The organism is Sphaerisporangium rhizosphaerae (assembly GCF_042665155.1).
GTDB lineage: Bacteria > Actinomycetota > Actinomycetes > Streptosporangiales > Streptosporangiaceae > Sphaerisporangium > Sphaerisporangium rhizosphaerae.
Window position 1 is genome coordinate 56,309 of sequence record NZ_JBHTCG010000022.1, and the last position, 56,214, is coordinate 112,522.

At 71.7% G+C, this 56,214-nt stretch carries 52 protein-coding genes and 1 pseudogene (2 of these 53 only partly in view); 25 read left to right on the forward strand and 28 right to left on the reverse strand.

Annotated elements, in window-relative coordinates; all coding sequences use genetic code 11:
• Positions 1–787, forward strand: partial view of an endo-1,4-beta-xylanase gene (locus tag ACFQSB_RS27100; protein ID WP_380829748.1) — the 3' portion only. 722 nt of this gene lie to the left of the window's left edge; 787 of the gene's 1,509 nt are visible here — the last part of the coding sequence; its start codon lies beyond the left edge, outside the window; it ends in the stop codon at positions 785–787.
• Between the two features lie 233 nt (positions 788–1,020).
• On the opposite strand, the gene ACFQSB_RS27105 is transcribed toward ACFQSB_RS27100, so the two are convergent.
• The 3 genes from ACFQSB_RS27105 to ACFQSB_RS27115 form a co-directional block, all read right to left on the reverse strand.
• The gene (locus tag ACFQSB_RS27105; protein WP_354840386.1) at positions 1,021–1,782 is read right to left on the reverse strand and encodes an LOG family protein; all 762 of its coding nucleotides are present in this window, start codon (positions 1,780–1,782) and stop codon (positions 1,021–1,023) included.
• 306 nt (positions 1,783–2,088) lie between these two features.
• A complete protein-coding gene (dapE, locus tag ACFQSB_RS27110; protein ID WP_380829749.1) occupies positions 2,089–3,168 on the reverse strand; it encodes a succinyl-diaminopimelate desuccinylase in 1,080 nt (359 codons plus the stop codon).
• Positions 3,161–3,997, reverse strand: coding sequence for a 2,3,4,5-tetrahydropyridine-2,6-dicarboxylate N-succinyltransferase (locus ACFQSB_RS27115; RefSeq protein WP_354840382.1), 837 nt, complete (start codon positions 3,995–3,997; stop codon positions 3,161–3,163). Before ACFQSB_RS27115 ends, dapE begins: the two co-directional genes overlap by 8 nt.
• A gap of 56 nt (positions 3,998–4,053) precedes the next feature.
• Between ACFQSB_RS27115 and ACFQSB_RS27120 the strand changes: the two genes are divergently transcribed.
• Entirely contained in the window at positions 4,054–4,884 is an 831-nt protein-coding gene (locus tag ACFQSB_RS27120; RefSeq protein ID WP_354840379.1) for a hypothetical protein, read from the forward strand.
• 174 nt (positions 4,885–5,058) lie between these two features.
• Here the strand turns inward: ACFQSB_RS27120 and ACFQSB_RS27125 are convergent, their stop codons facing one another.
• The 3 genes from ACFQSB_RS27125 to fdxA form a co-directional block, all read right to left on the reverse strand.
• A complete protein-coding gene (locus ACFQSB_RS27125; protein ID WP_380829750.1) occupies positions 5,059–5,718 on the reverse strand; it encodes a DUF4178 domain-containing protein in 660 nt (219 codons plus the stop codon).
• An 11-nt stretch (positions 5,719–5,729) separates the two neighbouring features.
• Positions 5,730–6,809 (reverse strand): succinyldiaminopimelate transaminase, encoded by a 1,080-nt coding sequence (gene dapC / locus ACFQSB_RS27130; protein WP_354840374.1) that lies wholly within the window; start codon positions 6,807–6,809, stop codon positions 5,730–5,732.
• A 101-nt stretch (positions 6,810–6,910) separates the two neighbouring features.
• Positions 6,911–7,237, reverse strand: a complete 327-nt coding sequence (gene fdxA, locus ACFQSB_RS27135) for a ferredoxin (protein WP_354840372.1) — start codon at positions 7,235–7,237, stop codon at positions 6,911–6,913.
• A gap of 132 nt (positions 7,238–7,369) precedes the next feature.
• Between fdxA and ACFQSB_RS27140 the strand changes: the two genes are divergently transcribed.
• The 7 genes from ACFQSB_RS27140 (at position 7,370) to cysS (ending at position 17,773) form a co-directional block, all read left to right on the forward strand.
• Complete coding sequence (locus ACFQSB_RS27140) at positions 7,370–7,564, forward strand: putative acetyltransferase (RefSeq protein WP_354922975.1); 195 nt, start codon at positions 7,370–7,372, stop codon at positions 7,562–7,564.
• Between the two features lie 82 nt (positions 7,565–7,646).
• Positions 7,647–8,738: an ABC transporter substrate-binding protein gene (locus ACFQSB_RS27145; RefSeq protein WP_380829751.1), complete on the forward strand. Its 1,092-nt coding sequence runs from the start codon at positions 7,647–7,649 to the stop codon at positions 8,736–8,738.
• A gap of 134 nt (positions 8,739–8,872) precedes the next feature.
• Positions 8,873–9,625 (forward strand): class I SAM-dependent methyltransferase, encoded by a 753-nt coding sequence (locus ACFQSB_RS27150; protein ID WP_354922969.1) that lies wholly within the window; start codon positions 8,873–8,875, stop codon positions 9,623–9,625.
• 93 nt (positions 9,626–9,718) lie between these two features.
• Positions 9,719–12,265, forward strand: coding sequence for a hypothetical protein (locus tag ACFQSB_RS27155; protein WP_380829752.1), 2,547 nt, complete (start codon positions 9,719–9,721; stop codon positions 12,263–12,265).
• Between the two features lie 10 nt (positions 12,266–12,275).
• Entirely contained in the window at positions 12,276–14,351 is a 2,076-nt protein-coding gene (locus tag ACFQSB_RS27160) for a UvrD-helicase domain-containing protein (RefSeq protein ID WP_380829753.1), read from the forward strand.
• A 69-nt stretch (positions 14,352–14,420) separates the two neighbouring features.
• Positions 14,421–16,310 carry a sigma factor-like helix-turn-helix DNA-binding protein gene (locus tag ACFQSB_RS27165; protein ID WP_354922960.1) on the forward strand — a complete coding sequence of 630 codons (1,890 nt, stop codon included), beginning with the start codon at positions 14,421–14,423 and terminating at the stop codon, positions 16,308–16,310.
• A 74-nt stretch (positions 16,311–16,384) separates the two neighbouring features.
• The gene (gene cysS, locus ACFQSB_RS27170) at positions 16,385–17,773 is read left to right on the forward strand and encodes a cysteine--tRNA ligase (protein WP_380829754.1); all 1,389 of its coding nucleotides are present in this window, start codon (positions 16,385–16,387) and stop codon (positions 17,771–17,773) included.
• A gap of 40 nt (positions 17,774–17,813) precedes the next feature.
• Here cysS and ACFQSB_RS27175 read toward each other — a convergent pair whose 3' ends face one another.
• Together ACFQSB_RS27175 and ACFQSB_RS27180 are read right to left on the reverse strand one after the other, a co-directional pair.
• Positions 17,814–18,212, reverse strand: coding sequence for a PIN domain-containing protein (locus tag ACFQSB_RS27175; RefSeq protein ID WP_380829755.1), 399 nt, complete (start codon positions 18,210–18,212; stop codon positions 17,814–17,816).
• The gene (locus tag ACFQSB_RS27180) at positions 18,197–18,445 is read right to left on the reverse strand and encodes a type II toxin-antitoxin system Phd/YefM family antitoxin (protein WP_354922951.1); all 249 of its coding nucleotides are present in this window, start codon (positions 18,443–18,445) and stop codon (positions 18,197–18,199) included. The genes ACFQSB_RS27175 and ACFQSB_RS27180 overlap by 16 nt, the downstream gene beginning before the upstream one ends.
• Positions 18,446–18,649: 204 nt before the next feature.
• Between ACFQSB_RS27180 and ACFQSB_RS27185 the strand changes: the two genes are divergently transcribed.
• On the forward strand, positions 18,650–19,300 hold the full coding sequence (locus tag ACFQSB_RS27185) for a class I SAM-dependent methyltransferase (RefSeq protein ID WP_380829756.1): 651 nt from the start codon (positions 18,650–18,652) through the stop codon (positions 19,298–19,300).
• Between the two features lie 133 nt (positions 19,301–19,433).
• Here ACFQSB_RS27185 and ACFQSB_RS27190 read toward each other — a convergent pair whose 3' ends face one another.
• From ACFQSB_RS27190 to mshB, 8 genes are all read right to left on the reverse strand, one after another.
• A complete protein-coding gene (locus ACFQSB_RS27190) occupies positions 19,434–20,126 on the reverse strand; it encodes a hypothetical protein (RefSeq protein WP_380829757.1) in 693 nt (230 codons plus the stop codon).
• Positions 20,127–20,370: 244 nt separating this feature from the next.
• Positions 20,371–21,627 (reverse strand): chymotrypsin family serine protease, encoded by a 1,257-nt coding sequence (locus ACFQSB_RS27195; RefSeq protein ID WP_380829758.1) that lies wholly within the window; start codon positions 21,625–21,627, stop codon positions 20,371–20,373.
• 165 nt (positions 21,628–21,792) lie between these two features.
• Complete coding sequence (locus ACFQSB_RS27200; protein ID WP_380829759.1) at positions 21,793–22,986, reverse strand: chymotrypsin family serine protease; 1,194 nt, start codon at positions 22,984–22,986, stop codon at positions 21,793–21,795.
• Between the two features lie 635 nt (positions 22,987–23,621).
• The gene (locus ACFQSB_RS27205; protein WP_380829760.1) at positions 23,622–24,812 is read right to left on the reverse strand and encodes an MBL fold metallo-hydrolase; all 1,191 of its coding nucleotides are present in this window, start codon (positions 24,810–24,812) and stop codon (positions 23,622–23,624) included.
• 254 nt (positions 24,813–25,066) lie between these two features.
• Positions 25,067–25,492, reverse strand: coding sequence for a hypothetical protein (locus tag ACFQSB_RS27210; RefSeq protein WP_380829761.1), 426 nt, complete (start codon positions 25,490–25,492; stop codon positions 25,067–25,069).
• Positions 25,493–25,506: 14 nt separating this feature from the next.
• Positions 25,507–26,013 carry a flavin reductase family protein gene (locus ACFQSB_RS27215; protein ID WP_380829762.1) on the reverse strand — a complete coding sequence of 169 codons (507 nt, stop codon included), beginning with the start codon at positions 26,011–26,013 and terminating at the stop codon, positions 25,507–25,509.
• Positions 26,014–26,023: 10 nt separating this feature from the next.
• The gene (locus tag ACFQSB_RS27220) at positions 26,024–26,926 is read right to left on the reverse strand and encodes a DUF6113 family protein (protein WP_380829763.1); all 903 of its coding nucleotides are present in this window, start codon (positions 26,924–26,926) and stop codon (positions 26,024–26,026) included.
• Between the two features lie 10 nt (positions 26,927–26,936).
• Positions 26,937–27,842: an N-acetyl-1-D-myo-inositol-2-amino-2-deoxy-alpha-D-glucopyranoside deacetylase gene (gene mshB, locus ACFQSB_RS27225; protein ID WP_380829764.1), complete on the reverse strand. Its 906-nt coding sequence runs from the start codon at positions 27,840–27,842 to the stop codon at positions 26,937–26,939.
• Positions 27,843–27,909: 67 nt separating this feature from the next.
• Between mshB and ACFQSB_RS27230 the strand changes: the two genes are divergently transcribed.
• On the forward strand, positions 27,910–29,973 hold the full coding sequence (locus tag ACFQSB_RS27230) for a S9 family peptidase (RefSeq protein WP_380829765.1): 2,064 nt from the start codon (positions 27,910–27,912) through the stop codon (positions 29,971–29,973).
• A 291-nt stretch (positions 29,974–30,264) separates the two neighbouring features.
• Complete coding sequence (locus ACFQSB_RS27235) at positions 30,265–31,632, forward strand: pectinesterase family protein (RefSeq protein WP_380829766.1); 1,368 nt, start codon at positions 30,265–30,267, stop codon at positions 31,630–31,632.
• A gap of 86 nt (positions 31,633–31,718) precedes the next feature.
• Here ACFQSB_RS27235 and ACFQSB_RS27240 read toward each other — a convergent pair whose 3' ends face one another.
• Together ACFQSB_RS27240 and ACFQSB_RS27245 are read right to left on the reverse strand one after the other, a co-directional pair.
• A complete protein-coding gene (locus ACFQSB_RS27240; protein ID WP_380829767.1) occupies positions 31,719–33,497 on the reverse strand; it encodes an ABC transporter ATP-binding protein in 1,779 nt (592 codons plus the stop codon).
• Between the two features lies 1 nt (position 33,498).
• Positions 33,499–35,190 (reverse strand): ABC transporter transmembrane domain-containing protein, encoded by a 1,692-nt coding sequence (locus tag ACFQSB_RS27245; protein ID WP_380829768.1) that lies wholly within the window; start codon positions 35,188–35,190, stop codon positions 33,499–33,501.
• A gap of 176 nt (positions 35,191–35,366) precedes the next feature.
• On the opposite strand from ACFQSB_RS27245, the gene ACFQSB_RS27250 reads away from it, so the two are divergent.
• Positions 35,367–35,600, forward strand: a complete 234-nt coding sequence (locus ACFQSB_RS27250; protein ID WP_354840311.1) for an RNA polymerase subunit sigma-70 — start codon at positions 35,367–35,369, stop codon at positions 35,598–35,600.
• Between the two features lies 1 nt (position 35,601).
• Positions 35,602–36,144: pseudogene (locus tag ACFQSB_RS27255) on the forward strand (Clp protease N-terminal domain-containing protein); the annotation flags it as partial.
• Positions 36,145–36,563: 419 nt separating this feature from the next.
• Here ACFQSB_RS27255 and ACFQSB_RS27260 read toward each other — a convergent pair.
• A complete protein-coding gene (locus ACFQSB_RS27260; protein WP_380829769.1) occupies positions 36,564–36,692 on the reverse strand; it encodes a hypothetical protein in 129 nt (42 codons plus the stop codon).
• Between the two features lie 262 nt (positions 36,693–36,954).
• Between ACFQSB_RS27260 and ACFQSB_RS27265 the strand changes: the two genes are divergently transcribed.
• Both ACFQSB_RS27265 and ACFQSB_RS27270 read left to right on the forward strand, forming a co-directional pair.
• A complete protein-coding gene (locus ACFQSB_RS27265) occupies positions 36,955–37,440 on the forward strand; it encodes a DUF2975 domain-containing protein (RefSeq protein ID WP_380829770.1) in 486 nt (161 codons plus the stop codon).
• Entirely contained in the window at positions 37,440–37,661 is a 222-nt protein-coding gene (locus ACFQSB_RS27270; RefSeq protein ID WP_354840300.1) for a helix-turn-helix domain-containing protein, read from the forward strand. Before ACFQSB_RS27265 ends, ACFQSB_RS27270 begins: the two co-directional genes overlap by 1 nt.
• Positions 37,662–37,672: 11 nt before the next feature.
• Here the strand turns inward: ACFQSB_RS27270 and ACFQSB_RS27275 are convergent, their stop codons facing one another.
• Complete coding sequence (locus tag ACFQSB_RS27275) at positions 37,673–38,689, reverse strand: aldo/keto reductase (RefSeq protein WP_380829771.1); 1,017 nt, start codon at positions 38,687–38,689, stop codon at positions 37,673–37,675.
• Positions 38,690–38,802: 113 nt separating this feature from the next.
• Here ACFQSB_RS27275 and ACFQSB_RS27280 point away from each other — a divergent pair, with 113 nt between their 5' ends.
• Positions 38,803–39,426, forward strand: coding sequence for a TetR/AcrR family transcriptional regulator (locus tag ACFQSB_RS27280; protein ID WP_380829772.1), 624 nt, complete (start codon positions 38,803–38,805; stop codon positions 39,424–39,426).
• A gap of 716 nt (positions 39,427–40,142) precedes the next feature.
• Here the strand turns inward: ACFQSB_RS27280 and ACFQSB_RS27285 are convergent.
• Positions 40,143–41,120, reverse strand: a complete 978-nt coding sequence (locus ACFQSB_RS27285) for a quinone oxidoreductase family protein (protein ID WP_380829773.1) — start codon at positions 41,118–41,120, stop codon at positions 40,143–40,145.
• Between the two features lie 228 nt (positions 41,121–41,348).
• On the opposite strand from ACFQSB_RS27285, the gene ACFQSB_RS27290 reads away from it, so the two are divergent.
• On the forward strand, positions 41,349–41,969 hold the full coding sequence (locus ACFQSB_RS27290) for a TetR/AcrR family transcriptional regulator (RefSeq protein WP_380829774.1): 621 nt from the start codon (positions 41,349–41,351) through the stop codon (positions 41,967–41,969).
• Between the two features lie 350 nt (positions 41,970–42,319).
• Here ACFQSB_RS27290 and ACFQSB_RS27295 read toward each other — a convergent pair whose 3' ends face one another.
• The 4 genes from ACFQSB_RS27295 to ACFQSB_RS27310 all read right to left on the reverse strand — a co-directional run bounded on the left by ACFQSB_RS27295 (position 42,320) and on the right by ACFQSB_RS27310 (position 46,083).
• On the reverse strand, positions 42,320–42,445 hold the full coding sequence (locus tag ACFQSB_RS27295; RefSeq protein WP_380829775.1) for a hypothetical protein: 126 nt from the start codon (positions 42,443–42,445) through the stop codon (positions 42,320–42,322).
• A gap of 438 nt (positions 42,446–42,883) precedes the next feature.
• The gene (locus tag ACFQSB_RS27300; RefSeq protein ID WP_380829776.1) at positions 42,884–44,248 is read right to left on the reverse strand and encodes an MFS transporter; all 1,365 of its coding nucleotides are present in this window, start codon (positions 44,246–44,248) and stop codon (positions 42,884–42,886) included.
• A gap of 642 nt (positions 44,249–44,890) precedes the next feature.
• On the reverse strand, positions 44,891–45,019 hold the full coding sequence (locus ACFQSB_RS27305; protein ID WP_354840275.1) for a hypothetical protein: 129 nt from the start codon (positions 45,017–45,019) through the stop codon (positions 44,891–44,893).
• Between the two features lie 503 nt (positions 45,020–45,522).
• The gene (locus ACFQSB_RS27310) at positions 45,523–46,083 is read right to left on the reverse strand and encodes a hypothetical protein (protein ID WP_380829777.1); all 561 of its coding nucleotides are present in this window, start codon (positions 46,081–46,083) and stop codon (positions 45,523–45,525) included.
• A gap of 75 nt (positions 46,084–46,158) precedes the next feature.
• Here ACFQSB_RS27310 and ACFQSB_RS27315 point away from each other — a divergent pair, with 75 nt between their 5' ends.
• The 4 genes from ACFQSB_RS27315 to ACFQSB_RS27330 all read left to right on the forward strand — a co-directional run bounded on the left by ACFQSB_RS27315 (position 46,159) and on the right by ACFQSB_RS27330 (position 49,929).
• Entirely contained in the window at positions 46,159–46,791 is a 633-nt protein-coding gene (locus ACFQSB_RS27315; protein ID WP_380829778.1) for a TetR/AcrR family transcriptional regulator, read from the forward strand.
• Between the two features lies 1 nt (position 46,792).
• A complete protein-coding gene (locus ACFQSB_RS27320; RefSeq protein ID WP_380829779.1) occupies positions 46,793–47,233 on the forward strand; it encodes an acyl-CoA thioesterase in 441 nt (146 codons plus the stop codon).
• Between the two features lie 258 nt (positions 47,234–47,491).
• Positions 47,492–48,976 carry an amidase gene (locus ACFQSB_RS27325; protein ID WP_380829780.1) on the forward strand — a complete coding sequence of 495 codons (1,485 nt, stop codon included), beginning with the start codon at positions 47,492–47,494 and terminating at the stop codon, positions 48,974–48,976.
• Between the two features lie 164 nt (positions 48,977–49,140).
• Positions 49,141–49,929 (forward strand): nucleotidyltransferase, encoded by a 789-nt coding sequence (locus ACFQSB_RS27330; protein ID WP_380829781.1) that lies wholly within the window; start codon positions 49,141–49,143, stop codon positions 49,927–49,929.
• Between the two features lie 141 nt (positions 49,930–50,070).
• On the opposite strand, the gene ACFQSB_RS27335 is transcribed toward ACFQSB_RS27330, so the two are convergent.
• From ACFQSB_RS27335 to ACFQSB_RS27345, 3 genes are read right to left on the reverse strand one after another with little or no spacing between them, the layout of a single operon-like run.
• A complete protein-coding gene (locus tag ACFQSB_RS27335) occupies positions 50,071–50,808 on the reverse strand; it encodes a succinate dehydrogenase/fumarate reductase iron-sulfur subunit (protein ID WP_380829782.1) in 738 nt (245 codons plus the stop codon).
• Positions 50,809–50,863: 55 nt separating this feature from the next.
• A complete protein-coding gene (locus ACFQSB_RS27340; RefSeq protein ID WP_380829783.1) occupies positions 50,864–52,789 on the reverse strand; it encodes a fumarate reductase/succinate dehydrogenase flavoprotein subunit in 1,926 nt (641 codons plus the stop codon).
• The gene (locus ACFQSB_RS27345) at positions 52,786–53,562 is read right to left on the reverse strand and encodes a succinate dehydrogenase cytochrome b subunit (protein WP_380829784.1); all 777 of its coding nucleotides are present in this window, start codon (positions 53,560–53,562) and stop codon (positions 52,786–52,788) included. The genes ACFQSB_RS27340 and ACFQSB_RS27345 overlap by 4 nt, the downstream gene beginning before the upstream one ends.
• Positions 53,563–53,750: 188 nt before the next feature.
• Between ACFQSB_RS27345 and ACFQSB_RS27350 the strand changes: the two genes are divergently transcribed.
• The 3 genes from ACFQSB_RS27350 to ACFQSB_RS27360 form a co-directional block, all read left to right on the forward strand.
• The gene (locus ACFQSB_RS27350; RefSeq protein WP_380829785.1) at positions 53,751–54,689 is read left to right on the forward strand and encodes a LysR family transcriptional regulator; all 939 of its coding nucleotides are present in this window, start codon (positions 53,751–53,753) and stop codon (positions 54,687–54,689) included.
• Positions 54,690–54,841: 152 nt separating this feature from the next.
• Complete coding sequence (locus ACFQSB_RS27355; protein ID WP_354840253.1) at positions 54,842–56,041, forward strand: PP2C family protein-serine/threonine phosphatase; 1,200 nt, start codon at positions 54,842–54,844, stop codon at positions 56,039–56,041.
• Positions 56,038–56,214, forward strand: partial view of a sensor histidine kinase gene (locus ACFQSB_RS27360; RefSeq protein WP_380829786.1) — the 5' end (the start) only. Its footprint extends 1,401 nt past the window's final position; 177 of the gene's 1,578 nt are visible here — the first part of the coding sequence; its start codon is at positions 56,038–56,040; the stop codon falls past the right edge of the window. Before ACFQSB_RS27355 ends, ACFQSB_RS27360 begins: the two co-directional genes overlap by 4 nt.

Consider the following 56,214-nt stretch of genomic DNA (forward strand, 5'->3'; position numbering starts at 1 on the left):
GATCGACTGCGTGGGTCTGCAGTCGCACTTCAACGGCAACAGCCCTTACAACAGCAACTACCGCACCACGATCTCCAGCTTCGCCGCCCTCGGCGTGGACGTGGCGATCACCGAGCTGGACATCCAGGGCGGCTCGGCCAGCACCTACCAGTCGGTGACCAACGACTGCCTGGCGGTGTCCCGCTGCGTCGGCATCACCGTGTGGGGTGTTCGTGACACCGACTCCTGGCTCGGCTCCGGCGCCACCGCGCTGCTGTTCGACGGCAACGGCAACAAGAAGCAGGCCTACACCTCGGTCCTCAACGCCCTCAACTCGGCCACTCCCAACCCCACCCCGACGCCCACGGTGACGCCCACGGTGACGCCGACCGCGACGCCCACTCCCACCGGACCTGGCGGCGGCGGCAACGGCGCGATCAGGGGCGTGGCCTCCGGGCGGTGTGTGGACGTGCCCAACGCCTCCACCACCGACGGCACCGCGGTCCAGCTGTGGGACTGCAACGGCCAGAGCAACCAGACCTGGACCTCCACCTCGGCCGGCGAGATCAAGGTTTACGGCAACAAGTGCCTGGACGCCGGCGGCAGCGGCAACGGCGCCAAGATCCAGATCTACTCCTGCCACGGCGGCGCCAACCAGCAGTGGCGCGTCAACTCCGACGGCTCCATCACCGGCGTGCAGTCCGGACTGTGCCTGGACGCCACCGGACAGGGCACCGCCAACGGCACCACCATCCAGCTCTACACCTGCCACGGCGGCAACAACCAGAAGTGGACCTGGAACAGCTGACCCCCGCCGCGACGACAGGGCGCTGACGACCGGTTCGCCGGCCTCTGTCCGATCCAGGTGAGGAACGTCTCCGGTGCGGCCGACCCGCCGCACCGCGGACGGCCGGACCACCGGCCCGCCGATCGACCGCGGGCACCGTGAGGATCGGCCGTCCGGCACGAACCCCCACGCCACCGAGCCTCCCTCGTCAGGGGCTCGGTGGCGTGGGTTTCGCGTCGGGACCCGCCATGCGCTCAGGGCTCCTGACGGGCGCCGTTGCGCTCGCGGTCGGACTCGACGATGATGCGCACGGCCTCGTCCACGTCGTCGGTGACCTGGATCAGGTTGACGTCCTCTGGGGAGATCTTGCCGGTCTTCACCAGGGTGCCGCGGATCCAGTCGAGCAGCCCGCCCCAGAACTCGCCGCCCATCAGGATGACCGGGAACGAGGTGACCTTGCGGGTCTGCACCAGCGTCAGCGCCTCGAACAGCTCGTCCAGCGTGCCGAACCCGCCGGGCAGCGCCACGAACCCGCAGGCGTACTTGACGAACATCGTCTTGCGCACGAAGAAGTAGCGGAACTCGATGCCGAGGTCCACGTAGTCGTTCAGCTTCTGCTCGAAGGGCAGCTCGATGCCGAGGCCCACCGAGATGCCGCCCGCCTGGCGCGCCCCCTTGTTGGCGGCCTCCATGATGCCGGGCCCGCCGCCGGTGATGACGGCGTAGCCGGCCTCCGCCAGCGCCTGGCCGAGTCTCTCGCCCATGGCGTAGTCGGCGTCGTCGGCATGGGTGCGCGCCGAGCCGAACACGGTTACGGCGGGCGGCAGCTCGCCGAGCTGCCCGAAGCCCTCGACGAACTCGGCCTGGATGCGCAGCACCCGCCAGGGGTCCATGTGCAGCCACTCGGTCGAGCCGCGCCGGTCCAGCAGCCTCTCGTCGTAGGTGGAGTCGGGCAGGAACTTCCCCCGGACGAGGGAGGGGCCCTGACGGCGCTCCTCGCGTGATGCTTTGCTCATGCCGATCACGCTAACCGCCCGCTGGAGTGCGCAAGCCGTACCGGAACGGGACGTCCCGCCGGGGCCGTAAAGAATCTTGAAAAATCTGTCCCGAGCAGCGGAACCGATTCTTCGCGAGGCCACGTCTAAGAGCCGAGGGTGCTGCTCGGGACTGAAAGTGGCTTTCCCCGCCAAATGGCCGGCGAGGAAAGCCACTTTCTTTTGTGCCCACAGCCGGCGTTGATCGGCGCGACGCCCCGGCGAGCGATTCGCGCGCTCGCCCTTCCAGGCCGGGCCCGCGCCGCCCGTCCAGGACGCACAGGATGCTCAGGACGCCGCGTCGCCCAGCCAGGCGGTCATCCTGCGCTCGCAGTCGGCGATCATCTCCAGCGAGACGTACTCCCCCTGCTGGTGGGCGAGGTTCGGGTCGCCGGGGCCGTAGTTGACCGCCGGGACGCCGAGCTCGGAGAAGCGCGCGACGTCGGTCCAGCCGAGTTTGGCCCGGGGAGTGCCGCCGATGGCGCCGGCGAACGCCGCGGCCACCGGGTGGGTCAGCCCGGGACGCGCGCCGGGCGACCCGTCGGTGAAACGCACCTCATACCCCTCGAAGACCTCGCGCACGTGCTCCTCGGCCTGCTCCATCGAGCGGTCGGGGGCGAAGCGGTAGTTCACCGTCACCACGCACTCGTCGGGGATGACGTTGCCCGCGACGCCCCCGGCGATGCCGACGGCGTTCAGGCCCTCGTGGTAGGCCAGGCCGTCCACGACCGGCTCGCGGGCCTGGTAGGCGTTCAGGCGGGCCAGGACGGGCTCGGCGCCGTGCACGGCGTTCACCCCGTACCAGGAGCGGGCGCTGTGGGAGCGCCGGCCCTGGACGGTCACCTGGGCTCGCAGGGTGCCCTGGCAGCCGCCCTCGATCTCGCCGCTGGTGGGCTCCATGAGCACGGCGAAGTCGCCGGCCAGCAGCTCGGGACGGGTGCGGGCCAGGCGCGTCAGGCCGTTGCGCGCGGCCTCGACCTCCTCGCAGTCGTAGAAGACGTAGGTCACGTCCCTGGCCGGCGCGGGCACCCCGGCGGCGAGCTTGAGCGCCACGGCGACGCCGCTCTTCATGTCCGAGGTGCCGCACCCGTACAGCAGGTCACCCTCGACCCGGGAGGGCAGGTTGCCCGCGAGCGGCACGGTGTCGATGTGCCCGGCGATCACCACCCGCTCGGCGCGCCCGAGCTCGGTGCGGGCCACCACGGCCTCGCCGTCGCGGACGACGGTGAGATGCGGCAGCGGCGCGAGCGCGGCCTCGATGGCGTCCGCGAGGGCCTTCTCGCCTCCGCTGACCGACTCGGCGTCGACGAGCGCCGCGGTCAGCGCCCGCACGTCCCCCGCCAGGTCGAGCGGCGGGACCTCAGGCATTGACGCCATGCTGGCGCAGCACGTCGTTCAGCGCGGCCTTGTCGTGGCGCTGCCCCTCTTCCAGGCGCTTGAGCACCAGGACGCACGGCAGCCCGAAGGTGCCGCCGGGGAACTCCTTGGGACGCGTGCCGCCGACGGCGACGCACCAGTCGGGGATGCGGCCGCGGGAGAGCTCCTCGCCGGTCTGCACGTCGATGACGGGCATGGAGGCCGACAGGATGGTGCCCGCGCCGACGACGGCGCCCTTGCCCACCCGCGCGCCCTCGACGATCATCGAGCGGCTGCCGATCAGCGCCTCGTCCTCGATGACGACCGGGACGGCGTTCGGGGGCTCCAGCACCCCGCCGATGCCGACGCCGCCCGACAGGTGGACGTCGCGGCCGATCTGCGCGCACGAGCCGACGGTCGCCCAGGTGTCCACCATGGTGCCGCTGTCGACGTAGGCGCCGATGTTGGTGTAGGAGGGCATCAGCACGACGCCCGAGGCAAGGTAGGAGCCCCAGCGCGCGATGGCTCCCGGCACCACGCGGACGCCTTCCAGGGACGTCTTCAGCGGAATGCGGTCGTTGTGGTGGAAGTCGCCCACCTGGCTCCTGACCATGCCGAGCACCCGGAAACTGAGCAGGATGGCGCGCTTGGCGCGCTCGTCCACGACCACCTCGCCGGAGGCGCCGTCGACGAAGGCGACACGCGCCTTGCCGGTGTCGAGCATGTCCACGGCACCGACGATCACACCGCGGGCCTCGCCGTCGTCAGGCGACAGCTCGGCGCGGCGTTCCCACAACTCGTCCACGGTGGCCGGCAAGGGGCTTTCGAAGGTCTCGCTCATGCAAGGGGAGCTTAGTGCCGCACGGGCGACCCGGCGGGGCCGGTAGGTTCTTGTCCGTGGCGCGGCGATTCTCTCGGGCGGTTCTGACGATCACAGGCATCGTCGTCGTGCTGGGCGCTGCCATCTTCTTCGGCGTCTACTACCTGCTCAACCGGGCCAAGCCCCTCGCGATCGGCGAGCACTGCCAGGTGAAGACCGCGCTGGGCACTCTCGACCTGGAGATCGAGCAGGCCCAGGTGGCCGCGACGATCGCCGCGGTCGCCACCGACCGCCGGTTGCCCGAGCGCGCCGTGGAGGTCGCGTATGTGACCGCGATCCAGGAGTCCAAGCTGCTGAACCTCCCCTTCGGCGACCGCGACTCGGTCGGGGTGTTCCAGCAGCGGCCCTCGCAGGGCTGGGGCACCGTCGAGCAGCTGCAGGACCCGGTCTACGCGACCCGCAAGTTCTTCTCCGCGCTGACCAAGGTCAAGCGCTACCAGCGGCTGCCGCTGCACGAGGCGGCGCAGGCGGTGCAGCGCTCCGCCGACGGCTCGGCGTACGCCCAGCACGAGGAGGACGCCAAGATCCTCGCCGCGGCGTTCACCGGCCGGGCGGCCAAGGCGGTGCACTGCTGGTACCCGGCCCCCGACAAGCCGGCGCCCGTGCAGGCCGCCAAGGCCCGCAAGGAGCTGGCCAGGGCCCTCGGCCAGCAGACGAGCCCGGACAACCGCATCACCGCCCCCACCGACCGCAGGGGCTGGCTGATCGCCTCCTGGACGGTCGCCCACGCGCAGAAGTACGGGCTGCGCAAGGTGCGCTACGCGGGCGTCGCGTGGAGTTCGGCGGCCGGCCAGGACGGCTGGGTGGCCGACGCCAAGGCGGCGGCCAAGACCGTCGAGATCGCCTGACGCCACCGGCACGGGCACGAGCACGCCGGAGCGCCTCCACGCACGTCCCATAACGGCCACAGACGCGCTCCGCCTTCCGCACGGCCAACCAATGCGCTTCCAGTCGTCACGCGAGGCACGGCGTGCCGCTCCGCGTCCCGCACGGGCACGGCGTGCGCTCCGCGTCTCGCGCGGCTAGAGCATGCGCTCCACGTTGATCGAGCCGGGGGCCAGGGGCTGGGCGTAGGCGGCGGTCCACGGCTGGCCCTGCACCCGGTTGAAGCTCAGCAGCCGCCCGTCCGCCGCGAGGTAGTCGACGAAGTCCGCCAGGCCGCGCTCGGGGTAGCCGGTGGTGCCCTCGGAGCGGAAGGTGGCGGTGCCGCGTTCCATCGGGTGGAACTCGACGCCCTCCATGATCAGCATGCTCTTGGCCGGCACCATGCCCTGGGTGGGCACGGGCGTCCAGAGGTAGACCTCGAGGTGCGGCGGGTCGTCGGGGCCGGTGCCCTGCCGTTCTTCGACCGACAGCCACATGTAGTGGCCGAGGCCCTCTTCGAGCAGGTATTCGGTCCACTGGTCGCCCTGCCAGGAAAGGTGCAGGGCGCCCAGGACGCGCGACCGGATGCCCTGGCGGTCGATGACGTCCCCGACCTTGATCGTGCGGGGATCGAGGTACTCGGGGTTCAACACGACCGGGCGGGCCAGGGCCGGGTGCGGCGAAGTCGGCTCGGGTGCCGGCTCAGGGGGTCGGGGAGCCGGTCGAGCAGTCTTGTTCGGCCGCCGCGTGCCGAGGAAAGCGCCCAGCACGACGACGAAAATGGCTGCGCTCACTGCGAGCACGACCGCAACGGTCATGCCGCGGGATCCTACTGGAGGCGGAGCACCGCCGCATTGATCCGTTCGTCAGTCGCCGTCATGGCGATACGGATATGCGACGTGCCCGCTTGCCCGTAAAAGTCACCCGGCGCGACCAGAATTCCTATTTCGGCCAGTGCGGCGACCTGATCCCAGCAATTACGGTCGTCGGTCGCCCACAGATAAAGACCCGCCGTCGAGTGCTCCACGCGCCAGCCGGCCTTCTCCAGCACCGGCCGCAGAACGGCGCGCCGGGCGCCGTACAGCTCACGCTGCTCGTCGGCGTGCCGGTCGTCGTCCAGCGCGGCGGCCATGGCGGCCTGGACGGGCGCCGGCATGATCATGCCGGCGTGCTTGCGCACCTCGAGCAGCCGCTTCACCAGCGCGGGGTCGCCGGTGACGAACGCCGCGCGGTAACCGGCCAGGTTCGACCGCTTGGACAGCGAGTGCACGGCCAGCAGGCCCTCGTGGGAGCCGCCGCAGACATCGGGATGCAGGATCGAGACCGGCCGTTCCTCCCAGCCGAGCTCGATGTAGCACTCGTCCGAGGCGACGACCGCGCCCCGCTCACGCGCCCAGTCGACGACCTTGCGCAGGTGCTCGGCGGGCAGCACCCGGCCCGTCGGGTTCGACGGGGAGTTCACCCACACCAGCGGCACCCGCTCGGGGCCGAGCCCCAGCAGGCCGTCGGCGGCGTACGGCTCGGCGCCGGCGATGCGCGCGCCGACGTCGTAGGTGGGGTAGGCCAGGGACGGGATGACCACACGGTCGCCCGCCCCCACGCCCAGCAGGGTGGGCAGCCAGGCGACCAGCTCCTTGGAGCCGATCGTCGGCAGCACGTCGGCCGGGTCGACGCTCACGCCGTGCCGGCGGGCCAGCCAGCCGGCGGCGGAGGCGCGCAGCCGCTGCGTGCCGTGGGTGAGGGGGTATCCGGGGCTGTCGGCCGCGCCCGCGAGCGCCTCACGCGCCACGGCGGGCACCGGGTCGACGGGAGTGCCGACCGACAGGTCGACGATGCCCTCCGGGTGGGCGAGCGCCCGTTGCTTGTACGGCACCAGCCGGTCCCACGGGAAGTCGGGCAACCCGATCACCGAAACACCCCCAAGGTGGATCTCAGACGTCGGCGCGCGGTGCTGGCGGGTACCGCGACCAGGAGGTCACGGTACCCCGGCGGCGCCAGACGTGCGGTAGGTCAGTGCTCCTCCGCCTGGGGCGGGAGAACGGCCACGATCGGGTGGTCGCGGTTGATCTTGCCGACCTTGGACGCTCCGCCGGGCGAGCCCAACTCGTCGAAGAACTCGACGTTCGCCTTGTAGAAGTCCTTCCACTGGTCGGGCGTGTCGTCCTCGTAGAAGATCGCCTCGACCGGGCAGACAGGCTCGCACGCGCCGCAGTCCACGCACTCGTCTGGGTGGATGTACAGCATGCGGTTGCCCTCGTAAATGCAATCGACGGGGCACTCTTCGATGCACGCCTTGTCCAGCACATCAACGCAAGGCTGCGCGATGACGTAGGTCACCTCGGGCTCCTTCTTCTCCGCGCCTTCGCACGACTCGACCGCGGGTTGCTAGACCTAGTATTGCCGTGCTGGCCACGAGTCCGAAACGGGAGGGGGGCGAAGCGTGTGACACCGCACTTTGGCGGAAGGCTCGTGATCGCCGTCTCACCCGCCGACGTGGGCCGGCGCGTCACCGTGCGCCGCGCCGATCCCGACGGCTTCCGCGACACGGTCGGCGTCCTTGAGTCCTGGCAGGACGGCCTGCTCCAGGTGCGCAAGCGCGACGGCACGCTGGTGAGCGTCCGCGAGGAGGCCCTCGTCGCCGCCAGGGTCGTCCCCGAACGCTGACCCGCGTCCGGTCCGCCAATGCTGGCCCAAACTTCCGCGTGCCTCCTCGACGCGGGAGGATATGACGCTGAGTATTCGTTTCGTGACATCACGTGCCGCAGTCGCCGCAGCAGCGCTCCTCGCCACCGCCGTGGCCGGGTGCTCCTCCACGACGTCCAAAGACACCAAGCAGCCTCCGGTCAACCCCAGGGCGGCCAGCCTGGCCCAGGGGTTCGGCACGATGGACCGCCTCGTGGAGGCGGCGCGCAAGGAAGGCTCCCTGAACCTGGTCGGCATCCCCCGCGACTGGGTCAACTACGGCGCCATCATGGACCGCTTCACCGGCGAGTACGGAGTGCGGATCAACGTGCTGGAGCCGGGCGCGAGCAGCCAGCGCGAGATCGACCTGGCCAAGGCCGCGCGCGTCCCAGACAAGATGCCCGACGTCTTCGACCTCGGGGTCGACGTCGCGGTCGCCAACGCCCAGCGCTTCTCCCCGTACAAGGTGACCGCCTGGCAGGACATCCCCGACGCCGTCAAGGACCTCAAGGGCCAGTGGTACGCGGGCTACGGCGGCTACATGTCCATCGGCTACGACCCGCGCAAGGTCGCCGCCCCGGCCAGGTTCGCCGACCTGGCGGCCAGGCCCGGGTACGCCGTGGCCCTGGCCGGCGACCCGCTCCAGACGGCGGCGGCCTTCTACGGCGTCATGGCGGCCTCGCTCCAGGGCGGCCGGCCGAAGGCCGAGCGCGGCCTCGCCCTGTTCGCCGAGCTGAAGAAGGCCGGCCGCCTCAGCCTGCCCTCCCAGGCCAACGCGCTGGTCGACTGGGACTACGTCAACGCCGCCAAGGCCGCGCAGACCGCCGGGGACGACAAGCCCGCCTGGAAGGTCGTGGTGCCCGCCGACGCGGCGCTCGCGTCCTACTACGTGCAGGCGATCAGCGACAAGGCCCCGCACCCGGCCGCCGCGCGCCTGTGGGAGGAGTTCCTCTACAGCGACGAGGTCCAGAACCTCTTCCTCAAGGGCTTCGCCCGCCCGGCGCGCATGGAGGCGCTGGAGATGTCCGGCAGGCTCGACAAGCAGGCGGCGGCCAAGCTCCCGCCCGTCCCGCGCTCGCCCGTCCTGCTCACCATCCCGCAGACCGACGAGGGCAAGACCTACCTGAAGGCCAACTGGGCCCGCTCGATCGGCTGAGTCCCCGGGGGCAAGCTTTCGGACAGATGTGTCGCAAGGACATCAAGGCTCTAAAGTATTCGTACTTACGGACACGGGGAAGCGATGTCTGAGAATGCGAGCTGATCGCCTTGCGACACGAAACGCCGAGCTTGATGCGGTGGAACGCGCGCGCCTATGACAGCTCCTTCGGCTATGTCTCGGCGCAGGGCGCACCCCTGATCGAGCTGCTCGACCCGCGGCCGGGCGAGCGCATCCTCGACCTCGGCTGTGGCACAGGGGTGCTGACCGCCGACATCGCCGCCCGGGGCACCACCGCGCTCGGCATCGACGGCTCCCCCACGATGATCGAGGTGGCGCGGGCCCACCATCCCGGACTGGACTTCATGATCGGTGACGCCGCCAACTTCGGCGTCCCGGCGCCCTGCGACGCGGTGTTCTCCAACGCCGCGCTCCACTGGATGGGACGCGACCCCGACGCGGTGATCCGCTGCGTGCGCATGGCCCTGACCCCGGGCGGGCGGTTCGTCGCCGAGATGGGCGGCGCCGGCAACTGCGCCGCGCTCACCTCGGCCATGCTCACCGCCTGGCGCGAGTACGGGCTGCCCGAGCCCGAGCTGCCGTGGTACTTCCCCACCCCGGCCGAGTACGCCACGCGCCTGGAGAAGGGCGGGTTCACCGTCCGCCTGCTGGAGTACTTCGATCGGCCCACGCCGCTCGACGAGTGCCCCGGCGGCGCCGCCGACTGGGTCCGCATGTTCGCCGGCTCGCTGCTCGACGCCGTGCCGCCCGCCACCGTGGAGCCGCTTCTGCGCCGCGTCAACGAGCTGGCCGCCCCCGCGTTACGCCGCGAATCGGGGTGGATGGCCGACTACGTGAGGCTGCGATTCGCGGCTGTGCGAGCCTAACGGCCGTCTACGATCGCGCGGTTTGCCAGACTATGGTCTGGTCATTGGAATCACCGGAGAGGGAACGGGATGAACTTCTGCCTGAGTGATCTCGTGCCTCCGCTTCGCTGGAGTGACGCGACCGGGTTCGCGCGGCTGCGGGAAGCGCCCGGCCTGCCCGACGCCTGGTGGCGATCGGTGCCGCTCAGCCGGGTGTTCGCCGTGCTCGGCCCCGAGGCGCTCGGCGAACTGATCACCGAGCTGGCGACCGAGCACTGGCCGGCCGCCGCCGTCGGGGACATCCTGCCCGCGCTGCACGTGATGGACCCCGAGGAGGCCGACGAGCCGCAGGTGTCGATCGCGCTCGACCGTGTCGGCTCCTACACCGGCCTGCTCGCGCTGACCGGCCGCGAGCTCGCCGACCAGCCTTTCATCCGCGCGAAGCCGTTGCTGAACGCGCTGTTCACGGCGGTGTTCACCCGGCTCGCGCCGGCGGGCGACCAGGGCGCCCACTCCGCCGAGGCCTCCCCTTCCCGCGCCGATGACGCCGCCGGTGGCCGCGCCTCGTCGTCCCGCGCCGGGCGGTCCGCCAACGGCGTCGCGGCGACGCCGCCGTCCCCCGCGGCCTCCGCGCCCCTCGCCGCTTCCATGCCCGCGTCCGCCGCTTCTTCCGGCGCCGCCGCACCGGCTTCCGCCGCGTCGTTCGCCGCCTCCGCGCCCGCGCCGGCGGACCCGCTCCCGGTACGCCGCCCCGCGCCTCCGCTGCCCAAACGGCGCAGCAACCGCATCGACGCCGGCGACCCGCTCGGCCTGGCCGCGGCCCGGCTGGCCGAGGCGGCCCTGCAGCAGCAGGCCGGCGGCAGGGGCGGCCCCCGCCCGTCGATGTTCACCCCGCCGCCGCGCACCGAGCGGCCCATGCCCGCAATGCCCGCAATGCCGGACGTGGGCCTCGCGCCGGGCCCGCGGCCGTTCGTCCCCGAGCCCGAGCCGTTCAACGCCAACGGCGCCGAACCGTTCAACGCCGACCCGCTCGGCCCTGAACCGTTCAGAGCCGACCCCCTCGGTCCTGAACCGTTCAGAGCGGCCCCGCCCGGCCCTGAGGCGTTGAAGGCCGATCCGCTCGGGCATGAGGCGTTCAGAGCCGACCCCCTTGGCTCTGAGGCGTTCAAAGCCGACCTCCTCGGCCCTGAACCGTCCAAAGCGGTCCCGTCCGGCTCCGAGGCGGGCGCCTCCGGCCGCGACACCGGCCCGTTCGGCGTCGGCCCACGCCCCGCCGAGGCCGACCCGCTCGCCGCCGGCCCCGGCACGGCCCCGAGCGCTCCCGACGCCCCGTCCCCGGCCGGCCGTCCCGGCGAACCCGGCCAGGGCCAGGAGGCCGCGGCCGCCGAGACCGGAGAAGGGTCCGAGACGCCCGCCGACGGCGGCGCCGTCCCGGGCGCGAACCCGACCGGCACCGACGAGTTCCACGCCGGCCAGGCCGACAACGACGTCGCGGAGCTCATCGACGCTGCCTTCGCCGACCTGGACGACAAGACGTGGGCGGTGGCGCAGAACCACGTGTTCACCGACGCCCCGGCCGCCCCCGAGGAACTGGCCAAGCTGTTCGCCGTCCCGCCGGAGGACATCGTCGCCCTGGAGCAGGAGCTGCGCGCCCGGCTGGCCGCCTGGCTGGACAGCGCCGAGGCCGCCCCGTACACCCAGCATCTGGAGAAGCTCCCCGGCACCCTCGGCGTCGCCGCGCCCAAGTCGCGCCTGATGGGCGCGGCCGAGTGGCACACCAGGGAGCTGCGCTCGCTGGACGTCCCCGCCTGGCAGTTCGTCCTCACCACTCTGCCCGGCTACACCGTCCAGGACGACTGGCTGGTCGCCGGCGACATCGCCGACCTGCGCGAGCAGACCTGCGCGCTGATACTCAACGCCGACCGCCCGCCGACGGTGGCACGCGCGCTGGAGCTGGTCTCGACGCTGGGCATCCACCCCGAGGTCGCCAAGGAGTGGCTGGAGAACGTCCCGCAGTTGCGCATCCAGAGCACCAAGAAGACCGGCGAGAACTCCGGCTCCCCTGGGGTCGCCGAGGCCACGACGACCGGCGAGCGGCCCGCCGAGGCCGAGGGGTCCGAGGGGTCCGCGCCGGCCGGTCAGCTCAAGGACGTGTCCATGACCCGTAAGTGCTTCAAGCACCCCGACGGGCTGTGGTGGCTGCGGGTGGACGTCGCCCCCGAGCAGCTCGCCGGCGGCGAGTGCCCGCTGCCGAGCGGGTTCGCCGCCTACCTCGGATTGAGCCCGGGGGACGGCCACACGGTGACCGGCGCGGCCGGAGACGTCACGCTGAGCTGGCAGTCCCGCCCGGTCATCGAGTCGCTCGGGCCGTTACTGCAGGAGATGGGCGCCCAGCCCGGGTCCCACCTGTTCCTGACCGTCGCCGAGGAGGACAAGGTGCTACGGGCGCGGCTGGTGCCCGCCGCGGCCGGCGACCTGGACAAGAACACCATGGCACTGAGGCTGGCCGGATACACCACTAAGGACAAGGCCGAGTCGCTGGAGGAGACGATCCGGGTGCTGGCCACCCGCGTCGGCATGACGGGCCCGGTGGGGCTGCCCGACCTGATGAACCGGCTGCGCGAACGCGGGGACCGCGACCTGCTGTCCCTGATGGTCTGACGGGAGCCGCATGCCCCGGCTCGCGATCGCCCCTGAGGTCCTGCGGGACCTGGACGCGCTGGCCCAGCCCGTGCGCCGGGACGCGGTGATCGCCATGCGCCGGTTCCTGCGGAACACCACCTCGGCCCCCCACCCCGAACGGGTGCGCAACACCCGCGACGCGCGGGTGGCCACGCTGCGGCTCGCCGAGCACCACCGCGGGGTGGTGGTCCGCCAGCGGGAGGTGTACTGGATGCTGACCGTCCTGCCGGACGCCGAGGCCTGGTCCTACGCGCAGCGGCACCGCTTCGCCGTCAACGCCGCGATCGGGGTGGCCGAGGTGTGGAACGCCGAGGCGCTCGAACGGGTCGAGCCCGCGCTGCGCCGGTCGGCCGAGACCACCGAGGAACGGCTGTTCGCGCACGTCTGCGACACCGACCTGATCGGGCTCGGCGTGGACACCCTGCTCATCCCCCTGGTGCGCCTGATCACCACCGACGCCAACCTGGACGCGCTGGAGCCCCTGCTGCCCGAGAGCCAGTTCGCCCCGCTCTGGGTGCTCGGCCAGGGTGGGTCGGTGGCCGACGCGTGGCGGGCGCTGGAGGCGCGGACGGCGGTACCGCTGAACGGCGCCGCCGTGGACGTCACCGACCTGCCGGTCGCGCTCGAACGCACCCCCGACCGCGCGGTGTTCGTGCCCGACCCCGAAGCGCTCGATCGCGTCCTCGCCGTCCCGCACTGGTGCACCTTCCTCTACCCCACCCAGTACCGGCTCTCCCACCAGGACGAGTTCGAGGGCTCGGTGCTGGTCACCGGCGGGGCGGGCACCGGTAAGACGCTGGTCGCCCTGCACCGCGCCGCGCACCTGGCCCGCGCCTCAGACGGCCGCATCCTGCTGATCACCTTCTCCCAGGGCGTGGCGGCCGACGTCGCCGCCAAGCTGGACCTGCTGGTCCAGGAGGCCGCCGCCCGGTCGCGCATCGAGGTGGGCAACGTCGAGCGCCTGGCCCACCGCATCGTCGCCGAGGCCGAGGGCCGTCCCCCGCTGCTGGTCGGCGGCCCCGACCTGGCCACCCTGTGGCAGGAGGCGTCGGAGATCTCCGGGGACCTGCACAGCCCGGCCTTTCTGCTGCGCGAGTGGGAGCAGGTCATCCTGGCGCAGAACCTGTGCACCGTCCAGGAGTACCTGGCCGCGCGGCGCCCGGGCCGCAGCGTGGAGCTGGACGACCAGGAGCGCACCGCCGTCTGGAAGGCCATCGAGCACGTGACCGGGCGGCTGCGCGCCGCGGGCAGGCGCACGCTGCTCCAGCTCGCCACCCAGGCCTCCACCCTGCTCGGCCAGGACACCGGCGACCTGCTCGGCGACGACGCGCCGCGGCGCGAGCCGTACCGGCACATCGTGGTGGACGAGGCCCAGGACCTGCACCCGGCGCAGTGGCGCCTGCTGCGGGCCGCCGTGCCGCCCGGGCCGGACGACCTGTTCGTGGTCGGCGACCCCCACCAGCGCGTCTTCGACACCCGGGTGGCGCTCAGCACGCTCGGCATCAAGGCCGAGAGCCACCGCCTGTCGGTCTCCCACCGCCTGCCGCAGGAGATCCTCACCTGGGCGGTGCGGGTGCGCGGAGGCGGGCCGGTCGACGGCCTGGTGGACGGCGTCACCGACCTGGTGGGCTTCCGTGCCACCCGTCCCGGCCGGCGGCCGGAGGTGCGCGAGTACACCTCGCCGGCGGCCGAGCTGGCCGGGCTGGCCGCGCACGTCGCCGCCTGGCTGGAGGACGGCGTCCCCGCCGACGAGATCGCCGTGGCCGCCCGCACCGCCGAGCTGGTCCGCGAGGTGAAGGCGGCCCTCGGATCCTCGGCCGCCGGCGTCCGGGTCAGCACCCTGCACGGGTTGAAGGGCCTGGAGTTCCGCTACGTCGCCCTGGTCGGCGTCGCGGACGGCGTCGTGCCTGCGCAGGACACGCTGACGCCCGCCGACGACGACCCGACCGCGCGGGCCCATGACCTGCAACGAGAACGCGGCCTGCTGTATATGGCGTGTACACGGGCGGCGGAGCGGCTGTACGTGTCCTATTCCGGCCGTGCAAGTCCCTTCCTGCCACCATGACCCAATAACCTGAACTGCGGATAAGAGCGAGTCTCATCCCGACTCAAGCCCCATGCCGGTTGGACCCCCATGAATCTGAGCCTTAGCGACATCGTGCCTCCCCTGCGTTGGACATCGCCCAGCCAGGTCGAGCCGATCGCGAGCGACACCCGTCTCCCGGACGCGTGGTGGCAGGCGCTTCCCCTGGACCGGGCCTGCCTGATCGCCGGAACCGCACAGGTGGCGGGACGGCTGACCGATCTCGCCATGACCTGCTGGGGACACCTGCCGCTCGGCGACATCCTCCCCCTGCTCCGCATGACCGACCCGGACAAGTGCCTGCGCACCCCGCAGTCCAGGGACGAGGTGCTCGCCCTGTTCGGCGGCGTGCTGTCGCGGCTGCTGGCCTCCGACACCGGGGCCGTGCCGGAGGGCGCCGCTCCGCTCGCCGGCGGGCGGGACGCCGCCGTCTCGCCGGTCCCGCCCGCCAAGCCCGAGCGGCCGATCCCTCAGCTGATCGACGAGATCTTCGCCGAGCTGGACGACCGCCAGCGGGCCATCGCCGCCGACCGCGTCTACGCCGAGCGGCGGGTGACGCTGGACGAGCTGGCGCAGCGGTTCTCGGTCACCCGCGAGCGCATCCGGCAGATCGAGCGCGACCTGCGCGACCACGTGCAGAACCGGCTCGCCACCCCCGAGGCCACCCCGCTCGCCGCCCACCTGGCCTGGCTGCGGGGACGCCTGGGCTCCGCGGTGCCCGCCGAGGACCTGGCGGCGGCGGTGCCCTGGCACCGCACCGAGCTGACCACGCTCGGCGTGCCCGCCTGGCGGTTCATCCGCACCCTGCTGACCGGGTACGACCAGGTCGAGGGCTGGCTGGTCGCCGGCGGCGCCGACGAGCTGAAGGAGAAGACGCGTCAGCTCTTCACCGACGGCCCGGTGAAGTTGCCGGAGGCCGTCACGATGGTCGCCCAGCTCGGCATCCGCGAGGACGTCGCCGAGCGCTGGCTGTCCTCGGTGCCGCACCTGCGCATCCTGGAGGGCCACGTCGTCCCCTGGCCGCGCAGCGTCAACGAGAAGGCCGAGGCCGTGCTGGCCGTCGCCGAGAGCCCGCTCAGCCCCGAGGAGATCCAGAGCCGCATCGGCGAGGACTACAGCCTGGTCGGCATCCGCAACCAGCTCACGGCCGACGACCGGTTCCTGCGCGTCGACCGCAACAGGTACGGGCTGACCCGCTGGGGCGGCGAGGAGTACATCGGCATCCGCGAGATGATCGTCCGCGAGATCGAGCGGGCCGGCGGCGAGGCGTCGGTGAACAGCATCGTCGCCAACCTGACCACCCGCTACGAGGTCAGCGAGAGCTCGGTGCGCGCGTACGCGGGCGGGCCGGGCTTCGAGCGCACCCAGCGCGGCTGGATCCGCGTCGCCGCGCCCGAGCAGGCCGAGCCGTACCAGCCGCGCCGCGACGTGTCGATGACCCGCCGCTCCTTCCGCAGCCGCGACGGGCGGTGGTGGCACCGCGTCGACGTCAACGCCGAGCACCTGCGCGGCTCCGGGTCGCCGCTGCCCACCGGTTTCGCCGCCCACCTCGGCATGGCCCCCGGCGGTCAGCTCACCACCTCGACCCCGTCGGGCGACGTCGTCATCAGCTGGCACAACCAGCCGACGATGGGGTCCATCAGGGCGGTGCTGGCCGACTACAACGCCGGCGAGGGCGACTCGATCTTCCTGACCGTGTCCGACGGCGGCGAGCTGCTCACCCGCTACCTGCCGCAGGCCGCCCAGGGGCTGCCGCCGATCAACATGGCGCTGCACCTCATCGGGTACACCGCGCCGGTCGCCTCCGAGGCCGAGGCGCTGCGCCTCATCGGAGCCCGCATCGGCCTGCCCGAGGGCGCCTCCCGCGAGGAGGTCCTCACCCGGCTCCGCGAGCGCGGCGACCGCGACATCCTCGCCTTCCTCGACCCCGAGGCGCCGTGACGACGCGGGCGACGTGGGTGGCCGGGAGTGGTCGGACCCCGGACACAGGGTGATCCATCGCCTAAGCTCGAGGCATGTTGCGGCTGTATGACACCCGGTCCAGGCGGCTTGAGCCGATCGTCCCCGACAACGGGCGGGTCGTGCGGGTCTACACCTGCGGGCCGACCGTCTACCGGTTCGCCCACGTGGGCAACCTCCGGTCGTACCTGCTGCCCGACCTGATCCGCCGGGTGCTCGAACGGCACCACATCCGGTCGGTGGTGTGCCAGAACATCACCGACGTCGGCCACCTCGTCGACGACGACGCGATCGACCCCACCGGCGAGGACAAGGTCCTCGCCCAGGCCCGCCGCGAGGGCCGTTCGGCGCTGGAGATCGCCCGCTTCTACGAGGACGCCTTCCGCCGCGACACCGCCGCGCTCAACATGCGCTCCCCCGAGCACACCCCGCGCGCCTCCGAGAGCATCGACCTGATGATCGAGCTCATCGCCAAGCTCATCGACATGGGCCACGCGTACGCCGTGGACGACGGCTCGGTGTTCTTCGACGCCAAGAGCTTCCCCTCCTACGGCGAGATATCGGGCAACCGGCTGGACGCGCTCAAGCCCGGCCACCGGGTCGAGGGGGTCGACCCGCGCAAGCGCTTCCACGCCGACTGGGCGCTGTGGAAGGGCGCCGACCGCGAGATGACCTGGCAGACCCCGTGGGGCACCGGCTTCCCGGGCTGGCACATCGAGTGCTCGGCCATGTCCCTGCGCTTCCTCGGCGAGCACATCGACATCCACACCGGTGGAAAAGACCTGCGCTTCCCCCACCACGAGGACGAGCGCGCCCAGTCCAACGCCTCCGTGGGGCACGACGTCGTCAAACACTGGGTGCACGGCGAGCACCTGCTGTTCGACGGCCGCAAGATGGCCAAGTCCACCGGCAACGTCGTCCTGCTCGCGGACGTCGAGAACGCCGGCCTCGATCCCCTCGCGGTGCGGCTGGCCTTCCTCGAGCACCGTTACCGCCAGCAGATGAACCTCACCTGGGACACGCTGCACGCCGCCGACCGCACGCTCCGCCGCTGGCGCCGGCGCGTCGCCGAATGGGCCGAGTCCCCGAGCCGCCCGATCGCCGCCGAGTACGCCCGCCGCGCCCAGGACGCCTTCGACGACGACCTGGACACCTCCACCGCGCTGCGCGTCCTCCGCGAGCTCGAACGCGACGAGTCGGTGGACCCCGGGTCGAAGTTCGAGACGTTCCTGCACCTGGACCACGTCCTCGGCCTGGACCTGCCGGCCGACATCGGCAAGCCTCCCCCCGTCCCGGTCCTGCCTCCGGGCGCCGCCGAGCTCCTCGACGCCCGCGCCAAGGCCCGCGAGGCCAGAGACTGGTCCACCTCCGACCGCCTCCGCGACGAACTCGCCGGCCTCGGCGTCAAAGTGACCGACACCCCCGAAGGCCAGACCTGGTCCTGACCCCACAGCGTCCTCGTCGGTCCAGGGGAATCCCTGGTCGTCAGACCGCCACGGCGCTGATGCCCGGCAGGTCATCGAAGCGGGCCTTCGCGTCACGACTCACGACGGTGCGTCCGGACTCAAGCGCATGTGCCGCGATGATCAGGTCGTGCGGCCCACGTGGCACGCCGTTTCGGCGCACGTGTGCGATGAGGCGAGCATGATGAGCCGCGGTGACGTCCGTGTAGTCGAGCACGTCCACGGCGGAGGTGATCGCGGCCAGAGCGCGGGACCGCTGAGCCGCGCGTGCCACCGAGTCGGCGAGCTCGATGCCCACCCGGTACTCGGCGACGGTGACCGCCGCGATGGCCAGGTCATCGTTGTCAAGGGCGCTGCGGTCGATGGAACCGCGCTCGTATGCGATCAGGACGTTGGTGTCCAGGATCAGGCGTCGGCCCACGGGTCACTCTCCTCGCCATGAAGGAGGGTCAAGGCGGCCGCGATGTCCCCCTCGAAGCGATCATCTGGTGGCGGGATGTCCGCCAACGCCGCGCGGAGATCGGCTCCGGTCCGCCGATGGGCCGGTCTGATCTCCGCGACCGCGTGGTTCCCCCGCGTGATCGTGATGGTCTCACCACGCTCGATCGCGTCCAACAGATCAGAGAACCGTCGTGACGCCTCCGTGGCGGTCATAGTCCGCATGCTTCCAGCCTATCTGATTATCAGATTCGCGGCACGAGCCGGGCGACCCCGCGGGTCCCGGGACCGCCTCCGCGACGAGCTCGCCGGCCTCGGCGTCAAAGTGACCGACACCCCCGAAGGCCAGACCTGGTCCTGACCTCGCTGGGCTCAGGAACGACCGATGACCGGCCGCCGGTGCGGCTACAGTGCTCCGGCATGACGGACATGTCTTTTCTGGATGACACGCGGGCCGGGTATGACGCCATCGCGGCCGACTATGTCGAGATGGTGCGGGGAGATCTGCCTCGCAGCCCGCTCGAGCGGGCGATGCTCGGCGCGTTCGCCGAGGTCGCCGGGGGTGGCGGGCCGGTCGCCGAGGTGGGGTGTGGGACGGGGCGCATCACCGCTCACCTGCGCGAACTGGGTGTGGACGTCTTCGGCATCGACCTGTCGCCCGAGATGCTCGCGCTGGCCCGCGAGGCCCACCCCGGCCTGCGGTTCGAGGAAGGCTCGATGACGGCGCTCGACCTGCCGGACGGCGGCCTCGCCGGGCTCGTCTCGTGGTACTCGCTCATCCACATCCCACCGGAGCACCGGCCGAACGTGCTGGCCGAGTTCCATCGGGTGCTGGCGCCGGGCGGGCACCTGCTGCTCGCCTTCCAGGTCGGCGACGAGCCGCGCGTCTACACCGAGGCGTTCGGCCACCCGGTCTCGCTGGTGTTCCACCGGCTGCCCGTGGACGGTACCGCGGACCTGCTGCGCAAGGCGGGGTTCGAGATGACGGCCCGTCTGGTGCGCGAGCCCCGCGACTCCGAGACCAATGCACAAGGGTTCCTGCTGGCCCGCAAGGAGCCGGGCCCGGCCTGACGGGCATGGCGCGGCCGATCCGGGCCCGGTCCGGCTCGGCGGGCGTGAGAGGACCTGGCCCGGCCGGATCCGGGCCCGGTCGGGCTCGACGGGCGTGAGAGGGACTCGCCGCGGTGGCGGTCCGGGGGCCGGGTCATCCCGGCGCGGTGGGAGGCGTGATCAGCGTCGGGGCGGACGTGATGAACTTCAGAGGAGCATCGCCGTAGCGTTTCGGCAGTTCGCGGGCGGCTCTGGCGACGTCGCTCGTGCCGATCTCCACGGCGGAGCCGTCCGGGGTGACGGCGATCGTGGTGATGGTGACGCCGCGTGCCTTCCAGTAGTGGACGTCCTGCGTGACGCGCCGGGCGACGGCGTCGAGCTCGTGGGCCGAGTGGGCCGCGTCGCGCGGCCTGATCGGCTGCCCGGGGAAGCGGTCACGCAGGGCCGCGTCCAGCTTCGCGGACGGCCGCCGGTACACGATGACCGCGTGACCGGGCACGTCGAGGACCACGCCCGCGAACTCGCCCGGAAAGCGGCGCCGCAGGAAGTCCTCGACCTGGGCGGCGAGGGCGGCCAGGCGCTCCTGACCCCCCGGCCCCGGCGCCGGACTGCCGGAGGGGCGTGAGGTGCCCTGATTCTGGACGGAGCCGCTCGCCGGGTCCGCGGTGTCCTGACCCGCGGGCGGGTCGTTCGTCGAGGGTGAGGCGCCCTGCCCGGGGGCGGGCGGGGACGTGGAGGGGGGCGGGGTGTCTCCGTCGGAGGGGGTGAGGGCGGTGCAGCCGAGGACGGCGGTGGCGGTGCAGCCGAGGAGCACGATGGCCGTGCCCATGCGACGGGTCTGGTTCATGGTGACGCCTCCTGGCCTACCCGGTTGTCACGCACCTGACGAACATAAGACGAAATTCCACCGCGTGGCGGTTCACCGTATTTCCCGGCGCGCCGGTCATCGCGGCACCCGTCCGTTTCCGATGGTTTTTTTATTCGGCGCGTGCGGTCCAATCGATTGTTCACCACGATCACCGGTGAATCGCGTGAATGCCGAGGAAAGGGGCCGGCGATCGAGCGCCGGCCCCTTTCCGTCGATCGCTCGGTCAGGGGAGGGTGATTCCCGGGAACGCCGTGGTCGCGTTGCTCCATGGGGAGTAGTAGATGCGCCAGGTGCAGACGCGGCCCGTGGGCCGGTAACCGGTGCAGGGGACCTGGGTGCCGTAGTCGGTGGCGGTGATGATGCCGGCCGCGTAGACCTGGTTGGTGTTGCTCGGGTTGGTGACCTCGACCGGGCCGCCGCTGTCCCCGCCGCCGGCCGCGTTGGTGAACGACTGCTGCTCGGCGCGGACGGTGCCCTGGATCAGCCAGCCCACGTTGATCGTGACGTTGACCGCGGTGATCCTGATGGTGCAGTTGGTGCCGGAGAAGCCGCCGGAGGTGCAGACGTACTGGCCGACGACCGAACTCGTGGTGCCGATCACGGCGTTGTTGAACTCCGTGGCGACGCTGTTGACCGGGTTGTTGAAGACCTGGCTCCCTGCGCTGGTGCCGATGAGGAGCACGTCACGGGAGGCGTTGCTGTGCGTGACGGTGCCGATGACCTGGCCGGTGGGGTCGGCGGCGGTCTGGCCGACCGACGCGCAGTGCGCCGAACTCAGCATCTTGCTGACGCCCTGGTAGGTCACCGCGAAACCGGTCGTGCAGGCGGGCGAGGGCGTGCCCCATACCGAACCGCCCCACCACGGCGGGCTGTCGTCCCAGCGGCTGGCCACCTTGGGCCGCACGCCGGGCTCAACGCTGACCGGCACCGCCGCGCCGGAGATCGCCGTGCGGGTCGCGCCGGCCGAGGCCGTGGTGGCGTTCAGGCCGGAGCCGTCCTGAAGAGGCTCGATGGAGGTGATCAGATCGCGGTTCGCCCGGATGAGGCGGTTCGCCTCCCCCTCCAGCTCGCGCGCCGAGTACCGCGCCGGCAGGACGCTGATCGCCACCTCGCGCCGCAACCGGCCCACGAGGTCGTCGATCGCCTTGGGCGGCCTGCCCTTCCAGTACACGCGCAGCTCGCGGCTCTCCGGCGCCGCGACGAGGCCGGCGTAGCCGCCGCCGTCGCCGGGCAGCGCAGCGGTGATCCGGTCGGCGGCCCTGACCATCTTCTGCTGGTCGAGCAGCAGGTCCTTCCACGAGGCGTAGCCGCCCGGCACCGGTCCGGTGTGCTCGACGGATCCGGTGGTCCTGGGCTTGACGGGATCGGGGGCGCTCGCGGCCTGGGCGGTGCCCATCCCTGCTGCGGCGAGCATGAGGCCGACCACCAGGGCGAGGCGGCGTAATCGGGGTGACCTGCGGGAACTCGGGCGGATATTCACCTGTGCGATCCTCCTGGGCGACGACCTCGGCGTCTCGCGCGAGCGACGGCCGACGGTGTGCGTTTCATCCACGTCGGCGGGGGGCCTGCCCGGCCGCGTGCGGGCGGCGAGAAGGGGCCGGCGGGTGTGCGCCGGCCCCCGATCGCTCGGGTCAGATCTTGTGGATCATCCGAGGACGATGGCGATGCCGGGGAAGGCGGCGGTCGCGTTGCTCCACGGGGAGTAGTACATCCGCCAGGCGCAGGTGCGGCCGCTGGTGACGTAGCCGGTGCAGGCCACGGCGGTGCTGCCGTCGATCGCGGTGTTGACGCCCGCCGCGTACACCTGGAGGGTGTTGGACGGGTTGACGACCTCCACCGAGCCGCCGCTGTCGCCCTGGCCGACCGCGTTGGTGTGCGCCGACTGCTCGGCCCGCACCGTACCGGTGATCAGGTAGCCCACGTTGATCGTGACGCCGACCTGCTGCACCTGGATGCTGCAGTTGGTGCCCGAGTACGCGCCGGAGGTGCAGACCCACAGGCCGACGTAGGAGCTGGTGGTGCCGATGACCGGGTTGCTGAACTCGGGCGAGGTGGAGCCGACGTTGTTGTTGAACACCCGGCCCGCGGAGGTGCCGTTGATCAGCAGCACGTCGAGGCCGTTGTTGTCCGGCGAGATCGAGCCGATCACCTGACCGGTCGGGTCGGTGGCCGTCTGACCGGCGTCGCCGCAGTGGCCCGCCGACAGCATCCTGCTCGTGCCGCCGTAGGTGACCGCGAAGCCCGTCGAGCAGCCGCCACCGGTGTTGGCGTTGCGCCAGGCGCCGCCGCCCCACCACGGCGGGGAGTCGTCCCAGCGGGTGGCCAGCGTCGGCTTGACGCCCGCCTCCACGGTGACCGGCACGGCCGAGTCGGCGACCTTCGAGCGGGTCAGGCCGGAGTCGACGCCCGAGACGGTGAGGCCGGAGCCGTCGACGTTCGGCGCGATCGCGGTGATCGCGTCGGGAGACCTGCGGACCAGGCGGTTCATCTCCCGCTCCAGCTCACGGGCCGAGTAGGCCGCGGGCAGGACGCTGACGGGCACCTCCCGGCGCACCTGGCCGACCAGGTTTCCGATGTGCCTGGGCGCGTTGCCCTTCCAGTAGACCCGCAGTTCGTGGTTCTCGGGCGCGGCCACGATGCCGGCGAACCCGGCGCCGCCCTGCGCCTTGACCGCGGCGGTGATGCGGTCGGCGGCCTTGACGAGCTTCTCCTGGGTGGCCAGCAGGTCCTTCCAGGAGGCGAAACCGCCCGGGACCGCGCCGGCCGGCTCGATCGGGCGGGCTGTGGTGTCCTTGACGGGAGAGGGGGCGGGGGCCGCGGCGGCCTGCCCGGCCGCCATCCCGACAAGAAGAAGGGCGGTGCCAAGCGCCACTGCCAGACGACGGGGGGATCGTGGGGTTCTTGTGGTGCTCGGGGGGTTTTCCACCTGAATGCTCCTCCGTGGCTTGCTTGCGCGGATGCATCCGGTATTCCATGCATTAAGGGGCTAATCAATGCCTTGACCCCAGTTTCCAGGGCTGGTAAAAGCGGCGCGTCGGACAGCCGCATGCCGGTATTCCGGCTTCGCACTTATTGGAGGCGATAGCGGAGCAGCGAAGCCCCACCTGCGGACATACACCTACACGCTTCCGCAATTCCAGCAAAAGGCGCATACCATTCGCTGTCCGCTTCTGGACAGGGCGAAAAGACGTTGATCACCGGCCGGGGACGCCTTATCGGCGGCGGCCCGCCGGGGCTCGCCGGCCCGGGTCGCCGGCCAACCCCGGTCCCCGGACCCATGGCGGGGACCAAAGGGAGGGCCGGTGGACCGGGCACGCAGGCCGAGGATGACCGCCTCCCCGAGGAGGCCGACACCGATCGACAGGGTCATGGGGCGCCTTCAGAGGACCGCCCGCGGCCATGGCGAGGGCTCCGACGCCCACGCTGACGCCCACTGCCCACCTTCGCCGAGCGGCCTGACCGCCGGCCGCCGCGTCAGCCGGCGGTCAGGGTCCGGGTCTCGCCGATGGCCAGGTCCCACAGGTCGGCGCGGTCGCGTCCGGCGGCGATCCACGCGGCGCGGGTCTCCTGGACCGGGGCCATCAGCGGCTCGCCGGACAGGACGAACGTCCCCCAGTGCATGGTCGCCATCCGCCGCGCGCCGACGTCCTGGCACGCCTGGACGGCCTCGGCCGGGTCGACGTGGGTGACGTGCATGAACCAGCGCGGCTCGTACGCGCCGACCGGCATGAGGGCCAGGTCGATGCCGGGGTAGCGCTCGCCGATCTGCTTGAAGCGGTCCCCGTAGGCGGTGTCGCCGGCGAAGTAGATCCGCTGCCGCGGCGAGGTCAGCACCCAGCCGCCCCACAGCGACTTGCAGGTGTCGAACAGCGTCCTGCGGCTCCAGTGGTGCGCCGGCACGAAGTCGAAGCTCACCTCGCCGATCTGGGCGCTCTCCCACCAGTCCAGCTCGGTGACGTTGGTGAACCCTCGCTTGGTGAACCAGCTCGCGAGGTTGGCGGGGACGAACACCGGCGTGTGGCGGGGCAGGCGGCGCATCGTCGGGGCGTCGAGGTGGTCGTAGTGGTTGTGGCTGATCACGACGGCGTCCACCGGCGGCAGGTCGCTCCAGGCGAGCCCGGGCGGGGTGAGCCGCTGGCGCACGCCGGGGATCTTGCGCGACCACACGGGGTCGGTCAGCACGGTCAGCCCGCCGATGCGCAGCACGTAGGTCGCGTGGCCGACCCAGGTGACGGCCGCGTCCTGCGCGGCGACAGGCGGCAGGCCGGCCCGCAGGACCGGGATCTGGTCGACGTCGCCGATGTCCGGCCGCAGCCCGCCGTGCCAGGTGACGCTGACGATCTCCCGGAAGTCGGGGAGCGGGCAGGTCAGCCGGTCCTTGAAGTCGGCCGGGAACCGGCGCGGCGCGGCCGGCCCGCCGGGCGGCGTCGCGGGGTCGTGGGACGGGGCCGGGCCCGGGCGCGTCGCGGGCTCGTAGGACGGGGTGACGGGCGGGCGCGTCCCCGGGCCCGGGGACGAGGGCGCGCGCCCGGAGAGCGTCGCGGAGGCGGCCGGCTCCGAGGACGAAGGGGCACGTCCGGGCGACGGCGTGGCGAGCGGGAGCGGCGTGCCGGGCTCACTCGGCTGAACGACCGGGGAGACCTCAGGACTGACGGTTTGCGACATTCGACCCTCCTGTTCGTCACCGAGTGGAGGCGGGTTGTTTCCAGTTGGGGATCACCACTCTGCTGTCATGATCCCCCGTGGGCGGAAAACATGCCTCAGCCGACGGAGGTATCCGTCATGTCCTCCCTGGTGCCGACATGGTGGTCGAAAATCTGCTGCTCACCGCAGGTGTGTCGTCCAGTAACGTTCCCGCCTGCGCAGGCTTCCTCCCCGATATGTCATCTACTGACATTCCCGCCGAAGCGGGCTTCCTCTCACTCCAGGGTGCGCCTTCGCCATCGGGCCGGGTGCCTCGGGTATCCGCCCTCGTCCAGATCGGCGAGCCGCTCGAACGGATTCCACGAGGCGTAGTGGCCGCAGACGACCAGGGAGAACCCGGCCGCCAGCACGTACAGCAGCAGCATGGGCAGGCCGACGCAGAAGGCGTACTGGGTGGCGTGCCGCGCCTCGTGCCGGAGCAGGGCGCCGGTCAGACAGCCCTCCTCCTGGGCCGTCACCACCACGTTGCCCACGGTGAAGGCCCCCGCGACCGGAAAGCGGATGCGGTACCCGTGCGCGTACAACAGGCCGTGCTCGCCACGCCGCACCCGGGCCCGCCCGGCCACGGCGATGAGCAACCCGAGCGGCGTCGACAGGTTGACGTAGTTGACGACCTGCCTCGCCCGGTGCCGACCGCGCATGCCTCGATTGTCGCTCAGCCGCCCGGACGGTGGTAGCGGCCCTGGTGGAACAGCAGCGGCGCGACGTCCCGGGGCAGGTCCGCAGAGACGACGCCGCCCACCACGATGGAATGGTCGCCCGCCTCGTGCACGGCCGTCGTCCGGCACTCCAGCGTCGCGATGGCGCTGTCGAACAGGGCCAGTCCGAGCGAGCCGCGCCGGTGGGACCAGCGGTGGAGCTGCCGTTCCAGCGTGAGGCCGCGGGTGGCGAAGGCCCGCGAGGCGTCCTCCCCGTCCTGGCCGAGAATCGAGATGCCGAAAACCCCCGCGTCCAGCACGGCGGCGTGGAATCTGGCGATCTTCTCGACGCAGATCAGCACCAGCAGGGGTTCCAGGGAGACCGAAGAGAAGGAGTTGACCGTCATGGCGTGGTCGACGCCGCCGGACAGCGTGGTGGCGATGGCGACGCCGGTGGCGAAGCGGCCGGTGACCTTGCGGAAGACCTCTTGATCGAGACGGTTCTCCGCGGGTCCCTGATGCACGCTGGCCAGCTTATGCGGACATACCATCCGAGATGTTCATGGGGCGCGCGTTGCCACCGCCGAACGGCCCCGGGCGCAGCAGCCAGGAGCCCGACGAGGGGATCATCAGGACCGCGACCACCAGGGCGATGGCCCCGCCGCCGAGATACCAGTAGCCGGCCGGCGTGGCCGCCACGATGAGATCGCCCTCGGGCTGCTTGATCGCGAAGACCAGCGCGATGAGCATCCACCCCATGCCGGTGACGAAGGCGCTCAGCTTGGTGCCCATCAGCCGGCCCGCCCCGTACAGCAGACCGAACAGGATCAGCGACAGGACGATCGGGACAGGCGGCACGAGATCGCCGATGCCCCACGAGTGCTGCAGGCCGGACACCACGCCGTAGACGGCACCGAGCACGAACAGCATGCCGTAGGCGGCGCCGGTGACCACGGCACTGGGCTCGGCCTCCGGCGGGTACCCCTCCCGCCACCTCTCGGTCCAGGACTCGGCCCCCTGCGGCCACTCCCCCTGCACCGCGACCCCACCGACGGGCCCTTGACCACCAGGAGGAACCCACGCTCCCCCGGGCCCACCCGTGGGGACATGAACATCTCCCGGACCGCCGCCCGGAACGCCGGGGGTGCCCGGGGTGCCGGGGGTGCCGGGGGTGCCGGGGGTGCCGGGGCCGTCGGGGCCGTCGGGGACGGGGTGGGGAGTGTCGCCCCCTGAGTGGCCGCCCGCACGCGCCACGTCGGCCTCAGCCTGATCACCGGACCGCAGGACGTCGGCGTCAGCCCGGTCGCCCGCACGCGGCACGTCGGCGTCGGCCCGGGCGCCGGAGCGCAGGACGTCGGCCTCGGCCCGGTCGCCGGGGCGGCGGGCATCGGCCCTGGCCTGGCGCGATGGGTCGGCCTTGTCCTGCTCTTCGTCCATGTTCCGAAGGCTAGCCGATGCCCGCGAAGAGATCGTCTTCGCGGTCGCCCGGCTCGCCGAGCCCGCCCTCCTCCTCCGGCAGCGCCCGCCCCGCCGGGCCGCGGACGCCGGCCGTGAGGATGTAGTGCTCGACGCCGAGCGCTCCCTCGCCGGCCTTCTGGGACACCACGAACCACGGCGCGGTGAGGTCGATCTGGGAGCGGTGGGCCCGCATGGCCTCCAGCTTGGCCGGGCCGTACGCGCGGGCGTCGATCACCGTGGTGATCTCGGAGTCCGCGGACCCGAAGGGGATGTCCTCCACATCGTCGGCGAAGAACTCGACGCCGGCCTCGCGCATCGCCTCGCCGACCTTGCGCAGGGACGACTTGGACATGGCCGTGATGTAGAACTTCGCGACCTGCCAGGGCTCGCCCTCGCCGAAGGAGGCGTCGGCGGCCAGCTCGAAGGCCCGCCAGGCGACGCGGTGAGCCTGGATGTGGTCAGGGTGGCCGTAGAAGCCGTTCTCGTCGTAGGTCACCAGCACCTGCGGCCGGACCTCGCGGATGGTCTTCACCAGCTCGCCGGCCGCCTCGTCGAGATCGGCACGCCAGAAACAGGAGGGGTTGTCGTTGGTGGGTTCGCCCATCATGCCGGAGTCGCGCCAGCGGCCGGCGCCGCCGAGGAAACGGTGGTCTTCGACGCCCAGCGCCTTGCAGGCGGCCTCGAGCTCGCCGATGCGGTGCTCGCCGAGCCGGTCTTCCTTGCCGGCGGCGAGATGGGCCAGATCGGGCACGACGATCTCACCCTCTTCGCCGAGGGTGCAGGTGACCAAGGTGACATGGGCGCCCTCGGCGGCGTACTTCGCCATCGTGGCGCCCGTGCCGCTGGTCTCGTCGTCGGGGTGGGCGTGCACGAGCAGCAATCGACGATCTGTCATGCCCGAAGGCTAGCCAACCCGACCGACAGAACGGCGATGCCCTGAGCCCACCTGGCAGGATGAGGGCATGAGTGAGAGCTTTCCCCGTCTTTACGCAAGGACCCGCCGTTTCACGCTGGGAGCGCCCCGTGGGTTCACGATCTCCCCTGACGGCGGCCGTGTCGCCTTCCTGCGCAGCCGGTCGGGCACCGACCCCGTGACGTGCCTGTGGGAGCTCGACCTCACCTCCCGCGCCGAGCGCCTGGTGGTGGACCCCGCCGACCTCGGCGCCGCCGACGAGGACCTGCCGGCCGAGGAGCGGGCCCGGCGCGAGCGGGCCAGGGAGCAGGCGGGCGGCGTCGTCGCCTACGCCACCGACGCCGCCGTGACCTCGGCGGCGTTCGCGCTGTCCGGCGGGCTCTACCTCGCCGACCTGCCGTCGGGCACGGTGCGCCGGCTCGAAACGCCCGGGCCGGTGATCGACCCGCGCCTGTCCCCCGACGGCTCCACGGTCGCGTACGTGACCGGCGGCGCGCTGCGCGTGCAGGAGGTCGCCACCGGCGCCGACCGCGCGCTGGCCGCGCCCGAGGCCGAGAACGTCACCTACGGCCTGGCCGAGTTCATCGCCGCCGAGGAGCTCGACCGCATGCGCGGCCACTGGTGGTCGCCTGACGGCACGGCGCTGCTGGCCGAACGCGCCGACGAGTCGCCCGTCCAGGTGTGGCACATCGCCGATCCGGCCAACCCCGGCCGCACCCCCACCGCCGTCGCCTATCCCGCCGCCGGCACGGCCAACGCGACGGTGGAGCTGGTGATCCTCGGGCTGGACGGCTCGCGCGTGCCCGTCCCGTTCGAGGACGAGTACCTGGTGAACGCCTCCTGGGACCGCTTCGGGCCGTCGATCGTCACCATGCCCCGCGACCAGAAGGCGATCAGGCTCTGGTCCGTCGACCCGGCCACCGGAGCGGCCACGCTCGTGCGCGAGGACACCGACGAGGCGTGGGTGGACGTCGTCGGCGGGGTCCCCGCGCGGCTGGGGGACGGCACGCTGGTGTGGGTGGCCGACGCCGACGGCGGACGGCGCCTGATCGTCGGCGACGCCCCGGTGACCCCGCCGACCCTGCAGGTGCGGGACGTGCTCGGCGTCGACGGCGGCACCGTGCTGTTCCGCGCGAGCGGCGACCCGACCGAGATCCACCTGTGGACGTGGTCGGCCGGCGCGATCACCCCGCTCACCACCGAGCCCGGCGTGCACAACGGCCGGCTCACCGCGGGCACCCTGCTCATCGCCTCCCAGACCCTGGACGGTCCGGGCACCACCGTCCAAATCCGGCGCGGCGAGCAGCGCCTGCACATCGCCTCGCTGGCCGAGCGTCCCCGGCTGGAGCCGCGCGTCTCACTGGTGCGCACGGGTGAGCGCGACCTGGCCACCGCCGTCCTGTTGCCCAGCGGGCACGTGCCCGGCTCGCGGCGGCTGCCCGTCCTGATGGACCCCTACGGCGGGCCGCACGCGCAGCGCGTCATGGCCAACGGCCGCATCTTCCTGGAGCCGCAGTGGTTCGCCGACCAGGGCTTCGCGGTGATCGTGGCCGACGGCCGCGGCACGCCGGGCCGCGGGCCGGCGTTCGAGCGCGAGATCCTGCACAACGTGCCGGGCCCGGTGCTCGAAGACCAGGTGGACGCGCTGCACGGCGCCGCCCGGCTCTACCCCGACGACCTGGACCTGGACCGGGTCGCCATCAAGGGCTGGTCGTTCGGCGGCTACCTGGCGGCGCTGGCCGTGCTGCGCCGCCCTGATGTGTTCCACGCGGCCATCGCCGGCGCCCCGGTCACCGACTGGAGCCTGTACGACACCGCCTACACCGAGCGGTACCTCGGCCACCCCGCCGAGCGGCCGGAGGTGTACGAGCAGACCTCGCTGATGCCCGACGCCGAGAAGTTGTCCCGGCCGCTGCTGCTCATCCACGGCCTGGCCGACGACAACGTGGTGGCGGCCCACACGCTGCGCCTGTCGTCGGCGCTGCTGGCCGCGGGGCGTCCGCACATCGTGCTGCCGCTGTCGGGCGTCACTCACATGACCCCGCAGGAGGTCGTCGCGGAGAACCTCCTGCACCTCCAGGTCGACTTCCTCAAGAAGTCCCTGGGCGCCTGACCCCGTGGCCGCCGGGCGGGCCCTCCCCCGGAAAGGGGGCCTGCCCGGCGGAATCCCTCCGGTCTCCGGAGGGAGTGCCGCACCGGCGTCACGACGACTCCGGCGATGAACGTTTCGCCCGCCGTGGACGGTGACCGGGCGCGCGTCCGTACTTAAAACCGCAGCTAGCACGCCGGGAGATGGATCCCTCCCGCGGAGTGACGTGCCGTTACTTTGTTGACTAACCCAATTTAATCGGCTTAGCTCCCCCCGCGCCTCCGACTTCGCAGGGAAAGGGGTACAGGCCACATGATGCTGAAGCGGTTGCTGTCGGCCGGCGGAGCGCTGGCCGCCGTATGTTCGGCCTCGGTCCTGCTGCCGCCGCACGCGTCGGCCGCGGCAGGATGCCGGGTGTCCTACGCCATCACCGCGCAGTGGGGCTACGGGTTCAGCGCGGACGTCACGATCACCAACCTGGGCGATCCCATCTCCGGCTGGCAGCTGAAGTGGTCCTTCGACGCCGGCCAGACCGTCCTCCAGGGATGGAACGCCTCCATCACCCAGAGCGGCGGCGACGTGACCGCCTCCAACGTCTCCTACAACGGGTCACTGGCCACCGGGGCCTCCACCGCCTTCGGCTTCAACGGAACCTCGACCGGTTCCAACCCCGTCCCCGCGGCCTTCACCCTCAACGGCACCGCCTGCACCGGCTCGCCCACCACCCCGACCCCGACGCCCACCCCCACGCCGACACCCACGCCGACACCCACGCCGACGCCCACCCCCTCGCCAGGCGGTCAGCCGACCGTGGCGTCGGACGGCACCGGGAAGTACCGGACCGTGCAGGCGGCCATCAACGCCGTCCCGTCGAACAACACCAGCAGGGTCACCATCACCATCAAGCCCGGCACCTACCGTGAGATCGTCACGGTGAACAAGCCGTACGTCACCCTGCAGGGCCTGGGCTCCTCGCCCGCGAACACCGTGATCGTGAACAACCGGTCGGCGGCCGGCAGCGGCGGCACCTTCAGCAGCTACACCGCCATCGTGTCCGCCCGCGACTTCACCGCGACCAACCTGACCGTCTCCAACGACTACACCGAGAACGGCAGCACGGTCGACCAGCAGGCCGTCGCGTTGCGCCTGGACTCCGACCGCACGACCCTGACGAACGTCCGGCTGCTCGGCGACCAGGACACCCTGCTGGTCAACGACTCCGCCCGCGCGTACGTCAGAGGCTCCTACGTCGAGGGCACGGTCGACTTCATCTTCGGCGGCGGCACCGCCGTGTTCGACAACTGCGACATCTACGAGAAGCGCAGCACCGGCGGTCCGCTCACCGCGGCCCGCACCGCGGCCTCCAAGACCTACGGCCTGCTGATCTACAAGTCCCGGATCACCGGCGCCACCGGCAACACCACCAACCTGGGACGGCCCTGGGGGCCCGACGCCCAGGTGCTCTACCGGGAGTCCTCGCTCAGCGCGACCATCAAGACCGCGCAGCCCTGGACCGACATGTCCGGCAACTCATGGAAGACCGCGCGGTTCCTCGAATACCGGAACACCGGCGCGGGGGCCGGGACGAACTCCAACCGTCCCCAGCTCGCCGACTCCCAGGCGGCCAACTACACCCCGCAGCGGTATCTCGCCGGATCCGACGGCTGGAACCCCATCGGCTGACCGGAGAACCCGCGGACGGCTCCCGGCGGGGCGGCGGGCATCGCCGCGCCGGGCAGGAGATCACCCGGTGACCGGACCGCCCCCGGTCACCGGGCCCCGCCCGGCTCGGCGGGCTGGCGGGAGGCGCCGTGCCAGCTCTCCCAGAGGGCGGCGTAGGCGCCCTGCGCGGCGACGAGCTCATCGTGGGAGCCCAGCTCGCTGACGCGGCCGTCCTCGACGACGGCGACGCGGTCGGCGTCGTGCGCCGTGTACAGCCGGTGGGCGATGGCGATCACGGTGCGGCCCGCGAGGACGGCGGCGAGCGAGCGTTCCAGGTGGCGGGCGGCGCGCGGGTCGATCAGCGAGGTGGCCTCGTCCAGCACCAGCGTGTGCGGGTCGGCGAGCACCAGCCGGGCGAGCGCGACCTGCTGGGCCTGCGCGGGCGACACCGTGACGCCGCCGGAGCCCACGGCGGTGTCCAGGCCGTCCGGCAGCGCCCGCACCCATTCGAGGGCGTCCACCGCCGAGAGCGCCTCCTCGACGGCCTCGTCGCCGGCGTCCGGTCGTCCGATGAGCACGTTGTCGCGCAGCGTGCCGCGGAACACGTGGTGCTCCTGGGTGACCAGGGCGACGTGCCCGCGCAGCTCGTCCAGCGGAAGCTCGACCAGCGGGACGCCGCCGACCCGCACCGAACCGGTGCGCGGGCCGTGGATGCCGGCCAGCAGGCGGCCCAGCGTGGACTTGCCCGCGCCGGACGGGCCCACCATGGCCAGCCGCTCCCCGGGGGCCACCTGCAGAGATACGCCGTGCAGCACGTCGTGGCCCTCGCGGTAGGCGTACCGGACGTCCTGGGCGGCCAGCCGTTCGCCCTCGGGACGCGCGGCGCCGGCGCTGCGGTCGTCGGGGACGTTCGCCACGCCGAGCAGCCGGGCCATGGACGCCCCGCCGACCTGGAGCTCGTCCACCCAGGACAGCAGCCGGTCGAGCGGGTCGATGAGCTGCTGGACGTACAGGGTGGCCGCGGTCACCTGGGCCAGGTCGACCCACCCGCGCAGGTAGAACAGCCCGCCTGCCAGCAGCGTGGCCACGATGGGCAGCACGTAGCCGAACTCGACGGTGGGGAACCACACCGTGCGCAGGCCCAGTGTGTACCGTTCGGCGGCCCACGACCGCGCGATGTCGCGGTCGGTGCGCTCGTGGCGGCGGCCCTGCAGGCCGAACGCCTCGACCGTCCGCGCGCCCTCCACGGTCTCGGTCAGGCCCTCGGTGATCTCGGCGTACGCGGCGTTCTCGCGCAGGTAGCCGTCCCTGGCCCGCTTGAGGTACCACCGGGTGGAGTACCACAGCAGAGGCACGGCGACCAGCGACGGCAGCACCAGCAGCGGCCCGACCAGCGCGAGGGCGCCGATCACGAACGCCCCGGCGACCACGGCGATCAGCGTCTCGGGGACGGCGTGGCGCACGGTGCGCGACAGCGCGTCGACGTCGCGCGACGTCCGGGTGATCAGGTCGCCGGAGCCGGCGCGCTCCACCGTGGACAGCGGCAGGGCCAGGACGCGGTCGACGAACTCCTCGCGCAGCTCGGCCAGGACCTTCTCGCCCAGCTTGGCCGAGGCGTAGACGGCGTAGCGGATCAGCACGGCCTGCAGGACGACGAACCCGGCGATGGCCAGCGCGATCGCGTCGATGTCGGCGCCCGTGCCGGCGCGCACGTCCTCGACCAGCTCGCCGAGGAACCGGGGCCCGGCGAGCCCGGCGACGGCGGCCAGGCCGTGCAGGCCCAGGGCCAGCGCCAGCCGGCCGGGGTACTTCAGCGTCAGCCGCCGCGCGTAGGCCCGCACCTGGGCCTGGTCGGCGACGGGCAGGATCTGTCTCTGGGCGCTCATGTCAGCTCTCCCCGCGGGTCACGGTCGCGGCGTACTCGGGGTCGGAAGCCAGCAGGAAGCGGTGGGAACCCTCGGCGCGCACGCGGCCGTCCTCCAGGAAGATCACGGTGTCCGCCTGGTCGAGCACGAGCGGGCTGGTGGTGCAGACCAGCGTCGTGCGGCCCAGGCGGGCCTCGCCGAGCCTCTCGGCGACGCGGGCCTCGGTGTGGGCGTCCACGGCGCTGGTCGGGTCGACCAGGATGAGCACCTCGGGGTCGGCGAGCAGGGCGCGGGCCAGGCGCAGCCGCTGCTGCTGGCCGCCGGAGAACTCGCGTCCGGCCTCGGCGACGTGCGAGTCCAGACCGTCGGGCAGGGCGTCGACGATGTCCTCGGCGCAGGCGACGCGCAGGGCCGCGCGCATCTCGTCCTGCGAGCCGCGGCCGGCGACGTCGAGCTGGTCGCGCAGGCGCCCGCTGAACAGCCGCGCCGCGTTGTCGGCCACCAGGATGCGGCGGCGGACCTCCTCGGTGGCCAGGTCGCCCAGGGGCACGCCGCCGAAGGTGACGTCGGCCGCGACGTAGTGGCCGAGCCGCTCCGCCACGGCGATGACCTCCTCGGGGACCGCGCCGGCCAGGGCGGTGAACCGCCCGGCGCGCAGCACCACGCCCGAGGCGGCGTCCACCAGGTCGCCCCCCTCGGCGGTGGCCGTGCCGGCGCCCGCGACCTCGGGCTCCAGTGACAGGATGCGGACGACCCTGCGGGCGGCGACGTGCCCCTTGGTCATCTTGTCGGCGGCCTCGGTGAGCGTGCGCAGCGGGCCGACCAGGAACAGCGCGTAGCCGTAGAAGGCGACGAGCTGGCCCACGGTGATCGTGCCGTCGAGGGCGTAGTGGGCGCCGCGCCAGGTGACGAAGGCGATGAGCATGCCGGGCAGCAGAACCTGGGCGCCGTCCATGGCGGAGTCGACCGAGGCCACGCGCACCCCGGCCTCGCGCACCCCCTGGGACTCCTCGCGGTAGCGGCCGGCGAACACGGCCTCGCCGCCGATGCCGCGCAGCACCCGCAGGCCGGCGACGATGTCGGAGGCCCGGGTCGCCAGGTCGCCCTGCAGGTCGCGCTGGCGGTGCTGCCTGCGGTGCAGCGGGCGGAGCAGTGGGGCGAGCGCCACGGCCATCAGCGGCACGCCGACCAGGACGATGAGGCCGAGCTGCGGGGAGGTGACCAGGAGGATGATCGTCACCGCGCCGATCGCGACGACGGCGCCGACGCCGCGCAGCAGGATGTCCACGGTGTTGCCGATGTGGGCGATGTCGGAGTTGCCGACGCTGATCACCTCGCCGGTGGACAGCAGCTTCGGCAGGGTGGGGCCGAGCCGGGTGGCCTGGCGGACGGTGACCTGCACCGTGCGGTAGGCGGCGGCCAGCCAGTTGTAGACGGCCATGCGGTGGCGCATCACTCCGCCGAAGGCGGTGAGGACGCCGAGGCCGAGCAGTATGGCCGACCAGCGGACCAGGCCGCCGGTGTCGTCGGCGGTGAGGCTGTCGATGGCCTTGCCCAGCGTCAGCGGGACCAGGGCCTGGCTGAGCCACCACAGAATCGCGTAGCCCACGCCGACGCACACGGGGCCCGCCTGCCCACGCGCCACCCACCACAGGTACCGGATCGGACTGCGGGCATCGGGAACGCCGGGATCGGCGACGGGAAGGGAGCGCATGGCCTTTCCAGGCTTCCAGCCGGGGACCCCGCTCGGCAATCGATTTTCCGGCCGTCTTGCGGGGCCACCAGCCAAAACCCCGCACCGTCCCCGATGTGCGCAATAGATCTTCCACTTTTCGGCAGGTCGTCAACCACTGTTGACACGCCACGCCGTGTCAACCTATATTGACGGCTATGAGCGATACGGCACAGCTGGCCTCCGACGCCGGCAGCCGCGATCCGTCCGTCGGCCTGCGTGCCGTGCGGGCGCTGCGGATTCTGGTCGAGCGACTCGAGGCACTCCAGGTCGACAACGCCCGCGAACAGGGCTGGACCTGGCAGGAGATCGCGGTCCTGCTCGGCGTCACCAGGCAGGCGGTCCACAAGAAGTACGCGGGCGGCCGCGGACTGCTAAGACGGGAGAAATGAGATGTTCGAACGGTTCCATGCCGACGCCCGGCAGGCCGTGGTCCGCGCCCAGCACGAGGCCACCGTCCTCCACCACGACAAGATCGGAACCGAGCACGTCCTGCTCGGGCTGCTCGCCCAGACCGGCTCGGTCACCGCGCGGGTACTGGCCCGCCACGGCCTCGACCACGACACGGCGGGCGACGCGGTGGCCCGCGTCCTGGGGTCGCACCCCGGCGACGGCAGGGACGACATCGACGCCGACGCGCTGGAGTCGATCGGCATCGACCTCGACGCGATACGCCAGAAGGTCGAGGCCGCCTTCGGCCCCGGAGCCCTGGACCGCGACCGGAAGCGCCCCACACGGCGCCTGGGCGGGCACATCCCCTTCAGCCCACGGGCCAAGAAGGTGCTCGAACTGTCGCTGCGCGAGGCCATCAACCTGGGCCACAACTACATCGGCGACGGCCACATCCTCCTCGGCCTGCTCCGCGAGGGCGACGGCCTGGCCGCCCGCGTCATAGCCGACGCCGGCATCGACTTCACCGCCCTGCGCCAGGAGATCCGCGCCGAACTGAACTGAACTGGACGCCACCGCCGCCTGTGAACGCCACCGCCGCCTGCCCCTCGTCGCACCTCGCCGGCTCGACGCGACGGTGGCCGGACGGCCTCGAGGGCCTGGGGGGTTCGGCCGGCGGACGGCCGGAGGAAAGCGAGGGGGCGGGACAAGAAGGTGATGGCCACGATTCCCGCCGTCACGGAATTCGGCGTTCTCGTCATTCGTGGCTTCGACGCCTGCCGTCGCCGTCGTCCGGGAGCCGGAAACTTCGTCCGGATGTCAGATGTCCCGGGAATCGCGCGATGCGCTTGGTTCGGCGGAGGCTTGAGGAAAGAGGTCCGGTTCGCGGTCGCCATCGCCGCGGTGAATCTATTTTCGTTTTTATCGAGAAGTCGCTCCAGGTCGTCTGCGGTTAAGACGGTCTCTCAGTCCCAGGTGGTTCCGGCGGCGCGGGAGTAACCGTCCCAAGTGGTGCCCGCGGTGCGCGAGTACGAGTCCCAGGTGGTGCCGGCGGAACGGGCGGCGGTGGCGGCGGAGAAAACGGTGGCGGTCATTTCGAATCTCTTTTCTCTGAGTTGTTCTGTTCTGTCCTTGTGAGAACAACTCTCCGGCATCGCGAGCCCCCGGAACAGACGATTCAGCGGCAGCAAACTGCACCGCGTTGACCACTTCCTGCCACCCCGCGGGGCGGCCCAGGGCTTCGGGGGCGGCGGCGTCCCGCCACGACGCGGAGGCCGCCGCCGGCCTCCAGCCCACCCTTGCCTCATCTATCGACATTCGATAGATTCCCATCGTAACTCGATGGGAGGACGGGTCATGGGAAAGCTGGCGGTGCGCGCGCTTCGCGCCGTGCTCGCGGTGCTGCTCGCAGGCACCGTGCTGGTGCAGGCAGGGATGGTGTGGGCCTTGGCCACCGACCCGGAGGAGGGGTCGCTCCCGCTGACCCCGCTGCGCGTGATCGCGATCCTGGGCATGGTGTCGGTCCAGGTCGCCCTGGTCTGCGTATGGCGGCTGCTGGCGATGGTGCGACGCGGAACCGTGTTCTCCCACGCCGCCTTCCGGTACGTGGACGCCGTGATCGGCGCGATCGTGGCGGCCGCCCTCCTGTGGTTCGCGGTCACGGCCATCAACGCGCCGGGCCAGCGGGACGACCCGGGCGTCACCGTCATCATGGGCGGGGTCGGCCTGGCGATCCTGGGGGTCGCGCTCATCGTGCTCGTGCTGCGGATGCTGCTCGCCCAGGCCGTCGCGCGCGACGTCGAAGCGGCGCGGATGCAGGCCGAGCTGGACGAGGTGATCTGATGCCGATCGCCGTCGACATCGACGTGATGCTGGCCAAGCGGAAGATGTCGGTGGGCGAACTCGCCGACCGCGTCGGGATCACCCCCGCCAACCTGGCGGTACTGAAGAACGGCCGCGCCAAGGCGGTGCGCTTCACCACGCTCGCCGCCCTCTGCGAGGTGCTCGAGTGCCAGCCGGGCGACCTGCTGCGCTGGGAGGCCGAGGACGCCGCGGGCGGATGACCTGCCCAGGATCAGCCGGCGGCGAGCATGCCCGTGACGGGGGTGAGGTCGCCGGTCCACGAGACCTCGTCCAGCCGGGCCGCCGCCTCCTCCGGCAGGTCGAGGGCGAACCCGGCCATACTGCCCTCCAGGTGGGCGACGGTACGCGGACCGATGATCACCGATGTCACCCCGGCGCGCGCCCGCACCCAGGCGAGCGCGACGGCGGCCGACGTGGCGCCGAGTTCGTCCGCCACCTTCCCCACCTCGGCGGCGACGGCGAGCGTCCGCGGGTTCAGCAGGTCGTCGGCCCAGGCACGCCCCGCGGCGCCGGGGAAGGCCAGCAACCGGCCGATCCGGCTGTCGCGGTCGGGCGCGGTCCCGCCGGCGTACCGGCCGGTCAGGACGCCGCCGCCGAGCGGCGACCACACCAGGGCGCCCAGTCCGTGCCGCTCGCAGGCGGGCAGGATCTCGGCCTCGATGACCCGCCTGATCAGGGAGTACTGGGGCTGGAGGCTGACCAGCGGCGTTCCTCCGACCCGCTGGGCCGCCCACTGCGCCTCCACGATCTGGGCGGCCGTGAAGTTGGAGCACCCGATGTACCTGACCTTGCCCGAGCGGACGAAGCCGTCCAGCGTCGCCATGGTCTCCTCGATCGGCGTGTCGGCGTCCCAGGCGTGGCACTGGTAGAGGTCGACGTAGTCGGTGCCGAGCCGGCGCAGGGCGGCCTCCAGCGCCCTGGTGAGGTGGACGCGTGACAGCCCCCGGTCGTTGGGGCCGGGTCCCTGGGGGAAGAACGCCTTGGTGGCGATGACGACCGAGTCGCGCCTGCCCTTGACGGCCCGGCCGACGATCTCCTCGGACTGTCCGCCCGAGTAGTTGCCTGCCGTGTCGATGAAGGTGCCGCCGGCGTCCACGAAGGCGTCGACGATGCGGGCCGCCTCCCTCTCATCGCAGCTCGCCACCCCTGTGTCGCCGAAGTTCATGGTCCCCAGGCAGGCCCGGGAGACCTTCAGGCCCGAACGGCCCATCGTCGTGTACGTCGTCATCCGTGCTCTCCGGCTTCCCCGCGAGGCTAGGATCGGAACAGTTGTTCCGCTTATGGTCGGCCACCATACGGAACGCTTGTTCCGGATGTCAACGAGATGGCGGTGGAGCGGAGATGACGGAGGACGCGGCCGGCAGGCCCCTGCGCGCGGACGCGCGGCGCAACCGCGCGCGCGTGCTGGAGGCCGCAGAGACGGTGCTGGCCCGCGACGGGCTGTCCGCCTCCATGCGAGCCGTCGCCGAGGAGGCCGGAGTGGGGCTCGGCACCATCTACCGGCACTTCCCGACCCAGGAAGCCCTCTACCAGGCGATCATCGCCGACCGGCTGCGCAAGCTCGTCACCGAAGGGGAGACCCTGCTGGCCGCCGGCGAAATCGAGCGGGCCTTCTTCGGGTTCCTGACCCGCATCGTCGAGGTGTCGGCGGAGAAGCGGACGCTGTCGGACGCGCTCACCGGCGCGGGCGTCGACGTCAAGGACGGCACGTCCGACATCGCCCGCGACATGCGCGCCCTCATCGAGACCATGCTGACCCGCGCCCAGCGGGAGGGCGCCGTCCGCGACGACCTGCGCATGCCCGAACTCCTCGCCCTCCTGGCCGCCGCGTGCACGGCCGTGGAACGCGGCCAGTGGCAGGCCCACGTGGCCCCCCGGGCCCTTGCGGTCCTGTTCGACGGCTTCCGCCCGCGCGTACGGCGGGATGTCCCGGAGGGCGAACAGGGCGCGCACCCGGCGCCGTAGAGGCCGTGCGCGTGCGGTGCGCCGGTGGGCGGGGTGAGAGATCTGTGGAGCGGAGGCAGGCGCGGCGCCGCCCTGGAAGTGGCGTCGCCCTCGAGGTGGCGTCGAATGTGCTGCGCTCGAATATCCGAGGCCCGGTATTTCCCCGCGGGCCGGGAAATCGGATGCCGCCGGCGCGGCGGCGCCGGCCGCGCGTGCGATGCTTATCGGGGTTCTCCGCTTTCGTGCCGCCGGGCGGAGGGCGGTTCCATTGTCTTTCCGTGCGCCCGCGTCGTCGTTCCGGGATTGTTCTGGCTTTCGGTTCCTCTGTGGATTATCCTCGGCTCCGCCGGTCAGTCCCAGGTGGTGCCGGCGGCGCGGGAGTGACCGTCCCAGGTGGTGCCCGCGGTGCGCGAGAACGCGTCCCAGGTGGTGCCGGCGGAACGGGCCGGGAAAGCGGTGCCGGTCATTTCTCTGTCTCTTTTCTTGAGGGCTTGTCGTTCGTCCTTGCACGAACAACTCTCCGGCATTCCAAGCCCTCGATACAGACGATCTGGCGGCAGCAAGCTGCGCGCCCGCGACCACTTCCTGCCACGCTCCGCGCCATATCACCTCTCCACACCCATGCCGCGCGAGTAGAGACGCCGGCCCACCGGCCGTACAGGCGCGGCGAGCGCCCGCACGACGGCGAGATGGCCCCTCCGACTACCCGGGCGTGGGACGGCGAAACGCGGGCGGGCTCAGGGCAGCAGCAGGACGCGGCCGCGGTGCGCCCGTTCCTCCAGCAGCCGGTGCGCCGCGGACGCCTCGGTCAGCGGCAGCCGGGCGTGGACGACGGCGCGCAACCGCCCGGCCGTGAAGTGACCGGCGAGTTCCTCCATCTCCTCGCGTGCCCGCACCGGGTCGGCCGCCCGCCAGGCCAGCAGGGAGAATCCCGTGACGGATCGCAGCGCGAACAGACCCGCGACCGGGATCTCCGACAGCTCACGGCTCGCGGCCCCGTAGACGACGAGCCGGCCGAAGGGCGCCAGCAGGTCCAGGCCGCTGCGCAGGACACCGCCGCCGACGGAGTCGAGCACGACGTCCACGCCGTCGGGCGCCGCCTTCCGCACCTGGTCGGGCCAGGTGTCGTCGGTGTAGTCGATGGCGACGTCGGCGCCCTGATCGCGGACGAACTCCAGCTTGTCCGGCGAGCCCGCGGTGCCGATGACCCGTCCCGCGCCGAGCAGCCTGGCGAGTTGGACGGCCAGATGCCCGATGCCGCCCGCGGCGGCGTGCACCAGCACGGTCTCGCCGGGCGCGAGCCGGCCGGCGCGCAGGACGCGCAGCGCCACCGGGGCGGCCATGGGCAGCACGCTCGCCGCGCCGTCATCGAGCCCCGAAGGCACCTCGGCGAGCCACCGGGCGTCCGTCACGACGTGGTCGGCGAACGCGTCCTCGGCCACCAGTGCGGCGACGCGGCGTCCCACGAGTCCGGGGTCGACGCCGGGGCCGACGGCCTCGACGATTCCCACGACATCCCCGGTGAGCAGGCCGGGCAGGGGACGCCGGAAAGGGGACCCGGCGGCCGGGCCGCGGCGGAACACGGTGTCCACGAAGTTCGCCCCGACGGCCTCGGCCCGGATGAGCACCTGCTCGGCGCCGGGAACCGGGACCTCCACCTCCTCCATGGTCAGGACCTCGGGGCCGCCGTGCTCGTAGTAGCGGATTCGGCGCATGAAGCACTCCTCGGAGTCACAATGAACTGGACTGCCGGTCAAGTTAACCCCGAAGTGGACCGTGGGTCCAGTTGCCCGTTCAGCGAAGGAAGGGCGCCGAGCGGGACCGGCGCGGGCGCGAGCCGCCAGGATGTCCGGCGGAAGAAGCCGGGATGCGACGATCGGGATCCGGGCGAAGCCGCCGGCACGTCCGGACGAGGGGCTGGAGCCTGAACGGAAGAGGAGCCGATGACCGACGGCCGTCATGAGCGCGCCGACGCCGCGCGCAACCGGCGCGCGATTCTGCGGGCGACCGAGGAACTGCTGACGCGCCGCCGGCCCGAGCAGATCACCATCGAGCAGGTGGCCGCCGCGGCCGGCGTCGGCAAGGGGACGGTGTTCCACCGGTTCGGCAACCGCATGGGCTTGATGGTGGCGCTGATGCAGGAACGCGCTCTGGCCTTGCGTGAGGCGGTGCAGAACGACCCGCCGCCCCTGGGGCCCGGGGCGCCGCCGCGCGAGCGGCTGCTCGCCTTCATGGACGCCGTCGTCGAGGTCGCCGGACGCAACAAGGGGCTGCTGGCCGCGCTCGGGCACGCGGTCAGCGCGACGCCGAAGCCGGAGGAGGCGCAGCGGCGAGAGGACCACCCGGTCTACCGGTTCTGGCACGGACACGTCAGCGAGCTGATCGCCGCGGAGCGGCCCGATCTGGACGCCGAACTCCTGGCGCACCTGCTGCTCGCCGGCCTGCACAGCGATCCGGTGCTGCAACTGCTGGAGAGGGGCGAGGCCGCGCGCCTGGCCGAGTCCCTGCGCGCCCTGGCCGACGCCTTGCTGCTCTCCCCCCCCACGGCCTTGACCCGGCGGTGACCGGTTCCATGCCGCACATGGCGCCACGGTTCACCTCGTGCGTCGGCTGATGCCTTTTGGGCGTGCTCGAACGCCGAGGGAGGCGAGGGGGATCTCATGGAGTACGCCGACCGGACCGGTGGGATCACCGCGGCGGTGGCGCCGACACCCGCAGGCTTCGTTGGTGTCCTGCTCGGCCGATGGCGTCGAGGGCGGCGATCGCGCGCCCGACGTTCTCTGTCGGCCGGATGGTGCCTTTCAGATCGGTCTTTCGTCGATGGTTCGTGCGGTCGGATTCAATTCGTTGTCGTTGGATTCAATTTGATGTCGTCGGATTCAATTCGATGTCGCCGGATCGGGCTTTCTGACTTTCAGTCCCAGGTGGTGCCGGCGGCGCGGGAGTAACCGTCCCAGGTGGTGCCCGCGGTGCGGGAGAAGGAGTCCCAGGTGGTGCCGGCGGAGCGGGTGGCGGTGGCGGAGAAAACGGTGGCGGTCATTTCGAATCTCTTTTCTCTGAGTTGTTCTGTTCTGTCCTTGTGAGAACAACTCTCCGGCATTCCACGCCCCCGGAACAGACGAAACGGCGACAGCAAGCTGCACGCCCCTGACCACTTCCTGCCACCGTCCGCACGCGATGGCCATGCGCGATATATTCCCAGGTCAACGATGGTGTGAGGAGTGCCGGGCGGCGGCCGTGCGGGCGGCTTTCCGGCGGGCGTGCCGCGGATGCGGCGGCGGTCCGCTCGATAGGGCGGACCCGTCCGCCCACCACGGGGCCCGCCCGGCGGCCGGCCGCGGATCAGCGAGGCGTTCGCAGCCGCCGGAAGACGCCGGCCGCGAGGGCGTGACCGCCCCCGCGGCTTTCCTCGAAGCACGAATACGAATGCCACGCGGCATCCGGGAAACGGGACCGAACACCGAATCCCATTGGCGCCTTAAATGTGTGCCACGTCGGGAACGGGCTCCGCGGACATTCGCCTGACGACCGAGCGCCACATGACGAGTTGCAGCACGCCGAGGATCACGGCGAAGAGCATCAGGGTCCACATGCCGACCTGCTGGGCGACCGTGCCCGCCAGCCAGGGGAACACGGCTCCGCCCATGAGCGACACGCCGTTCGTGACCCCGATGACCGTGGGCACCAGGCGCGCGGCGGTCAGCCTCGGCACCATCGCCATGATCGTGGGGAAGATCGGCCCGAGGAAGAAGCCGAGCAGGACGAACCCGGCGGCGGCCACGGCGGGCACCGGCGCCAGCCAGGTCAGCACGGCGGACGCCGTGACGCCGGTCAGGCACGCGTAGAGCATGCCGGCGGGCCCGAGCCCGACGCGGGCGGCGGCGGGGCTGATGAGGAACCGGCCCAGCGTGAGGCCCAGCCAGTACCCGCTGATGGTGTACCCGGCCATCAGGCTCGGCTGCGCCTGCTCCTCGACGAGGTAGGTGAACCCCCAGTTGCCCACACCGAGCTCCAGGCCGACATAGACGGCCAGGAGCGCGGACGCCAGCAGCACCGCGGGCGATCGCAGGGCACTGACCAGCAGCCCGCGCCCGCCCGGCTCCGCCCCTTGGGAAGCGGCCGAACCGGTACCCGAGGCGTGGACGCCACCCCCGGCGGCCGAGCCGGAATCCACCTCCTGGAAGCCGTGGGCGACCGCCGAGCCGGCATCCGCGACGTGGGGGCTCGGATCACCGTGTGTCTCATCGCGTGGAGTCTCGTCACGAGCACTCCGGCCGCCGCGGGCCGGGACGTCGTCCCTGGGGTAGATCGCGAGGAAGCCGGCCAGCAGCGGCAGGGCGAGCAGGGCCAGCGCGAGCCACACGGCCGTCCACGGCGCCAGGGTGAGGATCCACGCGGCCAGCAGCGGCCCGAGCAGCGCCCCGACGCCGAAGAAGGCGTGCAGGCGGTTCAGCAGCGTCGTGGCCCTGGGCAGCCTGGTGAGGTAGGTGTTGAGCGCCGCCTCCAGGACGCCGATGCCGTACCCCGCGACCACCTGCACCGCCACGAGCGCCACGAACGGCGGGAGGGTCGCCGTGTACAGCGCGGCCAGCACGGACGCGCCGCAGCCCACGGCGAGGGTCATGCGGATGCCGAGACGCTGGATCAGCGCGCCGGCCGTGGTCCCGGCGAGCATGAAGCCGGCGGAGAAGGTGAAGAACGTGATCCCGATCGTGGCGTTGTCCACGCGGTAGTCGGCGATCTGCGATGGCAGCAGTACGCCCCCGACGCCGGCGCTGACGCCGACGTACACGAAGGCGACGTACGCCAGCACGACCGACGCTCGGCGCGTGCCGCGAGGCATGGCCACGAATCCCCCAGATGACAGCACTCGGCGCGGACAGCCCCGGACGACCGCGCAGGTCGCGGACGCGGTTGGTGCCATCGGCGGATGAATCGAGGTCACCAGGGGGGATGAAGCGGTGCAATGCTACCGAATCACCCCGGACAGGCACAGCACACCAAGGCGCCCTTCACCAGATGCCGAGGTTCGCCGGGGCGCTGACCCCTGCCTTCGCCGCATGGGATTCTTCGCCCGCTCTCGGCGGTCTTCTCCGGCGCCGGGTCGGCGAGAGGGGGGACGGTGATTCCGGCGCCGTTGTACGGCGGGCGACCCGGTACACGTCCGCGGTCACCGCACTCGGTGAGGCGCGGGAAGCCCTGGAGGCCCCGGAGAGCGGAGGGTGGCGTGTGGCCCGGCGAGCGGGTCAGCCGTCCTGGAGCGGATCCCGGAAAAGTACCTGGGGAATACCAGGATGAAAGGCCGGGGATCGCGGGGAATGTGCTGCGCTTTCAACGTTTCCTCCGGCGACTCCGTCAGGCCCGCTAGGCGGAGGGTGACGATTCTGGTCGGCCGGGTCGTGCTGTCCATCTCTCAGCGGGGCGTTCCGCCGTCTTGATCGGACGTTACTCGATGGTTTGTGATTCTTTTTACGAACAAGGTTTCTCAGTCCCAGGTGGTGCCGGCGGCGCGGGAGTAACCGTCCCAGGTGGTGCCCGCGGTGCGCGAGTACGAGTCCCAGGTGGTGCCGGCGGAACGGGCGGCGGTGGCGGCGGAGAAAGCGGTGGAGGTCATTTCATTTCTCTTTTCTGGAGGGCTTTCGTGTTCGTCCTTACACGAACAACTTTCCGGCATCGCAAGCCCTCGGAACAGACGATTCGACGGCAGCAAGCTGCACGCCCGTGACCGCTTCCTGCCACCGCGAGCACGTCGCGCCGACCTCGCGTGCTCACCGCCCAGGACACCGGCGGCACGCCGCAGAAGACCTCCATGGCACGCTCGCCGCCCTCGGCCTGCGCGGCCCGTGACGACACGGCGTCCAGGCAGGTGTACCCGGGCACGGGAGAAGAAGGTGCCTGACGGGAGACGTGGAAAGACGCCGAAGAACGGGGAGAGAGGAGGAGATGCGGGGAGGAGCCGGGTGTGTCGCCGGGCCGCGGTGCGGCGGTCCGGTCCGGCGGGCCGGTGGACGCGCGAGGCGTCGGCCTGTCATCGGAGCTCGTCCCGGAAATCGGGGAATGTGCGGCGCGAATCGTCTTCGTCGTCCCGCCGATCCGATGGGATCGGGGACGGGGCCCTCACGGGCGGGTCGGTCTGTTATCTCTTTTCACTTGCGCCGGTTCCGGAGACGGATCTCCAGGAAGTATCGGCTTCGGGTCGCGAAACAACGGGATGGAATTCGCCGTGAGAATTTCCCGACCTAGTCCCAGGTGGTGCCGGCGGCGCGGGAGTAACCGTCCCCTGACCCCCTGCGGGCCGCCCCAGCCGTCCAGGCAGGCGCGATCGAACGCCATGTCCACCGCGAACCCCACCGGCGCGGTGCCGTACAGGGCCAGGAGCAGCACGCTGACGGCGCGCCCGCTCACCCTGCCCGCTCGTGGGCGGCCCCATCGGATGGACGCCCAGTGTCCGAGCGCCGCGAGCACGACGAGCGGCGCACCGCTGTACTGCACGAGCGGCGTCCACGCCACCAGCTCCCACGGCAACGACCCGTAGGAGAAGTACAGCTCCCGCCCCGGGCAGGAGCCCCACCAGCCCATCCACGCGAATCCGCCCGGGGACAAGGTGAAGCTGTAGGCGACACCGGCGGCGCACGCCACCAGCGCGGCGGCCCACCATGATCGCGATCTCCACCTCATGACCGGTCACCGTAGCGCCCGCCTCCGACAGCGCAAACTATACGATCGACCGGTCGTTAATATAGTGTGTGCCGCATGGAACAGGACGGCCGGCGACTGCGTGGCATGCGCAGCCGCGAGACGATTCTCCGTCAGGCGGTGGAGCTGGCCTCCGTCGAAGGGCTGGACGGGCTCTCACTCGGACGGCTGGCGGCGGTGACGAACCTCAGCAAGTCAGGGTTCTTCGCCCACTGGCGGGACAAGGAACAGCTACAGCTCGAGGCGGTCGAATGGGCCGCCCGGCAATGGACCGAGCACATCGTGCAACCCGCCCTGCACGCCCCCGCGGGCGTACGGCGCCTGCTCGCGCTGCACGAGGCCCGGCTGAGGTTCTACGGCGACGCCGTGCTGCCCGGCGGGTGCTTCTTCTTCGCGGTGCAGGCCGAGTTCGACGATCGTCCGGGAGCGGTCCGCGACCGGCTGGTGAGCGCCATGCGCGAGTGGCAGGGCTTCATCCGCCACCTGGTGGCGGAGGCCGTGACGCTGGGCGAACTTGCCGAGAACGTCGATCCGGCCCAGCTTGCCTACGAGATCGACGCGCTCGGCCAGATGGTGATCATCCACTCCCGGTTGCACGACGGGCCGGCCGCCCTGGTCCACGCCCGCGATGCCGTCCTGCAGCGCCTGCGTGCGCTCTGCCCCGACCCCACCCTTCTCACGGAGGACTGACATGAACGCAGGCGGCGTCTACGAGCCGGTCCAGGTGCATTTCGACGACCTGGACGCGATGGGGCTGTTGCACAACTCCCGCTACGCCTTGCTGGTCGAGCGGGCGATCACCGCCTACTGGCACCGGCTGGGCTGGGCACCCGACCCCGCCCGGTCGGCGTTCACGGACGTGTTCCTGGCCGTACGCGAGTTCAAGGTCACCTACAACGCGCCGATCTCCGGGGTGGGCGAGCCGTTGCTGCACTTCTGGATCGAGCGGATGGGACGCACCAGCGCGGTGTACGGCTTTCGCGTGCTGTCGCCCGATCGGGCCGTGGTGCACGCCGAGGGCTACCGCGCCAACGTCAACCTGGACCCGGCCACCCTGCGGCCGACGCCGATCAGCGACGAACTCCGTCTCGCCGCCGCACCGCTGATGCTCGCCGAGCCGGCGTCGTGCTGAGGCCGCCCCGCGTCGGCGTCCCGAGCCGCCGAGCCCGTCCTGCGCCCGCGCGACGCTGAGGTCGCGCCGCGTCGGCGGACCGGCGGCGAATCTCCGCGGAGGACCGGCGACCGCCTCGGATGAACCCAGGACGAAAGCCTTGGTACGGCAGTCCTCTGTGAGGTGTGATCCGAAACGCGTTGCCACCATGAGCGCCGGCGCGCAGACTTTCGGTGTTCCGATGCTTCAATGCCCCGCTCGCCGGACAGGAGGGCGCCCGTGCGCCGGTCGGAGATCTCGGCCCCTTCCCAGGCACAGGGCGACGCCGACCGTCCCGCCCACGATCATTCCGGCGACGCGCTGCCGGCAGGCCCCTTCGCCGGGCGGGACATCAGCGGCCTCGGGCGCGACCTGCGCGAGGGGCGGGTGACGGCGGAAGGGCTCGTCCGGCTCACGCTCGACGCCGTCGCCGAGATCAACCCCGCGGTCAACGCGTTCGTCCACGTGGACCCCGCCGGGGCTCTGGCGGCGGCCCGCCGGGCGGACGCCGAACTCGCCGAGGGCATCGACCGGGGCCCCCTGCACGGGCTGCCGGTCGCGGTGAAGGACATCATCATGGTCGCCGGGCTGCCGGTGACCATGGGGTCGCGGCACTTCACCGGGCACGTGCCCGATGAGGACGCGCGGTGCGTGGCCCACCTGCGCCGCGCGGGCGCGGTCATCATCGGCACGACGGTCACCCACCAGTTCGCCTACGGCCCCACGGGCGACCGCTCCGCCTCGGGCCCCGCGCGCAACCCGCACGATCGACGGCGGATGACGGGCGGCTCCAGCGGCGGCAGCGCCGCCGCCGTGGCGGCGGGCATCGTCCCACTGGCCGTCGGCACCGACACCGGCGGCTCGGTCCGCATACCGGCGGCCCTGTGCGGGGTGGCCGGCTTCAAGCCCGCCTACGGGACGATCCCGGCGGACGGCGTCTTCCCCCTGTCACGCACCCTTGACCACGTCGGCCTGCTCGCCGCCACCCCCCGCGACTGCCTGATCGCCTATCGCACCCTCACCGCCGACGTCACCCCGAACGCGGGCCCGCCGACCGGCGACACCAGAAACGCCGCACACCTAGCCAGCGCCCACCCGGCCGCCGCCCGGCCGCGCGCTGCCTGGCTCGACCCCGATGGCCTGTTCTCCTGCGATCCACGCGTGGCCGCCACGGTGCGTGCCTTCGTCGAGAGCGCCACCGGCCCGCTGGAGGAGGTGAGCCTCGCTCCCGACGTCGTACGCGACCTGGGTGAGGCGTACGTCGCGATCCAGAGCAGCGAGACGGCGGCCGTGCACGCCACCCGCCTGGCGCAGGCGCCCGACCTCTTCGACGCGGAAGTGCTCGAACGGCTCCGGGGCGCGACCGAGATGCCCGGTTGGAGGTACGTCCTGGCCATGGAGGCGCGTCCCCGGCTCGCCGAGGCCGTCGGCGCGCTGTTCGCCCGCCACGAGGTGCTGGCCCTGCCGACCGTACCCATCACCGCGCCGCCCATCGGCACACGCGAGGTCGAACTGCACGGCGCCCCGGCCGCCGTCCGAGCCGCCCTGCTCTCCTACACCAGCATGTGGAACGTGCTCGGCCTCCCGGCCCTCAGCATCCCCGCCGGCACCCTCGACGGCCTCCCCGTGGCCCTGCACCTCATCACCCGCCCCCTCCAAGAGGACTCCCTCTTCTCCCTCCTCGAAGACCCTCACGAGTTCCACCAGGCCCTCGATCTCACTTAAAGCATGGGACGAAGACAACGAGATCCACGCAACACGCCACAAGGTGAGTGCACTGGAGATCGAACAGGTACTGAGGAATTCCCCTGTTCACCGTCGCAACAAGCGACAGGAGGCAGGAGGCAGGAGGACGGCAGGAAGGTCACAACGGACGCAGACTGTGCCTTATGACAGATGACGCCACCCGTGTCCTTCTCGATCGGTTCCTCGGCGCCGTACGACCGTCTCTGCCGTTGGTCGCGTTATGGGCGCACGGGTCGCTGGGGGGCGGTGACTACCAGCCCGGGCGCAGCGACCTGGACTTGATCGCCGTCGTCGCCCGGCCGTGCACGGCGGAGGAGGAAAGGGCTGTCGAGGACGCGCATGAGCGCCTGGAGAGAGACATGCCCCTCGCCGCGAAGCTGCACTGCAGCTATGTCGCCGTCCCTGAGGCGGCCGATCCGGGGCAGGACCATCTCACCTGGGCTCACCAGGAACTGTTCCGCCGCCCCGTCACGCCGGTGACCAGGCGCGAGCTGCACGAGTTCGGGCTGGTCATCCACGGTCTCACGCCCGCGTCGGTCCTGCCGCCGGTGACCGACGAGGAGCTTAAAGGCTTCGTCGCCGGCGACCTGGCGGGCTACTGGCGTCCGTCCCTGGAGTTCCCCGAGGAGTACCAGGAGGACATCTGGATCGACCTCAGCCTGCTGACCCTGGCCAGAGCGACAGTGACCCTGCGGGAGGGGCGCCTGATCACCAAACGTGAGGCCCTGGACGTGCTCACCCGGCTCGGCGCCCCGGCCGAGGTCGTCGACGACATCAGGCGACGCCGCTACGAGACGCCCACGCCCGCCCCGGCCTCCCCGGAATGGCGCACCCGCCGTGCCGCACTGACCCTCGACTACCTCGCCCCCGCCATCGACCGCACGGTGTCCGCACACGATTCCCGGCGCGGCCGTCCCCAGCATGAGCGGTAGAGGCGTACCACGGCGCCTTCGGTAGGGAACTCGAGGGGCGGAGCCTCTCGATGGCGGCGGAGCCGCCTGGAAAACACAGCCCGAGCCGGAGCGCCCCCCGGGCGCGGAGGTGAGGGCCTTTGCCCGGGGGGTGGAGGGTGGTTACTTGGCGGCTTTGAGGTAGTCGCGGTTCATTTGGGCGATGGCGTCGAGGGAGATGCCCTTGGGGCAGACCGCGGTGCATTCGCCGGTGTTGGTGCAGCCGCCGAAGCCTTCGAGGTCCATCTGGTCGACCATCGCCACGACGCGGGAGTCGCGTTCCGGCTGCCCCTGCGGGAGCAGGCCGAGGTGGGTGATCTTGGCCGCGGTGAACAGCGAGGCCGAGCCGTTGGGGCAGGCGGCCACGCAGGCGCCGCAGCCGATGCAGGTGGCGGCGTCGAAGGCCGAGTCGGCGTCGTCCTTCTTCACCGGGACGCTGTGCGCGTCCGGCGCCGAGCCCGCGGGCACGGAGATGAAGCCGCCGGCCTGGATGATGCGGTCGAAGGAGCTCCGGTCGACGACCAGGTCCTTGACCACGGGGAACGGCGCGGCGCGCCACGGCTCGATGGTGACGGTGGCGCCGTCCTCGAAGTGGCGCATGTGGAGCTGGCAGGTGGTCGTGGCGCGCTGCTCGCCGTGGGCGACGCCGTTGATGACCATGCCGCACATGCCGCAGATGCCTTCGCGGCAGTCGTGGTCGAACGCGACGGGGTCCTCGCCTTCGAGGATGAGCCGCTCGTTGAGGACGTCCAGCATCTCCAGGAAGGACATGTCCGGCGACACGTCTGTGACCTGATAAGTCACCATCCGTCCGCTGTCGGCGGGGCCATTCTGCCGCCAGACCTTCAGGGTGAGGTTCATGGTTCCGCTTACCGTTCCTCGGTCGCAGGGCGGGGCTCAGGACGCGTGACCGCGCTCACTTGTAGCTCCGCTGGGTCATCTTGACGTACTCGTAGTCGAGCTCTTCCTTGTGCAGCACCGGTGTGCCGCCGGCGCCGTACTCCCACGCCGCCACGTACGCGAAGCCCTCGTCGTCGCGCAGCGCCTCGCCGTCCTCGGTCTGCGACTCGGCGCGGAAGTGGCCGCCGCAGGACTCGGTGCGGTGCAGGGCGTCCAGGCACATCAGCTCGGCCAGGTCGAAGAAGTCGGCGACCCGCCCGGCCCGTTCCAGCGCCTGGTTCAGGCCCTCCCCCTCGCCGGGCACCTTGACGTTGTTCCAGAACTCCTCGCGCAGCTCGGGGATGCGCTCGAGGGCCTTGCGCAGGCTCTCCTCGGTGCGCTCCATGCCGCAGTAGTCCCACATGAGCTTGCCCAGCTCGCGGTGGTAGGAGTCGGCGGTGCGGGTGCCGTCGACCGACAGCAGACGGCCGATCTTGCCGGTGACCTGGCCGATCGCCTCGTCCACGTCCGCCTGGCCGACCTCGCCGAACGGGCCGCCGGCCAGGTAGTCGCCGAGCGTGGTCGGCAGGACGAAGTAGCCGTCGGCGAGTCCCTGCATCAGCGCGGAGGCGCCGAGCCGGTTGGCGCCGTGGTCGGAGAAGTTGGCCTCGCCGATCACGAACAGGCCGGGGACGGTGGACTGCAGGTCGTAGTCCACCCACAGGCCGCCCATGGTGTAGTGGACGGCCGGGTAGATGCGCATGGGCCGGGTGTAGGGGTCCTCGCCGGTGATGCGCTCGTACATCTCGAAGAGGTTGCCGTACTTCTTCTCGACGGCCTCGCGGCCCAGCCGGCCGATCGCGTCGGCGAAGTCGAGGTACACGCCGAGCCCGCCGGGTCCGACGCCGCGGCCCTCGTCACAGACGTTCTTGGCGGCGCGGGAGGCGATGTCGCGCGGCACCAGGTTGCCGAAGGCGGGATAGATCCGCTCCAGGTAGTAGTCGCGCTCGTCTTCCGGGATGTCCCCCGGCGCCCGGTCGTCGCCCTTGCGCACCGGCACCCACACCCGGCCGTCGTTGCGCAGCGACTCCGACATGAGCGTCAGCTTGGACTGGTAGTCGCCGCTGACCGGGATGCAGGTGGGGTGGATCTGGGTGTAGCACGGGTTGCCGAAGTAGGCGCCGCGCCGGTGGGCCCGCCAGATCGCCGTGGTGTTGCAGCCCTTGGCGTTGGTGGACAGGAAGAACACGTTGCCGTACCCGCCGGTGGCCAGCACGACGGCGTCGGCGAGGTGGGTCTCGATCTCGCCGGTGACCAGGTCGCGGACGATCACGCCGCGGGCCCGGCCGTCGCTGACGACCAGGTCGAGCATCTCGTGGCGGGTGTGCATCTCGACGGTCCCGGCGGCGATCTGCCGCTCCAGCGCCTGGTAGGCGCCGAGCAGGAGCTGCTGTCCCGTCTGGCCCCGCGCGTAGAAGGTGCGCGACACCTGCGCGCCGCCGAAGGAGCGGGTGTCGAGCAGGCCGCCGTACTCGCGGGCGAACGGCACGCCCTGGGCGACCGCCTGGTCGATGATGTTCACGCTGACCTGGGCGAGCCGGTAGACGTTGGACTCGCGGGCGCGGAAGTCGCCGCCCTTGACGGTGTCGTAGAACAGCCGGTGGATCGAGTCGCCGTCGCCGCGGTAGTTCTTGGCCGCGTTGATCCCGCCCTGGGCGGCGATCGAGTGGGCGCGGCGGGGCGAGTCCTGGTAGCAGAACGACTTGACCTTGTACCCCAGCTCGCCGAGCGTCGCGGCGGCGGAGCCGCCCGCCAGGCCGGTGCCGACGACGATGACCGTGAGCTTGCGCTTGTTGGCCGGGTTGACCAGTTTGGCGGAGAAGCGCCGCTTGTCCCAGCGGTCCTCGATGGGGCCTTCGGGGGCCTTGGTGTCGCGGATCGGGTCGCCGATCGTGTAGTTCACTTGACTGCTCCGATCGTCACGGCGATGGGGACGGCGAGGAAGCCGAGGACCAGCACGGCGGCGAGCACGGCCGCGCCGGCGTTCAGCAGGTGCCGGCTGCGTCCGCCGGCCAGGCCCAGGGTCTGGAAGGCGCTCCACAGGCCGTGGCGCAGGTGCAGCCCGATCATGATCAGGGCGACGACGTAGAAGGCGGTCACCCACCAGCGCGAGGGGTCGAAGCCCGCGATCACGCGGTCGTACGGGGTGGCGGCGAAGCCCTTGGGGTTGACCACGCCGAAGGTCAGGTCGAGCAGGTGCCAGACGACGAACAGCACGATGATGACGCCGCCGTAGCGCATGGTGCGCACGACGTAGCCGCCGGCCTGCGACTTCCGCTTCGCCGCGTACTTGACCGGCCGCGCCTTGGCCGCGCGGCGGGCCAGCGAGACCGCCGCCCACATGTGCAGCACGACGGCGGCGGCGAGCACGATCTCGGTGAGGGTCAGCACGGTGCGGGCCGGCAGGGCCGGCTCGCCGACGGTGCGCAGCCACTCGGCGTAGGAGTTGAAGGTGTCCCTGCCGAGGAACAGCTTGGCGTTGCCGATCATGTGACCGATGAGGAAGAGCACCAGCACGGCGCCGCTGACGGCCATGACGGCCTTCTTGCCGTTGGACGAGCGCAGGAAGCCGTGCCGCCGCCCGTGGCGCGCGCCGGGGCGCTTGGAGGACCTGGGGGGCGAGGTGCGCGGCGTCACCACAGCGGTGGCGGCGCCTCGGTCTATCGTCGATGTCACGTCTTCCGACGGTAGAGATCGGGCGTCCAGGCGTCCAAGTCATGAAACGCCTGGTCTCCATAGCCAGGCGCTATCCCCCATGGCTCGCCGGGCACAGCGCGTCCGGGCGTCCGGCGCCGATGCGAGCAATCTCACAGCTGACGGGCCGACCTGGGAGATGCCGGAGCCGTCCCCGTACGCTGTGAGACGTGCAGCTACAGCAACTCGCGTCATTCGTGGCTGTGGCCGAGACCTCGCACTTCACGCACGCGGCGGAGCGCATGCGCCTCGCCCAGCCCTCCCTCAGCAAGCAGATCAAGTCTCTGGAGGCCGAACTCGGGGCCGCCCTGTTCAGCCGCGCCCGGGGCAACGTGACGCTGACCCCGGCCGGCGAGGCGCTGCTGCCCCTGGCCCGCCGCATGCTGGCCGACGCCGACACCGCCCGCCGCGAGGTCGCCGAACTGGCCGGGCTGCGCCGCGGCCGGGTGCGCCTGGGGGCGACCCCGTCCCTGTGCGCCGGGCTGCTGGCCGACGCGCTGGCCCGTTTCCACGGCGACTATCCCGGCATCGACCTGCTGGTGGAGGAGGGCGGCTCGCGCGACCTGGTCCGCGACCTCGCCCGGGGCCAGCTCGACCTCGCGCTGATCATCCTGCCGCTGCAGAGCAGCGACCCGTCCCTGGTGACGCAGGAGATCCTCAAGGAGAACCTCGTCGTCGCCTCTCCGTCCGGCTCCACGGGCCGCAGGGCCTACGTCCGCATCGAGGAGCTGCGCGGCCGTCCGCTGGTGATGTTCCGGCGCGGCTACGACCTTCGCGAGGCGACCCTGAACGCCTGCCGCCAGGCGGGGTTCGAGCCGCGGTTCGCCGTCGAGGGCGGCGAGATGGACGCCGTGCTGCGCTTCGTGGAGGCCGGGCTGGGCGTCGCCGTGGTGCCTTCGATGGTGCTGGACGGGCGTCCGGGCCTGGCCGGCACCCCGCTCGCGCCGCCGGGGCTCGGCCGCACGATAGCGCTCGCTCACCGCAAAGACGTCGAACCGACCCGGGCGGCTCAGGCCTTCCGCGCTACGCTGCTCTCTTATCTGTCGCAAGCCGCGGAGGAGGGGTCGCTGCCGCAGGGTGTGGTGCTCGCCGAGCTGCCGGCCGTGTAACGCGTGGGGGTTACAGATCGGTACGTGCACGGCGTTTCATTTCCTATTCGGACCCCCAAGTCAGGGTTTTTCACTTCCATGCGTCAGAACGACTTTCGCTATATGGTGCAGGGCAACAGGCAAGGTCAGTCATCACGTCACAAGAGGAAGCAGTGACCGCGCTCTCGCCCGGCACACCGGCGGCGCCCCACGAGATGCAGACGATCCTCCTCATCGAGGACGACGCGGGAGACGCGTTCCTCGTCGAGGAGCTGCTCGCCGGTGCGGCGACGCCTCCTAAGATCATTTGGGCGCGCAGCCTCGCCGAGAGCCGCGACCGGCTCACCGACGAGGTCCAGTGCGTGGTGGTCGACCTGTCGCTGCCCGACGCCACCGGCCTCGAGGCCCTGCGCCAGGTGATCACGATGGCGCCGGACACCGCCGTGCTGGTGCTCACCGGGCTCAACGACGCCCACGTCGGCGTCGAGGCCGTCGCCGTGGGCGCGCAGGACTACCTGGTCAAGCAGGACGTCGACGAGCGCCTGCTGGCCCGCGCCATCAGCTACGCCATCGAGCGCAAGCGCGCCGACCTCGCCCAGCGCAAGCTCGCCGACGCCCAGCACCTCAGCCGCGAGAACGCCCGCCTGGAGCACGGCCTGCTGCCCGTCCCCATGCTCAAGCCCGAGCTGGCGCGTGACGGGCTGCAACACCAGGCCCGCTACCTGCCCGGACGCCGCCAGGCCCTGCTGGCGGGCGACTTCTGGGACACCGTCCAGACCCCCGACGGGGCGGTGCACGTGGTCATCGGAGACGTCTGCGGCCACGGCCCGGACGAGGCGGCGCTCGGCGTCGCGCTGCGCATCGCCTGGCGCACGCTCGTGCTGGCCGGCCACACGGGCACCGAGTTGCTGACGACCCTGGAAGCCGTCCTGCGCAACGAACGCAAGTCCCCTGAGATCTTCACCACCATGTGCACGGTCACCATCGACCCCGGCCTGCGCACCGCCAAGCTCCACGTCGTCGGGCACCCGCCCCCCGTGTGGGTGCGCGGCGGGGTCGACGGCGGCGTCCTCGACGTCGTGCCCGACACGCCCTCCGGTCCTCCGCTCGGCATCTTCACCGACGTCGACTGGGCCACGATCGACCTCGACCTCGGCGACGACTGGTCGATGCTGCTCTACACCGACGGCCTGATCGAGGCGACGGTGGGCGGCGGGCCCGACCTGCTCGGCACCGAGGGGCTCATCCGCCTCATCCGCGAGCAGGGCGAGATCGACCTCGACCGCATCATCACCTCGGTCCAGGAGATGCACAGGGACGCGCTCAGCGACGATCTGGCCGCCGTGCTGGTCGGCCGCAGGCCCCCGCCATGACCGACCTGGCGCCCCTCCCCGCCCCCGCGCCGCCGAGCGGGGTCGGGCGCCTGCCCCTCGGGCGGTGGTTCGCCATCACCGGGATGCTCGTGGCGCTGGCCTTCGCCCTCGGGTCCGCCGTCACGGTCATGACCGTCGAGCGCCTGCGGGTCGCCCGCGTGTCGGTCGTCGAC

Excerpts from the sequence above, each read along its gene's own strand:
- ACFQSB_RS27185 (WP_380829756.1), top strand. The coding sequence starts at position 18,650 with ATGACGGACATGTCTTTTCTGGATGACACGCGGGCCGGGTATGACGCC.
- ACFQSB_RS27315 (WP_380829778.1), top strand. The coding sequence starts at position 46,159 with ATGGAACAGGACGGCCGGCGACTGCGTGGCATGCGCAGCCGCGAGACG.
- ACFQSB_RS27230 (WP_380829765.1), top strand. The coding sequence starts at position 27,910 with ATGAGTGAGAGCTTTCCCCGTCTTTACGCAAGGACCCGCCGTTTCACG.
- ACFQSB_RS27220 (WP_380829763.1), bottom strand. The coding sequence starts at position 26,926 with ATGGACGAAGAGCAGGACAAGGCCGACCCATCGCGCCAGGCCAGGGCC.
- ACFQSB_RS27270 (WP_354840300.1), top strand. The coding sequence starts at position 37,440 with ATGCCGATCGCCGTCGACATCGACGTGATGCTGGCCAAGCGGAAGATG.
- ACFQSB_RS27320 (WP_380829779.1), top strand. The coding sequence starts at position 46,793 with ATGAACGCAGGCGGCGTCTACGAGCCGGTCCAGGTGCATTTCGACGAC.
- ACFQSB_RS27330 (WP_380829781.1), top strand. The coding sequence starts at position 49,141 with ATGACAGATGACGCCACCCGTGTCCTTCTCGATCGGTTCCTCGGCGCC.
- ACFQSB_RS27180 (WP_354922951.1), bottom strand. The coding sequence starts at position 18,445 with ATGACCGCCACGGAGGCGTCACGACGGTTCTCTGATCTGTTGGACGCG.
- ACFQSB_RS27245 (WP_380829768.1), bottom strand. The coding sequence starts at position 35,190 with ATGCGCTCCCTTCCCGTCGCCGATCCCGGCGTTCCCGATGCCCGCAGT.
- ACFQSB_RS27250 (WP_354840311.1), top strand. The coding sequence starts at position 35,367 with ATGAGCGATACGGCACAGCTGGCCTCCGACGCCGGCAGCCGCGATCCG.
- ACFQSB_RS27160 (WP_380829753.1), top strand. The coding sequence starts at position 12,276 with ATGCCCCGGCTCGCGATCGCCCCTGAGGTCCTGCGGGACCTGGACGCG.
- ACFQSB_RS27105 (WP_354840386.1), bottom strand. The coding sequence starts at position 1,782 with ATGAGCAAAGCATCACGCGAGGAGCGCCGTCAGGGCCCCTCCCTCGTC.
- ACFQSB_RS27335 (WP_380829782.1), bottom strand. The coding sequence starts at position 50,808 with ATGAACCTCACCCTGAAGGTCTGGCGGCAGAATGGCCCCGCCGACAGC.
- ACFQSB_RS27285 (WP_380829773.1), bottom strand. The coding sequence starts at position 41,120 with ATGCGCCGAATCCGCTACTACGAGCACGGCGGCCCCGAGGTCCTGACC.
- cysS (WP_380829754.1), top strand. The coding sequence starts at position 16,385 with ATGTTGCGGCTGTATGACACCCGGTCCAGGCGGCTTGAGCCGATCGTC.
- ACFQSB_RS27190 (WP_380829757.1), bottom strand. The coding sequence starts at position 20,126 with ATGAACCAGACCCGTCGCATGGGCACGGCCATCGTGCTCCTCGGCTGC.
- ACFQSB_RS27265 (WP_380829770.1), top strand. The coding sequence starts at position 36,955 with ATGGGAAAGCTGGCGGTGCGCGCGCTTCGCGCCGTGCTCGCGGTGCTG.
- dapE (WP_380829749.1), bottom strand. The coding sequence starts at position 3,168 with ATGCCTGAGGTCCCGCCGCTCGACCTGGCGGGGGACGTGCGGGCGCTG.
- ACFQSB_RS27235 (WP_380829766.1), top strand. The coding sequence starts at position 30,265 with ATGCTGAAGCGGTTGCTGTCGGCCGGCGGAGCGCTGGCCGCCGTATGT.
- ACFQSB_RS27300 (WP_380829776.1), bottom strand. The coding sequence starts at position 44,248 with ATGCCTCGCGGCACGCGCCGAGCGTCGGTCGTGCTGGCGTACGTCGCC.
- ACFQSB_RS27280 (WP_380829772.1), top strand. The coding sequence starts at position 38,803 with ATGACGGAGGACGCGGCCGGCAGGCCCCTGCGCGCGGACGCGCGGCGC.
- ACFQSB_RS27200 (WP_380829759.1), bottom strand. The coding sequence starts at position 22,986 with ATGGCGGCCGGGCAGGCCGCCGCGGCCCCCGCCCCCTCTCCCGTCAAG.
- mshB (WP_380829764.1), bottom strand. The coding sequence starts at position 27,842 with ATGACAGATCGTCGATTGCTGCTCGTGCACGCCCACCCCGACGACGAG.
- ACFQSB_RS27240 (WP_380829767.1), bottom strand. The coding sequence starts at position 33,497 with ATGAGCGCCCAGAGACAGATCCTGCCCGTCGCCGACCAGGCCCAGGTG.
- ACFQSB_RS27150 (WP_354922969.1), top strand. The coding sequence starts at position 8,873 with ATGCGGTGGAACGCGCGCGCCTATGACAGCTCCTTCGGCTATGTCTCG.
- ACFQSB_RS27205 (WP_380829760.1), bottom strand. The coding sequence starts at position 24,812 with ATGTCGCAAACCGTCAGTCCTGAGGTCTCCCCGGTCGTTCAGCCGAGT.
- ACFQSB_RS27210 (WP_380829761.1), bottom strand. The coding sequence starts at position 25,492 with ATGCGCGGTCGGCACCGGGCGAGGCAGGTCGTCAACTACGTCAACCTG.
- ACFQSB_RS27275 (WP_380829771.1), bottom strand. The coding sequence starts at position 38,689 with ATGACGACGTACACGACGATGGGCCGTTCGGGCCTGAAGGTCTCCCGG.
- ACFQSB_RS27165 (WP_354922960.1), top strand. The coding sequence starts at position 14,421 with ATGAATCTGAGCCTTAGCGACATCGTGCCTCCCCTGCGTTGGACATCG.
- ACFQSB_RS27290 (WP_380829774.1), top strand. The coding sequence starts at position 41,349 with ATGACCGACGGCCGTCATGAGCGCGCCGACGCCGCGCGCAACCGGCGC.
- ACFQSB_RS27310 (WP_380829777.1), bottom strand. The coding sequence starts at position 46,083 with ATGAGGTGGAGATCGCGATCATGGTGGGCCGCCGCGCTGGTGGCGTGC.
- ACFQSB_RS27260 (WP_380829769.1), bottom strand. The coding sequence starts at position 36,692 with ATGACCGCCACCGTTTTCTCCGCCGCCACCGCCGCCCGTTCCGCCGGC.
- ACFQSB_RS27115 (WP_354840382.1), bottom strand. The coding sequence starts at position 3,997 with ATGAGCGAGACCTTCGAAAGCCCCTTGCCGGCCACCGTGGACGAGTTG.
- ACFQSB_RS27125 (WP_380829750.1), bottom strand. The coding sequence starts at position 5,718 with ATGACCGTTGCGGTCGTGCTCGCAGTGAGCGCAGCCATTTTCGTCGTC.
- ACFQSB_RS27295 (WP_380829775.1), bottom strand. The coding sequence starts at position 42,445 with ATGACCGCCACCGTTTTCTCCGCCACCGCCACCCGCTCCGCCGGCACC.
- ACFQSB_RS27305 (WP_354840275.1), bottom strand. The coding sequence starts at position 45,019 with ATGACCTCCACCGCTTTCTCCGCCGCCACCGCCGCCCGTTCCGCCGGC.